The sequence below is a fragment of the Streptomyces sp. NPDC001480 genome, assembly GCF_042894725.1.
GTDB lineage: Bacteria > Actinomycetota > Actinomycetes > Streptomycetales > Streptomycetaceae > Streptomyces.
Genome location: NZ_JBIAVX010000001.1, coordinates 523,825 through 579,544, shown reverse-complemented (window position 1 = coordinate 579,544; position 55,720 = coordinate 523,825). Strand labels below are relative to the sequence as shown.

The window sequence follows — 55,720 nt, the reverse complement described above, 5'->3', positions numbered from 1 at the left end:
AGTACCGGCTGCCCGCACCGCCCGCCCTGGACTCCGCGCGCTACCGTGCCGACCTGGCCGAGGTACGGGCGTACGGGGCCCTGGACAGCACCGTGCGCACAGCGCTGCAGACCGAGACCGCCACCTTCTGGCTGGGCTCCTCACTGACGCTGTACACCGAGCCGCTGAGGGTCGCCCTGGCCCGGTCGCCACGCTCCGTCCCCGCACGGGCCGCGCTGGTGGCGCTGTTCCACATCGCCCTGGTGGACACGCAGATCGCCACCTCCGACACCAAGTACGCGTACCTGCGCTGGCGCCCCGTCACGGCCATCCGCGCCGGCACGATCGACCCTGACCCCGACTGGACGCCGCTGCACGTCACGCCGGCTCACCCCGACTACCCCAGCGGCCACAACACCTACTCGGGCGCGGCGGAAACGATCCTCACGGGGCTCACCGGGCCGCGGACCGCACCGTTCGAGCTGACCAGCCCCACCGCCCCCGGAGTGACGCGCACATACACGGCCTGGAGTCAGCTGTCCCAGGACAACGAGGACGCCCGCGTCCACTCCGGCATCCACACCCGCTCGGCCGACGTGGCCGGCCTCGCCCTCGGCAAGCGGGTGGCGGAGCACGGTCTGCGCAACGCGGAACGCCTGTTCGGCGTGTCGTGAACGATTCGGGATGAGGCCTCCCGGCGGCCGCGTCCCGAACCTGATCCGGATGACCCTGCACGCAGACCCCCGCCTCGCGCTTGTCCGGCCGGTCCAGCCGCTGACCCCGGAAGGGTGTCAGGAGTGTCTGGTGCCCGGCTCCCCGTGGGTCCACCTGAGGCTCTGCCTGACCTGCGGGCACGTCGGCTGCTGCGACTCCTCGCCGAACAAGCACGCGCGCAGGCACGCAGGTGCCGTCGCTCATCCGATCGTGCAGTCGTTCCAGCCCGGCGAGGACTGGCGCTGGTGCTACGTTCACGAGGCGTTCGTCTGATGTCCGGCGATCAGTCGCTGTCGGGCGGAGAACCGGTGCCGGGGAAAGCGGACGAGGCCGCCTTCTGGGAGACCCCGGACATCTACGGCGCGTATCCGCGCCTCACGGAGGACCAGGTAGCACGTCTGGCGGAGCACGGGCGACGCCGGAGCATGGCTCCGAACGACGTGCTGATCCGGGAGGGGGAGCGCTGCGAGACATTCTTCGTCGTCGCGGCTGCCGCGTGCCATGACACTCGACCGGAGGCCGAGTCCTCTGCGTCGACGCTGACGTGACACAGATCTCGATGTGCCTCCGGTAGACGGGTCTATGGTCTGGGCCCGTTTGTTGGCCGAAGGTGAGAAGTAAGGTTCATGAAGCGGACGGACCCTGACCGAAGCCGACGTGGCCGGTCTGCTCCACCCTGGAGCGCGCCCGACTTCGCCCGGAAGACCGGGAAGTCCCGTTCCATTTCCAGGAGGCGCGGCGCTCTCGGTCGCCGCGCCGTCACCCACCCCGGTGCGCGGGCCCGGATCCGTTACCTTCCGCAGCCAGGGTCGCTCGCACCCGCTGCTCTTCGCGAGCAGAGCCGACGTCCCGTTCCAGGGGTGTGCGGCTCACGGCTGTCGCGAGGTCTTCCAAGGCCCGTTTTTGCAGTTCCGCCTCGCGCCGCACGACCGGGACCCCGTTGCCGGCGGCGTCCTGCCACGCGTGGAGGGCCTCCTCCACGCGTGCCCAGTCCGGATTCCTGTGCTCGCGCACGGCGGCTGCTGCCTTCGCGGTGTCCGTCTCCAGGGCCTCGGCGAACCGCTCCGCCTCGGGGACGAAACGGCTGTCGGCCCGCGGGACGTGGCTCTCCATGAGCATCGCTGCCCGGCCGAACCCCTTGAGCGCCTCCTGCGCCTCCTGTGCCTCACGCGACGTCAGACCCCTGGGGCGGACCGGTTCCTGCCTCGCACGGTCGTATGCCTCCCGCCAGGCGGCACGTGCCTCCCTGCTCTCCAGCAGTGCCCGGCGCATGTCGGCGTGATGCTCCCGGGTCGGTTCGGCGTAGTCGCGGAGCACCGCGGCCGCGTAGCGGCCGTTGGCAGCGAGCCAGTCCGCGAGCCGGCCCGACAGCCGGGGTGTCTCCCATGCGGGGAACACCACGTACGCCAGCATCGCCAGGGCCCCGCCGAGCAGGGTGAGCACCACCCGCTCCGGGACCGTCTGCTCCCATGCCTGACCGCCCATGCCCAGCAGGAAGACGACGTACGCGGCGGTGAAGCACTGGGAGTAGGCGTACCCGGTACGGTTCAGCGTGTACGACAGGCCCGCCGAGACCACCGCCAGCGCGCCGGACACATGGGCGTCCGGGCCCAGGGCCCGCACCACGCCGGTGGCGAGCGCGACCCCCGCCAGGGTCCCGGCGAGACGGGCCACCGCACGCGCGTACGTCCGGTGGAAGTCCGGCCGCATCACCATCACCGAGGCGATGGGCGCCCAGTAGCCGTGGCCGAGGGGTAGCCGGGCGGCGATCAGATAACCGAGCGTGGCCACCGCCGCCAGGCGGACGGCGTGCCGGAACACGGGTGAGTCCCGGCGGGTCTCACGGCGGACAGCCCGGACGACGACCGGGACCAGCCGGAGCATCGTCGGGCGCACCAGAAACTGGGCGCCCGCGGGGCTGGGCGGCGCGGGCGTCCTTCCGCGCGCGCAGCCGCACTGGGCGATCTCCAACGCCTCGCCGAGCAGTTCCACGAGCCGCTCGGCGGCTTGCCGCGCGGGGCCCTCCAGCACCTCGTGCTCCTCGTCGACGCGCAGGACGTCCGTGCTCTCGGGCCGCACCTCGGCGGGAGTGCCGCGGCGGATCGAACGGGCGGCCGCATCCAGGACGTCGGCGGCCGCGTCGAGCAACTCCCGCGCGCGGTCCCGCCCGGGTCCCTCCGCCGGGGCGCCGACGTCCGGGTCGGCGAGCGCGGCGACGACCGGCCGAATGCGCTCGGCGAGTCCCCGGGGGCCGTGCAGGACGGGGGGACGGGTGCGGGCCTGTGACGGCGTCACGGCGGCCGCGTCCCGGGCCGTCATCAACGGCTCCGGGTCGAACGGGGCGGTCGGGTCGTGCCGCAACCGGCGGGCGTAGTCCGCCACGGCGGCCAGGGCGTCGGCGAGCGCGTCACGATGCGCTCCCCAACGCCGGATCGGGAACAGCAGTATCAGCACGGCCTGCGTCACGCCTCCGAGTGCGATGACTCCGGCGTGCTCCAGGGCTCGCCCGACGCTCGTGGGCAAGGTGATGGTCACCAGCATGCTGCCCACGGTCGTCGCTGCGACGATCCCAGCGGTCGATCCGACGGCCCACGCCATCCCCGCGGCAAAGGCCCATACGGCCAGCAGCGGCAGGAACGTCACAAGTCGCCCCGCCGCCAGATAGCCCACGAAGGTGCTGAGCGCCAGACCCGCGCCCGCGCCGAGCGCGACCACCTTGCGCGGACGCCAGCTGCGCTGGAAGGTGGCCCCACCCGCGGAGTAGGCGCCGAGGGCGGCGGACGCCGCATACGCAGGGGAGACCAGCCACAGCGCCGGCCCGATCACGATCGCCACCCCAGCGGCCGCGCGCAGCGCGAGCAGGGGCTCCAGCCGCGTCTCCTCGATCGTGAGCCCGGATCGCACGACCTCCCCGAAGGCCCGCAGCCACGTCACGGGTGTCCGCCTGGCCGGAACGCCCTGCCGCGTCGCGTCGGCCCGGTTGAGGTGCGGCAACCGTCGAGCAAGGAAGCCTCCCACACGACCCGCTGGCCGGCGGCCGCAGCCGCCGTCCGTCCTCCAGGCCGGAGCGCGGGCAATCGTTGTTGGTTCAGGTCCGGCCGGAGCGCGGCGATTGCCCCCAGCCCCGTCCGGGGGACGGGCAGATCGCTGCCCGTCCCCCGGACCCGTCCAAGGGAAAGAGGGGGCACGGCGGCCCCGGGTCTCTTACCGCTTGTGGCCGTTGCCGTGTCCGTCGGGGTGCAGGACGACCTTGGTCCACCCCTCGTCACGGGCGTCGAAGTGCTCGTAGGCGGTGGGGGCCTCGTCCAGGCTGAGCTCGTGGGAGACGACGAAGCTCGGCTCCGCCTTCCCGCCGGCGATCAGATCCCGCAGTGCCCGGTTGTACTTCTTCACCGGGGCCTGCCCCGTGCCCATGTGCTGGCCCTTAAACCACATCATTCCGAAGTCGATCGGGACCTTGCCCTGCGCCTCCAGCTCGCCCTGGGCCTCCGCGCCGCCGGGGTCCTGGGGCAGGAACACGCCCACCACGCCGATGTCGCCGGTGAACCTGACCGAGTCGATCAGGCCGTTCAGCGTGAGGCTGGCGTCCTCGTGTCCCTGGGGGTCGTGTGCCTGGTAGCCGACGCATTCGCAGCCGTTGTCGGCGCCCAGACCGAGGGTGGCCTCCTTGACGACCTCCGCCGGGTTCTGCTCGGCGGTGTTGATCGGGATGGCCCCGATCTCCTCCGCCTTGCGCAGCCGGTCGGGCTGGTGGTCGGCCGTCCAGACGCGGCCGGCACCCTTGAGGAGGGCGGAGTAGGTCGCCATCAGCCCGACGGGACCGGCCCCGAAGACGATCGTCTGGTCGCCCGGCTTGACGTGGGCCATCTCGGTGGCGTGATAGCCGGTGGGGAAGATGTCGGCGAGCATCACGTAGTCGGTCTGCCGCTCGGCGGCGTCCTCGCCCAGACGCAGCGCGTTGAAGTCGCCGTAGGGCACGCGCAGCAGCTCCGCCTGGCCGCCCTGGTAGGGGCCCATGTCGGCGAATCCGTAGGCGGCTCCCGCGAGGGCGGGTTCCGGCTGCATGGTCAGGCAGTAGTTGGTCAGGCCCTGCTCGCACTGCTTGCAGAAGCCGCAGGCGATGTTGAAGGGCAGGACCACGTACTCGCCCACCTGGACCTTGCGGACGGCCGAGCCGACCTCCACCACCTGGCCCAGGTTCTCGTGGCCCAGGGTGCGGCCGGACTCGAACGAGGTGCGGCCCTCGTACATGTGCAGGTCCGAACCGCAGATGTTGGTGGTGGTGATCTTGACGATGATGTCGCAGGGATGTTCGATCTTCGCGTCCGGTACGTCCTTCACTGTGACCGTTCGCGGTCCTTCGTATACCGCTGCCTTCATGGTGACTTCCCTTGATGTCGCGGCATGGCGGTGATGGAGAGGGCGCAACGAGCCTGACTCTCGGAAGTGCTGCGACGGAGTCCGTGGCTCCGGCACGCCTCTGGAGGGCCGTTCACATGGATCAGGTGGAACGGTCGTTTTCGCCGCCGGCCCGTCAGGCGGAGCTTCGGCGCTCCGGCGGCATGCGGTGCGGGTCCCCGTCGCCCCCGAAGGGAAACGACTGATAAGCCGATTTTTCGCCCCCGACCGGCCACCGACCAAAGGCGCGTTTCCGACTCATGTCACCAGCTAGTCACCGTCGTCCTCGAGCATGCGGCGACGTTCCTGTTCGCGCTTGGAATAAGCGGCAACCCGGATCGCCTCGTCGCTCTCCAAGCCCGATCCCAGCGCGCCGCCCACCGTGGCGACCGAAGCGACGAACCAGGACAGCGTCCAGTACTCCGTGACGTGCAGCGGCGTTCGTGTCGTGGAAGCGAACAGCCGGTCGTTGAGGATGAACAGCGCCCACACCAGGTTGATGACCACCAAACCCGCGTAGCAGACGATCACCCCGATACCCACGGTCACGACCGTCGAGGCGTTGTAGAGAGCCGCCCTCTTCCTCGCCTCCGGCGAGACCTCATCCGTTCGATGCCACAGGTTCGCGTCCACGATCAGCCAGCCGATCATGAGAGCGACAGACCCGACCATGGCGATCACCAGGCGTGGCGTGCTCAGGGAGGTGGCCAGGTTCCAGATGGTGGAGTTCACGGTGGCGACTGCTCCCGTGGCGAGTGCGGCCGCCAGGGCTTTCGACAAGCCCGGCACCAGGCGCCACGGCCGGTTGGCGCGGACCATACCGCCGAGCACCCTCAGGTAACCGCGCGGCCCACTGACGACGTACCGCAGATCGGCGATCTCCTCCTCACCGACCTGGCCCGGATGGACGGGCGCGAGACGACCGATGAAGGGCCCCCGCAGCGGCTGACTTCCCGGAGGCCCCTCAGGCCCAGCCTGCAGGCCCGCCAAGCTGAGCACGGCTTCTTCCACGGCCTGCCGGGCCCTGGTCTGCAGTCGGAAGCCCCCCAGCGTGGGAAGCGACAGCAGCGCCAAGCCGTGTTCGTGACTCAGATCCACCACGAGCTTGCGCCCATGTGAGTGCAGCGGAAGGTCGGTGAGGGCCACGACGATGTCCCAGTTCCCCTCACTTCCGCGGTCCATGATCCGGCGCGTCAATGTGGACAGGTCCTCGGTCCCTGCGGTGAAGGGCTCACTGACCACCTCGACGTCGAACCGCCTCCCCTGGCCCGACCTGTCGGCGAGCCGATCAGGAAGCATCCGGGCCATGCGCTGCGCGATCTCCGTCGGCGCATCCGGATCCGCCATAAGAGCCACGACCGTAACGTCCTGAGACGACACCCGCATGGCTCCTTATCGTCGGCTGCCCCCACGATCGCGAGTGCCCACAGCTGCCCCCGAGGTAACACCGACGCCGCGTGACACGCCGGCCCCTGCCAGCTGGTGCGGGCGGTACGGTCAGATCTCTTCGTCCTCCCCGGGCAGGAGCTGCTCCACCACCGGGCCACATTGTTGCGTGCGCCACCGCGAACACCGGCTCCGCGCCACCTCGGCCGGCATCGCACGCCGCGCCACCGGACACCCCGCTTCGATGTCCTGCCCGGGAGTACGCAGGCAGGGGGCAGGCGAAGGCCCCGACTGGTTCGGGGGCCCCGGAGCGGGGCCCGGTGACGGCGCCTGTCGCGCGGTTCGCGGCGCGATCAGGTAATCAGGAACGGTGAACAAGGACGCGACCGACCCCTTCGTGCGTGTACGGGGCGCCGGTGAGAACAACCTGCGGAACATCGATGTCGACGTTCCGCGGGACGCGATGGTCGCCTTCACCGGCGTCTCCGGTTCGGGCAAGTCCTCGCTCGCGTTCGGCACGCTCTACGCGGAGGCCCAGCGGCGCTACTTCGAGTCGGTGGCACCGTACGCCCGAAGGCTGTTGCAACAGGTCGGTGCACCGCACGTGGAGGAGATCACCGGACTGCCACCGGCCGTGGCCCTGCAGCAGCGACGCGGCTCACCCAGCTCGCGCTCGACGGTCGGCACCCTCACCACGCTGTCCAATCTGCTGCGCGTGCTGTACTCCCGCGCCGGCACCTATCCGCCCCGGGCCGCACGGCTGGAAGCCGAGTCGTTCTCCCCCAACACCGCGGCCGGCGCCTGCCCGGAGTGCCACGGACTGGGTGTCGTGCACGACGTCGCCGAGGACCTGCTCGTCCCGGATCCCTCGCTGAGCATCCGCGAGGGGGCGATCGCCGCCTGGCCGGGCGCCTGGCAGGGCGCCAACCTGCGCAGCGTCGTGAGCGGCCTGGGGATCGACATCGACCGGCCGTGGCGCAGGCTCAGGAAGAAGGACCGGGACTGGCTGCTGTACACGGACGAGCAGCCCTCCGTGTACGTCGAGCCGGAGGAGGGCCGCGTCGACTACGGCTACCAGGGAAAGTTCTGGAGCGCCCGCAAGCACGTCATGCACGTCCTCGCCGACTCCAAGAGCGAGAAGATGCGCGAACGGGCGCTGCGGTTCGTCAGGAGTGTGCCCTGCCCCGCCTGTCATGGCAGCGGACTGCGGCCCGAGGCGCTCGCCGTGACCTTCGCCGGGCGGTCCATCGCCGAGATCAACGCGATGCCGCTCACCGAGGTCGTGGCGCTGCTGCGGCCTGTGGCGGGACGGTCCGAGGCCGACGCCACGACGTCGACCGCCCGATCCGGGGAGACGACCGAGGTCGCGGTCCGGATCTGCGGTGATCTGGTCGCGCGGGTCGAGGTGCTGCTCGACCTGGGCCTGGGATATCTCGGCCTGGGGCGCCGCTCGACGACCCTGTCGCCGGGCGAGGCGCAGCGCCTGCGGATCGCCACCCAGCTGCGCTCGGGGCTGTTCGGCGTCGTCTACGTCCTCGACGAACCCTCCGCGGGCCTGCACCCGGCTGATGCGGAACCGCTGCTGGACGTGCTGGACCGCCTCAAGACGGCGGGCAACTCGCTGTTCGTCGTGGAGCACGACATGGACGTCGTACGGCGGGCGGACTGGGTGGTCGACATCGGCCCCGGTGCGGGCGAGGGCGGCGGACGCGTGCTGTACAGCGGCCCGGTCGCCGGTCTTGAGCGGGTCGGGGAGTCGGCCACGAGCCGGTACCTGTTCGGGCGCGCCCGGCCGCTCGAGCACCGCCCGCGCACCCCGTACGGCTGGCTGCACCTGCGCGGTGTCTCCCGCCACAATCTGCACGACGTGTCCGTCGACGTACCGCTCCGCGTACTGACGGCGGTGACGGGCGTGTCCGGTTCCGGGAAGTCGACGCTGGTGACGCAGGTGCTCGCCGAGGTCGTCCGCGGCCACCTCGGACTCGTGCCCGAGGAGCCCGAGGAGGCGCGACTGGAGGTCGACGTCGAGGACGCGTCGGGGGTCGAGTCGTTCGACCGGCTGGTCCGGGTCGACCAACGGCCCATCGGTCGAACTCCCCGGTCCAACCTGGCCACGTACACCGGGATGTTCGACGCGGTGCGCAAGCTGTACGCGGCGACGGACGAGGCCAGGGCGCGCGGCTACTCGGCCGGGCGGTTCTCCTTCAACGTGGCCGAAGGGCGGTGCGATACCTGCCAGGGCGAAGGATTCGTCGCGGTGGAACTGCTGTTCCTGCCCGGCACCTACGCGCCGTGCCCGACCTGCGAAGGCGCCCGGTACAACGCCGAAACGCTGGAAGTCACCTATCGCGGCCAGAACATCGCGGAAGTACTGGCGCTGTCCGTCGACGCCGCCGCCAAGTTCCTGTCCGCCGTCCCGGCCGCCTCCCGCAGCCTGGAGACGTTGCGCGAGGTGGGACTGGGGTATCTGCGGCTGGGCCAGCCCGCGACGGAACTCAGCGGCGGTGAGGCGCAACGCATCAAACTGGCCACCGAACTGCAGCGAGCCCGGCGCGGGCACGCGCTCTACCTGCTCGACGAGCCGACGGCGGGGCTGCACCCCTCGGACATCGCGCTGCTGCTGCGCCAACTGCACCGGCTCGTCGACGCCGGCAACACGGTCGTCGTCGTCGAGCACGACCTGGCCACGATCGCCACCGCCGACTGGGTCATCGACCTCGGTCCGGGCGGCGGCGACGCGGGTGGGCGGGTGGTCGCGGCGGGACCGCCGGCCAAGGTGGCGAGGGCCCGCCGCAGCGCCACCGCGCCCTATCTCGCGGCCCGGCTCGCGCGCTCCTGACGACAGAATCGCGATCGCGAATCCCCGAGCACCTGCGGCGCGACCCGGTGGCCGGGTGGTCTCGCGCACCAGCGCGGTGCGCGAGTACGCTTCGGTCAGTTTCCTTGCGTGGTTGAACGCCTTCGCGTTCCGTTTCACCGTCATGCCGTTCACCGCCCTATCGACAGTCGTGTTCAGACGTCGGCTGCTGCCGCCCGGATGTCCTGTCGCGCCTGCCCCATCAGCTCGTTCAAGTCGCCGACCTCGGGAGTGAGTTCCCGCGCGCGGCGCTTACCGTCCGGGCGTCGGCGCGGGCAGTTCCTTCTACTCGCCGGGGACGACCGTTACGCGCCGCCGGACCGGCCCGGCAAGCCGGGCGGAGCATCCGGCGCCCACCGGAACTGCGGCGTCTACATGGTCATCGTTCTTCATCTCCGTCTCCTCGTGGGTTCGCGGCAGGCCGCGTTCTTCACCCGGCTCGGCGCAGTTCTGTTCTGCGGTTCCGGGGGGCTTCCGCGGTGGTCCATCGTGTTCACGCTCCTGCAGTGGTTCGCCGGCCCGCCATCGCTTGCTCGACCCACGAACGCAGGACGTGCGCAGATGCCGCGCCGGCCTTGCCGGCTAGCGTCTCGCCCTGGTCAGTCGAGGTCGCGGGCGACCTGTCCGAGGGCGTGGGGCTGACCATGCGACAGGGGCCGCACCAGGTGGCCCGGCCCACGCCGGGTTCCTACCGGTGCACACGGAGAGTCTCGAGCACTCCCCAGGGTCACGACCGGGTGGTTCGACGCCTGCGTCTGGCGAGTCAGGAATGCACAGGTCCGGTCGCCCCACGAGTACGAGAGAAAGGATCCACACATCTCGGGTAGCCGGCCCGTGAGCGGGTACGTGACATGCCGCTCGGTTCTCTGAAGGCTTCGAGGGACGGAGTGGTCGCATGGCCGGCCGTCGGGCGCACAGCCTGTACCACCGCTACTCCCACCGGAAGGGCAGCCTTCCGCGGGGCAGCGCCGGGCGGCACCCCACGGCCGCGCCCGCAGGGCCCCGCCCGCCCGCTCGCACCCCAGCCGACCATGCCCTCCACGAACTGGTCGCGCTCTCCCGCGCCCTGTTCGGCAGTCCGGACGAGGTCGAGATCCTGCGCCTGGCCATGGACCACATAGCCGCCGCGGGGCCATACAGTGCCGAGGCCGGATACCTCAATGTGGGCGGCGACCTGGTCCTCAGTCCGAGGAACGGGCAGATGCCTGCCTTGGCCGTGAGCCGGAGGGTGCGGGAGCTGGCCGGGCAGGACGGCAACGTCACCGTACCCGGCAGGCCCTGGGGCCGGGCCCTGGGGCTACGCGGACTTGAGGGCCTCCACGGCTACCTCGTGGTGACGTCCCGCTCCCGGCCCACCGAGGCCGAGCGAACTCTGCTCGCCACGCTCGTCCGGCACACCGCTGCTGCACTGTCAGTCGCTTTCGCCCATCGCCGCCGACGCGAGGACGCGCTGGAACTGCACCGACTGAGGGACGAACGCACAGCCCTCCAGCGGCAGCTGATCTCTGTGGTGGCTGAGCTGGGCTACGAGCGAGCCGTTCACGCCCTCATGGCCGGCGTCGCTGCCTCGGGTGGCGGCGAGGAAGCTGTCACCCGCGCACTGCACGGGCTCACTGGACTTCCTGCGCTGGTCGAGGACCGCTTCGGTCGGCTGAGGTCCTGGACCGGCCCCAGCTGCCCCGTCCCCTATCCCGAACCGGACCCCGTGCGCCAGGACGAAATGCTGCACGCCGTCGCCCGTCAGGCCGGGCCGGTGCGGATAAGGGACCGGCTGATCACCCTGATCCGCCCGCACGGCGAGATCCTGGGCGTGCTGGCCCTGGTCGATGTCCGGGACGAGGCCGACGAGCACACCGTGTTCGCGCTGGAACACGCTGCCGAGTCACTCGCCCCGGAGCTGACGCACCTGCGCAATCTGGCCGAAGTGGAGCTGAGGCTGCACCGCGAGCTGGTGGACGACCTCTTGGCAGGGACGGACGAGGCGAGCGCCTACGCCCGGTCCGAGGCAGTCGGACATGACCTGCACCGCAGCCACTACGTCGTCGTGGTGCAGTGGTCGAACCGGACCGCCGACGATTCCTTCGCACAGACCGTGGGGCGGGCGGCCTCTGCCGTGGGCATGCGCTCGCTGCTGACCCGACGCTCCGACCACGTCGTCCTGGTCGCCGACGACAGGCCGCACGCCCGCGCGCTGTACGAGGCGCTCGCCCGGGAGACCGGAACACGGTCCGGGACGATCGGGGTGAGCGCCCGTTCCGACTCCCTGAACGACATCCCCCACCACTACCAGGAGGCGCAGCGCGCCCTGGACGTGCGCCGCCACTCCCGCGACCGCTTCGGCACGGCGTTCTTCGACGAGCTCGGCCTCTACCGCATCCTGGGACCCGGCAACGATTACCGGGAACTGGAGACGTTCGTACAGGAGTGGCTCGGGCAGCTCATCGACTACGACTCCCGGCACCACGCGACCTTGGTGGAGACCCTGTCCCGGTACTTCGACTGCGGCGGCAACTACGACGAGACCGCAGAATCCCTCGCGATCCACCGCAGCACGCTGCGCTATCGGCTCCAGCGCATCCGCGACATCAGCGGCAACGACCTCGCGAACGTCGAGGACCGGCTGAACCTCCAGGTGGCGACCCGAGTGTGGAAGATCGTGCTGGGCGGGCCCGGCTGACGCCTCGCTGGAACTCCTGTGGGAGTGGTGTCAGCAGCGCTGAAGTGGGCGGGCCGGGCGGCGGAGGAGCATCTGGGCCGCCCTGCGGCTGCCGGGACGGCCGGCGACCTGGTCGAGCAGCCGGGTGCCGGCTGCGGAGTCCTGGATACCGGCCGCGGTGACCGGCACCGCCAGGAGGAGGCCTATAGGTCGGTCACGACGCGTCGCCTGCGGCCCACGATCTTCTTACCCGCATCCGTGCTCTGGCTGGCGGAGGGAACGCTCGGTGCGCCGCTCCCAGCGGACAGCGGGACGACCGGGGCGCGAGCCAACCGCACCAGCCCGGCCTTGGCCAGAGTCCCGTTGCGCGCCCGTGAGGGCGTTCGGCGAGCCCCGTCGATTCGCCGCATCTGCACCGGGGATACCGCGTATCCACCATCGATGCGCGCCGCATCGGTGCGCACTGCACGGCGGTGGTGTGGACCGACTGCCGCGCGGCACGCACCAGGCGTCCACGGTGGCGCGGTACTGGTGCGCACCGGCCTGGTGATTCAAGCGGCTGAGGAGTGGACACGGTCCCCATGAACGGCGCCGCCAGGCGGCGGTTCGCGAGCGACGCCTCCAGCGCCGCCCGACGCCGCGTGTACGGCCGGCCGGTCAGGTCGTCGCCTCGGTGACCAGGTCGCAGGCCACGAAGTGCGCCGGCCACTGCCGCGGTGCCTGGGGGGAGCCGTCCCGCGTCCGGCGAGCCGCTGCTGTAGCCGCTCGAACGCAGCCCGCCCCGCTCCCACAGCCCAGCTCGCCATGGAGAGTGAGGTCGACCGGCTCGTGGGTCAGCCCAGCACTTCTTCGATCGGGGCGTCGGCGTCCACGTAGCGCACGAGCTTGCGGTTCGCGAATTCCACGATGCCCATGTCGCCGAGTTCGCGCCCGTAGCCGGAGCGCTTGATGCCGCCGAAGGGCAGCTCCGGTCGGGACGCGGTCGGGTGGTTGATCCATACCATGCCCGCCTCCAGCCGGTCCGCGACTCCGCGAGCACGTTCGGGGTCGGCGGCGAAGACCGCGCCTCCCAGGCCGTAGGGGGAGGTGTTGGCCAGCGCCACGGCCTCGTCCTCGTCGGCGACCCGGTAGACCGTGGCGACGGGGCCGAAGAGCTCTTCCCGGTAGGCCCGCATGTCCGGTGTGACGTCGGTGAGGAGGGTCGGCTCGACGAAGGCGCCCGGCAGGTCGGGCCGCCCGCCGCCCAGCACCACCGTGGCTCCCTTGTCCGCCGCGTCACGAATCTGCTCCATCAGGAGTTCGGCCGCGGCCTCGGAGGACAGCGGGCCGAGCGTGGTGGCGGGATCGGCCGGATCTCCCGGTTGCACCTCGCTCATCCGGTCACGCAGCCCGGTGACGAAGGCGTCGTGGACGTCGGCAAGGGCGATGAAGCGCTTGGCCGCCACGCAGCACTGCCCGGTGTTGCCCATCCGGCCGAGGAACGCGGCGTACACGGTGCGCTCGAGGTTGTGATCGTCCAGCACGACGAAGGGATCACTGCCACCCAGCTCGAGGACGGACTTTTTGACATTGCGGCCGGCGATCTCACCCAAGCTCACGCCCGCCCGCTCGCTTCCGGTCAGTGATGCTCCCTGCACTCGCGAGTCATCGATGATCTTCCCGACGTCTCTGCCCCGCACGAAGAGATTGGTGTAGACCCCGGTCGGCACACCCGCATCCGTGAACAGCTGCTCGAGTGCCAGTGCGGACTGGGGGCAGCTACTCGCGTGCTTGAGCAGGATCGTGTTGCCGAGGACGAGGTTCGGACCCGCGAATCGGACGACCTGGTACAGCGGGAAGTTCCACGGCATCACACCGAGAAGGACGCCGAGCGGCTCGTTCACCAGCACGGCCGTGCCCTCGGGCACCGGCAGGGGTCGTTCTTCCAGCAGCTCGGGGCCGTGCTCGCCGTAGTAGGTGAGGATGTCGGACGCGAGGTCGACCTCTGCACGACTCGAGTTGATCAGCTTGCCGACCTCAAGGGTCAGGAGGTGCGCCAGTTCCTCCTTGCGCTCCCTCATGAGCCGGCCGGCGCGTTGCACGAGAGGCCCCCGGTCGGCCGTCGACCGGGCACGCCAGTTCGGAAAGCTACAGTGCGCCGCGTCGATCGCGCGCCCCACGTCCTCCGCGCTCAGCGCCGGGAACTCACGAACCCTTTCACCGGTGTACGGGTTGACCGTGGCGATGGGGCTTCCCTGGGCAGTGACATGGGCGTCCATGACGCCTCCCTGGAGTAGGGGCACCTCGGGTTTCCACGCATGGACCCGCTCACACGTGCTGATTCGTCCCATGCCACGGCAAGCTGTGGCACCCGGGTCCTCTGTGGTTCACGTCGAACGCGCAGAGTCGCCGCCCGAGTGCGGCTGCATCGGCGCTCTCATGGTGTGGCTCTTCGCCTGTGTGCAATACGACGAGCTCAACCTGGCCGGCGAGGCCCTGCACACCACGGTGCACGGAGGCGTCAAGCTGTGGGTAGTCGTGGTCACCGCCGTCCGTGGGCGGGCGCGGGCCGGGTCGGCGTGGCAGGCTTGCAGGGGATCGGCGCCGTTCGTCGCAACACCGCAGCGAAGGAGGACGACGCATGGATGAGGAGGAATTCGTCCGTACCGTCGCCGAGCGCACCGGACTGAGCCGGCAGGAGGCGGCGGACCTGCCTGGGCCACGCTCGAGACGCTGGCCCACAGGCTGAGTCCGGGGGAGGCCAGGGACCTGATCACCGAGCTCCCCGAGGGCCTCGCGGAGGCGGTGCGCCGGGGAACCACGGACCGCATCGAGCGCTTCGGCCACTACGACAGCGTGCGGCGCGTGGCCGAACGCACCATGCTCAAGGAGGACGAAGCCGACCGGGGTGTGCGGACCGTACTGGCCGTGCTCCGCGAGGCGATCAGCGAGAAGGAGTTCAACGACCTGATGTCGCAGCTCGGAACGGACTTCTCCCAGGCCCTCGAATCCGCAGGGTGACCCCGAATCCTTCGGCACGCCGACCGCGCCACGGCGGCAGCGGCCCGCACGCCGCGTGTGCGCCGGGGACGGACGGCACGGTGGGTGACACCCGCGGACCGCTGGTCCCTCGCGGTCGCCATGGCGTGAGGCGCACACGAAGGTGTGGTCATGACGGCTGAGCGTCAGCGGATGCTGCGGCAGATGTCGCGGCCGGAGCGAGACGGACGCGGAGGGCCGGACAGCACCGACGAACCACGCCCGGGGGCGGCCCGGGCGTCACAAGGCGATGACGTGGAGGTCGACCAGGTCGAGCAGCGCCCGCAGGGCCGAGCTGGGCCGCCGGGTCGACGACGTGCCGAGATGCATGCTCCAGCGGAGCATGGTGTCGTGGACGCCCAGCACGTGCAGGCCGGGGGTGCGGGCAACGGCGAACGCGGGCAGGAAGGCGATGCCCAGACCATGCCGGACCAGTGCCGCCCCCATGTCGATGTCGGGCACTTCCAGTGCCACCCGGCGTACGACGCCCGCCGCCGCGAACGCCCGATCGACCACCTCGCGGTTGCCGTAGCCCGGCGGGAAGTCCACGAAGGGCTCCCCCGCGAGGTCCGCAAGTGCCACCTCCCCCCGCTGCGCGAGCGGATGGGCGGCGCTCACCACCAGGACGAGCGGCACGGTGGCCAGCTCCCGTGCGTCGATCCCGGCGGGCTTGTGCTCGGGCAGCGACAGGAAGGCCACGTCCAGGTCCCCGCGGAGCAGCGCGTGCGCCAGTCCGGCCGAGCCGGTCGTCGCGAGCCGCAGCCGGACGTCGATCGCCGGATGCCGCGCGTGCAGCTGCCCGAGGAGCGCGGGCAGGTCCACCACCTCGACCGAGGCCATGGCGCCCACGTTCACCGTGCCGCGCAGCGTGTCCTGTGCGGCGCGCACGGCGTCCTGGGCCGCCTGGGCGGCGTGCAGGGTGGCCCGAGCCTCCGGCAGCAGCGCCGCGCCCGCCCCGGTGAGCCGGACCTGCTGCGACGTGCGCTCGAACAGCGCGCAGCCGAGCTCGCGCTCCAGGGAGCGGATCGCGGCGGACACCCCGGACTGCACCACGTGCAGCCGACGGGCGGCACGCGTGAAACTCAGCTCCTCGGCGACCGCGATGAAGTGCTCCAGCTGACGTAGCTCCACACGAGAAGTATCACTCGCATTGCTCGAGCCCAGCAAAAACATTCGTTGGCATTGATCCTGGCTGGTGAGGAGGATGGAAAGCGCCATCCGATTCCGCCCGAGGAGGGGTACCCCTGCCTGCCGTTCCGACGCCGCTGAGCCGTCCCACAGCCGACACTCCCGGCGACCCGACCCACCGGATCCCAGCACCCGCTCCCGCCGACCTGCCGCCCCGCGCCCCCGCCCGGCGCCGTGCCTCGCACGCGACCGGCTTCTGGCTCGTGGCGGTGGCCTTCACCGTGCTGATGGCCTTCGGCACCGCGCCGACCCCGCTGTGGCCGCTGTACGAGGCCCGGGACCACTTCGGCGCGACCACGGTCACGGTGGCGTACGCCTCTATGGTCGTGGGCGCAGCGGCCGCCTTCCTCGGACTGGGACACCTGTCGGACCGGCTCGGCCGGCGGCGGATCATCGTCCCGGCGCTGCTGGTCGGCATCGTCGCGTCGGTCGTACTGATCGTGTGGCGGGACCTGCCGGGGCTGATCGCGGGCAGGATCCTGAACGGTGTCGGACTGGGGCTGATGGCCTCGACCGCGACGACGTACCTGCACGACCTCCACCACGAGGCCCGTCCGGAACGGACGGGTTCGGTGCTGCCCGGCATCGTGGCCACCGCCGCCAACCTCGGCGGCCTGGCCTCAGGGCCCCTGGTCGCCGGAGCCGCCGCCGAGTGGCTTCCCACGCCCCTGATCACCACCCAGGCGATCTTCACGCTCGCCATGGCAGTGTGCCTGGCGCTGGTGCTGTGCACCCCGGAGACCGTGGACCTTGAGCTGCCCGCGGCCCAACCGCCCCGCAGGTTCGTCCTGCGCCCCGGCGGCCGGCGGACGTTCGGCGCGGCCGGCGCGCTGGGCGCCTTCGCCTTCGCGATCCTCGGCCTGATCTCCTCCCTCGGGGCGAGCGTGCTCCACGGCACCCTGCACACCGACTCGCACCTCGTGGTCGGCTTGGCGGCCTTCCTCATGTTCGGTTCCGCGGCGGCCGCCCAGCTGGTGCTGGGACGCCTCCCACTGCCCCGGGTCCTGACCGTGGGGGCAGTGGTCTTCCCGGTCGGCCTGATCCTGTGCGCCGTCGCCCTCTACCATCCGGCGCTCTGGCTCTACCTGGTCGCCGTGTCCCTGTCGGGAGCCGGCTCCGGGCTGCTGTTCAAGGGAGGCGTCGAACGTGCCGGTTCGGTGGCCGAGCCCGCCTCACGCGCGGGGGTCCTCGCCGTGTTCTTCGTCGTCGCGTACCTCGGAATGGGCCTGCCCTCCGTCCTGTTCAGCATCGCCCTGCGGCACTTCGCCGTGCAGACCGCGATGATCGGCTTCGCGACGGTCCTCTCCTGCGGCGCCGTTGTGTCGGTGGCCGTCGCGTCGCGGGATCGCGCACCCGGTCCCGGCGAGCTGTCGGCGCAGTCCGCTCGCCCCTCCTGACCTCCCTGTGGCGCATGCGACACGGCTGTCTGGGAGGCGCGGACCTGGGCACCCGGTGCGGGTGCGCGTGACAAGGACCGCGGCGGACGGGAGGCCCGAGATGTCTGCGGAATCGGCCAGAACGGTCGCGCTCCCCTCCGGTGAGGAGATCGCGGCGCTCGGGCAGGGCACCTGGTACCTGGGCGAGGACCCGGCCCGGCGTGAACAGGAGATCGCCGCGCTGCGGCTGGGCGTGGACCTGGGCATGACCGTCGTCGACACGGCGGAGATGTACGGCGACGGCGCAGCCGAGGAGCTCGTCGGGGAGGCCCTCCGGGGACGCCGGGAGGAGGTCTTCCTCGTCAGCAAGGTGCTGCCCGGCCACGCCGACCGGAAAGGCACCGTCGCCGCCTGCGAGGGCAGCCTGCGGCGGCTCCGTGCGGAACGGCTGGACCTCTACCTGCTGCACTGGCGGGGACGGTGGCCACTCGAGGAGACCCTTGCGGGATTCACCGACCTGATGGAGGCGGAGAAGATCCGTTACCGGGGGGTGAGCAATCTGGACGTCGCCGACATGGTCGAGCTGACCACCCTCCCCGGCGGCGACCCCGTGGCCGTCGACCAGGTGCTGTACAACCTCTCCCGGCGCGGCATCGAGTGGGATCTGCTCCCCTGGTGCCGCGAGGCCGAGGTGACGGTCATGGCCTACTCCCCGATCGAACAGGGGCGGCTGCTGAAGGTCGAGGCTCTGGGTGCCGTGGCCCGGGCCCTTGGAGCCACGCCGACCCAGGTGGCACTCGCCTGGATGCTGGAACAGGGGGTGGCCGCGATCCCGCGTTCCGGATCACCCGACCACGTTCGGGAGAACCGCGGCGCGGCGGACCTCCACCTTCCTACCGAGGCGCTCGACGCCCTCGACGAGGCGTTCCCGCCGCCCAGCGGGCCCACGCCGCTGGAGATGCTCTGAAGGAGTTGACAGGATGGCGCGCCCCCCGCTCGTCGTCGGAATGGGGGGTTCGCTGCGCACCCCGTCGACCAGCCTCACCGCACTGTGTGTCGCGGTCGAGGGGGCGGCCGGGGCGGGCGCCGACACAGAGGTGATCGACCTCAAGCAGCTGAGTCTTCCGTTCTACACGTCCGAGCACGGGATCCCTCCGTCCGCCCGCCGGCTCGCGGACATCGTGCAGGCCGCCGACGCCCTGCTGTGGAGCAGCCCGACGTACCACGGGTCGGTCAGCGGCGCATACCTCAGCAACAAACCTGTGGGGATGCTGACGACCGCCGGCGGCGTGCAGGGCCTGCAGGCGATCAACGCGATGGAGTTCATCGTGAGGTCGCTGCGCGGCTGGGCCGTGCCGCTGGTGTTCGCGGTCCCGCGGTCCTCCCGGGTCTTCGACGGCGACGGACGCCTCACTGACCAGGCGGTCGCGGACCAATTGCGCGGCCTCGGCGCGGAGGTGACCAGGGCGGCCCTGCAGTTCCGGGCGGAAGGCACGTGCGACTACGCGCAGGAGCGGCCGTCCGGGGCCATCCTGGACTGAGCCCGGCCCTTTCACGCAGGGGGCGCCGGGGTCGCTTCCTCAGCGCCCGGTCCGCTCCACGGGCCGCCGGTGCTCGCCGCGCGCCCCAAAGCGCCCGGGCGGGAAGTGCGGCAGCACGTGGTCGGCCAGTTCGTCGATCACTTCGGCGACCGGACGGCGGCTGTGCTTGAAGTTGATCATCAGCTGGTCGATGCCGATGTCCTGCCAGGCCCGCATCATCGCCAGGAACGACACCCGGCCCACCGAGAAGCCCTGGTGGATGCGCCGGGGCAGGGCCAGCGGGTCCTCGGCCAGATCCAGATAGGTGGCCTGCGCGTACGGCTTGAACCCACCGCCATCGCCCCGGGTCAGCTCCCGCCACCGCTCGATGTTCTCGGCCTGTTGCTGGAGCGGCGGGGTGTAGTACAGCCAGCCGTCCGTGTTGTCGGCGATCCACCGGAGGTCCTGCCTGCCGCGTCCCGTCATCAGTACGGGGATCCGCCGGTACGCCGGCTTGGGCAGCAGATCGGTGCCGCGCATCCGGCCGAGCGGCGACTCCACGTGCGGGAAACGGTGCTCGAGGACGACACGGAAGTACTCCAGCGACTGCCGGAACCTCTCGGCCCGGCCGCCCAGGTCCTGACCGAAGGCCGGGAACTCCACGGGCCGGTCACCGGTGGCCACCCCGAGCAGGAGCCGTCCGCCTGACAGCTGGTCCACCGAGGCGGCCGCCTTGGCGGTGTGCAATGGATGCCGCAGCGGCATGACGATGCTGGCGGTCCCCAGTGTGATCGAGGTGGTGCGGGCACTGAGCTGCCCCAGGTACACCCACGGGTCGAAGACCTGCCCGGCGTCCCCGAAGCTCGGGTCCAGCAGCGGCACGTCACGGACCCACACCGAGGCGAAGCCGGCCCGCTCGGCCTGCTGGATCCGTTCGATGTGCCCGGCCAGGGACGGCACGGGCCCTTCGAAGCCCTCCAGGGGCGTGATGGCGCCAACAGTCATCCTGCCGCCGGGATACGCCCTGGCCATGGCCGCGTGCTCGGAGAACGGCCGCTGCGCCCCGCCTTCGACGTCCACGGGTCCGCCGGCTGAAGGAACTGTCGATTGTGTCATGCGATCCTCCGGCGATTTCATGCCGAGTCCGGGCGCATCAGACGCGTGCTGAGGTTGCGCAACCGGAGGTCCTCAGGGGTCCTGGGAAAGCACGGCGAGGTGGTGCGCCGGTGACCGTCCCCCCGGAGCTGCCAGTCGGAGATGACCCGCACGTCGCGGAAGAACAGCCCCTGCGGTACCTCGGCCTCCATGTCGTCCGAGGTGCCCGAGACGCAGAACGTCCGCCCCTCGACCAGTGTGAAGGTGGCCGCCGTGAGCGTGAGTACGGCCGGTTCAGTCTCCTCGATGGTGGCGCCGACCTCGTCGGTCATGGCTCCTTCTAGCCCGGGGCGCCGACGAGAGCCTCGGAGTCCCGGGGCAACTGGGATATCACGTGGCGGAACTCGCCATCACTGACCGCGTCCCTCAGGGTGGTCAGCTCCGCCCGTACGCCCTCGCGGGCCTCGTCCGGGCTCACCCCTGCTCGTCTGCTCACCCGATTGATGAACTCGTCGAGTCCGAAGGGCTCGGCCTCCGGAGTGGGAGAGACCAGCGGTTCCTTCAGCGGCTTGGGCAGTTCGGACGCGAGGTCCTCCGCCTCACCCCTGGTGAGCCGCTCGGCCAGGGTTTCCAGGGTGGCGCGGGTGAGGGGCTCCGCCTTCTCCGGGGGGACGGGGGCGCGCCGGGTGATGGTGTCGAGGAAGGTGTTGTAGTCCATGAGCCGTTCCCTTTCTGAAGCTTTGCAACCGCCTGACGTGGGACCTGAGACAGTCACCGAAGGGTGCGGTGCGTGTGGGGGTGGCGGGCTGATACGCCTCATGGTGCATGCGCCTCAGCAGAGGCCATTTCCATGCTCCGGATGTGGGCCACACCCTGCCTGCTCCCGACGGGCGGAAAAGCGGCGGGCCCCATGGACCTCCGAGCACAAGTGCAGACGGCCTCCGCCACGACAAGGGGGACACCGCCGCCGGTCTGCCGGATGTGCGTCAGGGCGCCGTGTCTGTGGGGCACGGCCGCTGATCTGGTGTGTTGCTGGCTTGTTGAGGGGCGGAGTGATGCCGCTCGTCGGGGCGCCCCGACACAGTCCCGCTGCCCCGAGGTGGTCATGTCGTCCGGTCAGCGGCTCTCCTTCGAGGGGCTGCAACGCCGCGCAGCTTCCTGCGGAGGGACGGCGGAACGGCTGGCCGGGGGATGCCTGCGCATTTCACGCTGCTCTGCCAGGGTAGGAGGGGGTGTTCTTTTTCGGCCTGGGGTGCGGAGGCGCTCAGCAGGGGGCTCTGCGAATCTCGACCGGTAACAGCCGATGGCGGCGCTGGCGGGAGCGAAGGACGCCGTCCGGTTCCCGGTGAGGAGGCGAGAGGCATGGCCGTGATGGGTGTGTCGAAGTTCGAGAGGTTCTTCCGCGCCGCCGCAGGCCTCGACGTGGACAAGAACGACCTGAAGCGGTACGGCGACTTCGTCGACGCCAAGCTCTACGACCTCCTGGTCGTCGGCCAGGCGTCGGCCAAGGCCAACGGCCGGGATACCGTCGAACCGTGGGACCTGCCGATCACCAAGGGCCTCCAGGAGAGCATCCACCGGTTCCGGCGGCTCGACGAGGAGGTCGAGCTGAAGCCGATCCTGGAACAGCTCGCCGCGCACCCTCCCCTCGACAGGACACCCACCCAGGAGACCGAAGAGCGCTACCCCGAGATCGTCGACGGTCTCAGCGTCGCCCTCGCCGAGACGTTCAAAATCATGTATCCGGATGTCAAGAACCCGCAGACCAGCCACTGGGACGGCGTGACCGCGGTGTTCGACCGGCTGCTGTAGCAGTCGCGCCCCGGTGCATGTCATCGATCCGAACCGACATGCCGGGCGGCGGCCGGAAGGTGGAGACGGGAGCCTTCATCGAGGCCCGGTCGCGCCGCAGATGCTCGAGGATTCGCGTTTGCCCTTTCAGCGCGGCTGCACTTCGACGCCCGCGACGACGGCTGGTCCGAAGTCGTCCTCCACCCGGACGGCAGCTCCGGCTGATCGCGCGCACATACACGCTCGGGGCATCCTCGGCCGCCCCCCCCCGCAGTCCCCGGTCCGGAAAAGGGATCCGGACGGGCCCTGCCGGGTGTCCCTGCCGCTCGCGTCGTACAACCAGCGACTCGTGAAGGGAGCCGTACCATGACACAGGAACTGCGGGGGATGCGGGTGGCGATTCTGGCCGCCGACGGCGTCGAGCGCGTGGAACTCGACCAGCCGCGCGGTGCGCTGCACGGCGCAGGGGCGAAGACCGAGATCCTCTCGCTCCATCCCGGCGAGATCCAGGCCCGCCAGTTCGACCTCAACGCGGCAGGAACCTTCCCCGTGGACCGCCTGGTCGCCGACGCCTCCGTCGACGACTACCACGCCCTGCTCCTGCCCGGCGGCACCATGAACCCCGACCAACTGCGCATGGACCGCGACGCGGTGAAGTTCGTCAGGGACTTCATGGCCAGCGGGAAACCGGTCGCGTCGATCTGCCACGGCCCGTGGACCCTGGCGGAAGCCGACACCGTGCGCGGCCGCCGCCTGACGTCCTGGCCCAGCATCCGCACCGACCTGCGCAACGCCGGCGCGGAGGTCGTCGTCGACCAGGAGGTGGTCGTCGACGGGCAGCTGGTCACCAGCCGCGGTCCAGCCGACCTGCCTGCCTTCTGCGCGGCCGTCGTGGAGCAGTTCGCCCGGGCGCACCACCCCATGCCCGGCTGACCCGGCGGCCTGGTCGCAGGCGGTGGGAGCAGGCGGTGCACGGTGGAGAGCGGGCTCGCTGGGCCCGCTCTCCACCCCACGGGCCGGTCAGCCGGGGCGCTCGCCTCCCGTACGGCCGCCGGGCCGTAGCGTCGCGCAGCCGCGTCGAATGTCGCCACGCCCAGGGACAGGATCGCCGCGGCGCGCCGTACCGGCCTGGAGAGGGGGAAGGAGTCCTGCGTCCCGGGTGGGAACCAGGACGACACCGCCCGGCGCAGATGGCCCCGGGAGGATATCCGGCGCGGGTACGGCCCGAGGGCAGCGACCTGCACAGGGCAGACCGAGGATCTCGCGCTCGTCCGCGCCGTCGAAGGTGTGTGGCACAGTGCCGTCAGCCCATGAGGTGCGCCCCGAGCGGGGCGGCCGTCCGGGTGGGGCCGTGCCGCTGCTCGTCCGTGGGCACGGTGGTGTCTCAGGTGCCGCCCGCCTCCTGAGCGTCGAAGCGGGGGAGAAGTCCCTTGCGTCGGAACATCCGTGAGCCCCGCTGCCTCATGCCGGGCCGAACCCTGAGGTACCCCGCCGCGAGCCACGAGCCCGGATCGTCGTCCCGCCTCCTGTCCTCGCAGACCGACCTCCGGTGCCACTTTTCGACCCGCTGGGCGCAGGCGGGGTGACCGGGCGAACAGCCATTCTGGGGCCTGTCGGGACCGCTCGGCGGTCCGTCGGCGGAAGGAGTGGCCATGACCGAGCAGGCCCGCAGGGCCGTTGCCTCGTACTCGACTTACCAGGAAGCCGAACGTGCCGTCGATCACCTCGCCGACCAGGGCTTTCCCGTTGAGAAGGTGGCGATCATCGGTCGGGACATGCGTCTGGTCGAACAGGTGATCGGTCGAATGGGGTACGGCGAGGCCGCCCTCCACGGCGCAGCCACCGGGGCGCTGCCCGGCGTACTCGTCGGCTGGATCTTCGGGCTGCTGAACTGGCTGAATCCGGTCGTCTCGGGTCTGCTCCTCGCGCTGTACGGGCTGATCTTCGGAGCGGTCGTCGGTGCGCTGCTCGGCATGCTGTTGCACGCGGCCCAGGGCGGCCGCCGGAACTTCGCCTCGGTCCGCTCGATGGAGCCCAGCCGGTACGACGTCGTGGTGGACGAGGACGTCGCCGATGAGGCCGTCCGGCTGGTCGCCGGGCTGGACAGCAGGGCCGGCGCGATCACGGAGAGCGTCTCCTCCGGGGGCCGGCGCCCGCGCAGCGACGCCGCCCCCAGCTGAACGAGTTTCGAAGCCGGGCGGACAGGGCCCGGAGGATGAACGGTCGCCGACGGACGTCGACCGCCGCGGAAGGAGTTCCTCATGGCCAAGGCAGTGGGCATCGACCTGGGCACCACCAACTCGGTGATCGCCGTGTGGGAGGGCGGCGAGCCGACCGTCGTGCCCAACAGCGAGGGCAACCGGACCACGCCGTCCGTGGTGGCCTTCACCGACACAGGCGAGCGGCTGGTGGGCCAGCTGGCCCGCCGCCAGGCGATCCTCAATCCCAAGGGCACCATCTACTCGGCCAAGCGGTTCATCGGCCGGCACTTCGACGAGATCCCCGACGAGGCCAAGGCCGTCGCCTACGACGTCGTCCCGGGAGACAACGGCGAGGCGCGCTTCAAGGTGCGGGACAAGCTGTACGCGCCCGAGGAGATCAGCGCCCTGGTGCTGCGCAAACTCGCCGACGACGCCTCCAAGCAGCTGGGGGAACGGGTCACGGAGGCGGTCATCACGGTGCCCGCCTACTTCAACGACGCCCAGCGCACCGCGACCCGTGACGCCGGACGGATCGCGGGACTGGAAGTGCTGCGGATCATCAACGAGCCGACGGCGGCCGCCCTCGCGTACGGCATGGACAAGAAGCAGCACGAGACCGTCCTCGTCTTCGACCTGGGCGGCGGCACCTTCGACGTGAGCATCCTCGATGTCGGCGACGGCGTGGTCGAGGTGCGTTCCACGGCGGGTGACAGCCATCTGGGCGGTGACGACTTCGACCGGCGTCTGGTCGACTACCTCGCGGACGACTTCCAGAAGGAGAACGGCATCGACCTGCGCAAGGACCCGCAGGCCCTGCAACGCCTGTTCGAGGCGGCGGAGAAGGCCAAGACCGAGCTCAGCTCCGTCACCCAGACCCAGGTCAGCCTGCCGTTCATCACCGCCGACGCCTCCGGGCCGAAGCATCTCACCGACTCGATCATGCGGTCCACGTTCGAGCAGATCACCGGCGACCTGGTGGAGCGTTGCCTCGGTCCGGTCCAGCAGGCCATGGCCGACGCCAAGGTCGGCGAGAGCGACATCGACGAGGTCATCCTCGTCGGCGGTTCCACCCGCATCCCCGCCGTCCAGGCACTGGTGCGCCGACTGACCGGCGGCAAGGAACCCAACATGAGCGTGAACCCCGATGAGGTCGTGGCCCTGGGCGCCGCGATCCAGGCCGGGGTGCTCAAGGGCGAGGTCAAGGACGTCCTGCTGCTCGACGTCACCCCCCTGTCGCTGGGCGTGGAGACGCGCGGCGGAGTGATGACGAAGATCATCGAGCGGAACACCACCATCCCGGTGCGCCGCAGCGAGACCTTCTCCACCGCCGAGGACAACCAGCCGGCCGTCGACATCGTCGTCCTCCAGGGCGAGCGCGAGCGGGCCGCCGACAACCGGGTCCTCGGCCGGTTCCAGCTCACCGACATCCGGCCGGCGCCGCGGGGCGAACCGCAGATCGAGGTCACCTTCGACATCGACGCCAACGGCATCCTCAACGTCAGCGCGCGCGACAAGGACACCGGCAAGGAACAGGGCATCACCATCAGCGAGAGCTCCAACCTGGACCGGAGCGAGGTCGAACGCATGGTCCAGGAGGCCGAAAGCAACCGGGGCCAGGACCAGGCACTCCGCGAGGCCGTCGACGCCCGCAACGAACTCGACGCGATCGCCTACCAGGTCGAAAAGCGTCTGAACGAACTGGCCGACGCCGCGCCCGCGCACGAAAAGGCGCGAGCCGAGATGCTGGTGGCAGAGGCCCGCGACGCGGTCAAGAACGAGGCCGGAGTGGACAAGGTCAGGCCGCTGATCTCCGAACTCCAGCAGGTCTACGCCGGGCTCGCCGCCCACCAGGCCGAAGCCGCGGCGGCGAGTGGTCCGTCGGACACCACCGGGCCGGACGGCTCCGGGCAGGGCGGTGCCGGCGCCGACGAAGACGTGATCGACGCCGAGTTCGACAAGGGCTGAGGTACCCGCCATGCCGATCCCTCCCCAGGACCGATCGTCCGACCGACCGCCCGAAGGCGCCGCGCAACCGCGGCAGGGCCACCTGCCCGAGCCCGCGCCGCCGACCACGGAGGCCGAACCGGGGCCCGACGCGGCCACCGGTCCGGCCGGGGTCGAGGACGAGTACACGGCCGCGCTGAAAGAGGTCGAGGACCGCTGGCGGCGTGCTCTCGCCGATCTGGACAACCTGCGCAAGCGACATGCCAGGGAACTGGACCGGGAGCGCGCGGTCGAACGCGCCCGCACGGCGGCGGCCTTCCTTCCCGTCATCGACAACCTCGAACTGGCCCTGAACCACGCGGGCTCCGACCCCGGGGCGATCGTCGAGGGGGTTCGCGCCGTGCGCGACCAGGCCGTGTCCATCCTTGAACGCCTTGGTTACGAGCGTCACGCCGAGACCGGCGTCCCGTTCGACCCCTCCCGGCACGAGGTCGTCGGCGTGGTCCAGGACCCCGACGCCGAACCGAACACCGTGGCGCAGGTGCTGCGCCCCGGCTACGGCGAGGCCGAGCGGCAGCTGAGGCCGGCCGCCGTGACCGTCGCCAAGCGGGAGTGAGCGGCCATGGCACGCGACTTCTACGAGGTTCTCGGGGTCCCGCGAGACGCCGACAAGGACGAGATCCAGCGGGTGTATCGCAAGCTGGCCCGCAGGTACCACCCAGACGTCAACAAGGACCCCGCGGCGGAGGAGCGGTTCAAGGAGATCAACGAGGCCTTCAGTGTCCTGTCCGATCCCGACCAGCGGGCCCGTTACGACCGCTTCGGCGAGGACTTCCGGAAGGTTCCCGAGGACTGGGAGGAGCGGGTCGGTGCCGGCGCGGGACCCGGCGGCGGCTTTCGCTGGTCCACCGGGGGCGGCCCCCGGGTCCGGTACGCCACCAGCGGCTTCGGCGCGGAGGGCGTCGACGTCGAGGACCTGTTCGGCTCGTTCTTCGGGGGCGCCGGACGGGTGCGTGTCCCCGGAGCCGACCAGGAGGCCGAACTGCCGCTCACCGTCGAGGAGGCCTACCGGGGAGGTCATCGCACCGTCACGCTCGCCGGTCCCACAGGGCAGCCGCGGCGATACGAGGTCGACGTGCCACCGGGTGTCACCGACGGGCAGCGTATCCGGCTGGCGGGCGAGGGCGGCCGGGGCAGCGGTGACGCCCCCGCGGGGGACCTGTACCTGCGGGTGCGGATCCAGCCGCACCCCCAGTTCCGCCTCGACGGCCGGGACGTGTACGTGGAGCTTCCGGTCACACCCTGGGAGGCCGCGCTGGGCGCGACGGTCCCGGTGCCCACGCCGAGCGGGGCTGCGGCGAAGGTGAGCGTGCCCGCGGGCTCGTCCAGCGGCCGGCGGCTGCGGCTGCGCGGTGAGGGAATGCCCAACCCGCGCGGCACGAACGGCAACCTCTACGCCGAGCTCCGGATCATGGTGCCGTCCAGGCTCAGCGACCGGGAGCGCGCACTCTTCGAGGAGCTCGCCGCCGTCTCCTCGTTCGACCCCAGGAGTACACGATGAGTGACCCACGCGCCCGGGCGCGCCAGGCGTCTCGGCCGACAGCTCCCGCGCCGGCACGCGTCCGGTACGCGATCGTGCCGGTGCCCAGGCTCTCTCTGCAGACCGTGGCCCGCCGCTCCGGCGTCCATCCCGACCTCGTCCGCCGGTTCGTCGCTCTGGGCCTGGTCGAGGCCGAGCGCGACGCCTCCGGAGGGCTGGTGTTCGAACCCACGGCACCGGCCGTCCTCGCCCGCGTCCAGCGGCTGCGCACCGGGCTGTGCCTCAACTACACATCCATCGGCCTGGTGCTCGACCTGCTGGACCGCATCAGCATGCTCGAAGCCGCCCTGCGCCGCGCCGGTACGAGGAGTGAAACACCCCCATGGACATGAACCGTCTCACGCAGAAGTCCCAGGAAGCCCTCCAGGAGGCCCAGAGCGCGGCCGTCGGCATGGGGCAGACCGAGGTCGACGGGGAACACCTGCTGCTCGCGCTTCTCGATCAGGAGGACGGTCTGATCCCACGGTTGCTGCAACAGCTCGGCGCCGAGCCGAAGGAGCTGCGCGCGGCCGTGCGCGAGGAACTCTCCCGCCGCCCGAAGGTCACCGGTCCCGGCGCGGCACCCGGCCAGGTCTTCGTCACTCAGCGCCTGTCCCGCCTGCTCGATGCCGCCGAGCGGGAGGCCAAACGCCTCAAGGACGAGTACGTGTCCGTGGAGCACCTCCTGCTCGCCCTGGCCGAGGAGGGCTCGGCGACCGCCGCCGGACGCCTGCTCAAGGAGCACGGCGTGACCCGGGATTCGTTCCTGAGCGCGCTCACCCAGATCCGCGGCAACCAGCGCGTCACCTCCGCCAACCCCGAAGTGGCCTACGAGGCTCTGGAGAAGTACGGCCGCGACCTGGTCCTCGAGGCGCGGTCCGGGCGGCTGGACCCGGTCATCGGCCGTGATGCGGAGATCCGCCGCGTAACCCAGATCCTCAGCCGCAAGACCAAGAACAACCCCGTCCTCATCGGCGATCCCGGCGTCGGCAAGACCGCCATCGTCGAGGGCCTGGCCCAGCGCATCGTTCGCGGCGACGTCCCCGAGGGCCTGCGCGACAAGACGGTGTTCGCTCTCGACATGGGGTCCCTGGTCGCCGGCGCCAAGTACCGCGGCGAGTTCGAGGAACGCCTCAAGGCCGTCCTGGCCGAGGTGAAGGCCGCCCAGGGGCGCATCCTGCTCTTCGTCGACGAACTGCACACCGTCGTCGGCGCGGGCGCCGCCGAAGGGGCCATGGACGCGGGCAACATGCTCAAGCCGATGCTCGCCCGCGGTGAACTCCACATGATCGGCGCCACCACCCTCGACGAGTACCGCAAGCACATCGAGAAGGACGCCGCCCTCGAACGCCGCTTCCAGCAGGTCCTGGTCGACGAGCCGAGCGTGGAGGACACCATCTCCATCCTGCGCGGACTGCGCGAACGCCTCGAGGTCTTCCACGGCGTGAAGATCCAGGACACCGCGCTGGTCTCCGCGGCCACCCTCAGCCACCGCTACATCACCGATCGATTCCTGCCCGACAAGGCCATCGACCTCGTCGACGAGGCGTGCGCCCGGCTGCGTACCGAGATCGACTCGATGCCCGCCGAACTCGACGAGATCACCCGCCGCGTCACCCGCCTGGAGATCGAGGAGGCGGCCCTGTCCAAGGAGACCGACGCCGCCAGCAAGACCCGCCTGGAGGAACTGCGCAAGGAACTGGCCGACCTGCGCGGCGAGGCCGACGCCAAACACGCCCAGTGGGAGGCCGAACGGCAGGCCATCCGCCGCGTGCAGGAATTGCGCCAGGAACTGGAGCAGGTCCGCCACGAGGCGGAGGAGGCCGAACGCGCGTACGACCTCAACCGCGCCGCCGAACTCCGCTACGGCCGCCTCCAGGACCTGGAGCGCCGACTGAAGGCCGAGGAGGAGCAACTGGCCGCCAAACAAGGGAAGAACCGGCTGCTGCGCGAGGTCGTCACCGAGGAGGAGATCGCCGAGATCGTCGCCGCCTGGACCGGCATCCCCGTCGCCCGTCTCCAGGAGGGCGAACGCGAGAAGCTGCTGCGCCTCGACGAGATCCTGCGCGAGCGCGTCATCGGCCAGGACGAGGCCGTCAAACTCGTCGCCGACGCCATCATCCGCGCCCGCTCCGGCATCCGCGACCCGCGCCGCCCCATCGGCTCGTTCATCTTCCTCGGCCCCACCGGCGTCGGGAAGACCGAGCTGGCCAAGACCCTCGCGGCGGCCCTGTTCGACTCCGAGGAGAACATGGTCCGCCTCGACATGAGTGAGTACCAGGAGCGGCACACCGTCAGCCGGCTCATGGGCGCACCACCCGGATACGTCGGCTACGAGGAAGGCGGCCAGCTCACCGAGGCCGTACGCCGCAAGCCGTACTCGGTCGTGCTGTTCGACGAGATCGAGAAGGCGCACACCGATGTCTTCAACACCCTGCTGCAGGTCCTCGACGACGGCCGCATCACCGACTCCCAGGGCCGCACCGTCGACTTCCGCAACACCGTGATCATCATGACGTCGAACATCGGCTCCGAGCACCTCCTCGACGGCGCCACCGCCGAGGGCGAGATCAAGCCGGACGCCCGCGCCCTGGTGATGGGCGAACTGCGCGGGCACTTCCGCCCGGAGTTCCTCAACCGCGTCGACGACATCGTGCTGTTCAAGCCGCTCGGCGAGCGGCAGATCGAGCGGATCGTGGAGCTGCAGTTCGACGAGCTGCGCCGCCGACTCGCCGAGCGCCGCATCACCGTCGAACTCACCGAAGCTGCCCGGGAGCTGATCGCCCACCAGGGCTACGACCCGGTGTACGGTGCCCGGCCGCTGCGCCGCTACATCTCCCACGAGGTCGAGACGATGGTCGGGCGCGCCCTGCTGCGCGGTGACGTCCAGGACGGCGCGACGGTCCGCGTCGACGCCGAGGCCGGGGAACTGGTGGTCACCTACGACCAGCCCGAGGACGTGAAGGGAGCGCGGGCGGCATGAGCACGATGCAGGCGACGACCGTCAGATGTCCCCACTGCGGGCGCACCAACCGGGTGCCCGTGGCCGCGGAGGGCCACCCCAAGTGCGGCCACTGCAAGCAGCCCCTACCGTGGATGGTGGACGCGGGCGACGACGACTTCACCGAGGTCGCCGAGCGGGCCGACGTCCCCGTCGTGGTCGACCTGTGGGCCACCTGGTGCGGCCCCTGCCGCATGGTCAGCCCCGCACTGGAGAAGGTCGCCACCGATCTCGCCGGCCGAATCAAACTCGTCAAGGTCGACGTCGACAAGAACCCGCGACTGTCGCAGCGTTTCGGGGTCCAGGCCGTACCGACACTGCTGATCCTCGACCGGGGCGAGACGGTCGCCCGGCAGGCGGGGGCGGCGCCCGCCCCCGCCCTGCGCCAGTGGGTGGAACAGTCGATCACCGCCCGGAAAGGGTGATCCGAATGACCCTGCACGCAGACCCCCACCTCGCGCTTGTCCGGCCGGTCCAGCCGCTGACCCCGGAAGGGTGTCAGGAGTGTCTGATGCTCGGCTCCCCGTGGGTCCACCTGAGGCTCTGCCTGACCTGCGGGCACGTCGGCTGCTGCGACTCCTCGCCGAACAAGCACGCGCGCAGGCACGCAGGTGCCGACGCTCATCCGATCGTGCAGTCGTTCCAGCCCGGCGAGGACTGGCGCTGGTGCTACGTTCACGAGGCGTTCGTCTGATGTCCGGCGACCAGTCGCTGCCGGGCGAGGAACCGGCGCCGGAGGAGGCGGACGAGGCCGCCTTCTGGGAGACCCCGGACATCTACGGCGCGTACCCGCGCCTCACCGAGGACCAGGTAGCACGTCTGGCGGAGCACGGGCGACGCCGGAGCATGGCTCCGAACGACGTGCTGATCCGGGAGGGGGAGCGCTGCGAGACGTTCTTCGTCGTCCTCAGCGGTTCCGTCGCCGTCGTCGAGGACTACGGCACTCCCGAGGAGCACCTGCTGCGCGTGCACGGCCCCGGTCGCTTCATCGGCGAACTCGGCCTGCTGTACGGACAGGTGGCCTTCTACACCGCTGTCGCCAGGGAGCCGGGCGAGGTCCTCGTGGTCTCCTTGGACCAGTTGCGCCACCTGGTGTCCCATGACTCCACCATCGGGGACGTCGTGCTGCGCGCCTGTCTGGGCCGTCGCGCGCTGCTCGTCGGACAGGGCGCCGGCTTCCGCATCGTCGGCTCGCGCTACTCGCCCGACACCAGACGGCTGCGCGAGTTCGCCGTCCGCAACCGGCTGCCGCACCGGTGGATCGACCTGGAGACCGACGAGGAGGCCGAGGAGTTGCTGCGCCGCTTCGGCGTCGGCCCGGAGGAGACACCGCTCGTCATCTGGCGGGACACCACCCTGTTGCGCAACCCCAGCAACGCGGAACTGGCCCGGCTCATCGGCCTGCCGTCACTACCCACCGGAGACCGTCACGGCGACGTCCTCATCGTAGGCTCCGGACCCGCCGGCCTCGCTGCCGCGGTGTACGCCGCCTCCGAGGGCCTGAGCACCACGGTGGTGGAGGCGATGGCCACCGGCGGCCAGGCCGGCACGTCGTCCCGCATCGAGAATCTGCTCGGCTTCCCATCCGGCATCTCCGGCGCCGAACTCACCGAACGCGCCGTGCTCCAGGCCGACAAGTTCGGCGCCAGGATCAGCCTTCCACTGGAGGCGACCGGTCTCCACCCCAAGGACGACGACCACTACGTCGTGGCGTTCGCCGACGGCAGCGAGATCGCCGCCCGCGCCGTCGTCCTGGCCATGGGTGCCCGCTACCGCCGGCTCCAGGTGCCCGGCATCGAACGCCTGGAGGGAACGAGCGTGCACTACTCGGCGACCGTCTACGAGGCCCAGCAGTGCCGCACCGACCCGGTGGCCGTCGTCGGCGGAGGCAACTCGGCGGGCCAGGCGGTGCTGTTCCTCGCCGGGTACGCGCCGAAGGTGCACCTGCTGGTCCGAGGAGCCAGCCTTGAGGCCAACATGTCCCGCTACCTGGTCGACCAGGTCGAGCGCCATCCGCGGGTGGAGGTCAGCCTGCACACCGAGGTCACCGAGGTCATCGGCCAGGAAGTGCTGGAGGAGCTCGACGTGGTCGACAACCGCACGGGCGAGCACCGCCGGCTCGCCGTACGGAGCCTGTTCGTCTTCACCGGCGCCGAACCTCACACCGAGTGGCTCGCCGGCATCATCGCCCTCGACTCCCGCGGCTTCGTCCTCACCGGGCCGGAGGCCCAGGAAGCCTGCGTCTCCCCCGAGGTGTGGCACGGCCGCGGGCGCCCGTGCATGACCCTGGAGGCCAGCCTGCCCGGGGTCTTCGCGGTAGGGGACGTCCGTAGCGGCTCGGTGAAGCGGGTGGCCTCCGCGGCCGGTGAGGGCGCGATGGCCATCCACTTCGTGCACCGGCACCTGGGGCACTCGGCCGCACCCGACACCACGGGCACGTCAGCTGTCGCGGGCCACTCGGACGTCTCCCCACGCACACGTCACAAGGAGTCCGCATGGCTCGCATGACGAATGGCGAACGATGAGATCACGAGAAGGAAGAAGGAGGCGATTGCGATGGCCATGCCCGTCCGCCGCCACCGCGGTGGCGGCCTGCAGGCAAGGCCCGTCTGGGCACCCACTCCTCTCAATCCCCTGGTCGAGTTCGACGAACTGCTCAACCAGATGAGCGGCCTGCTGGAGTCGACGGTGGGCGCGGCACCCGCGGTTGCGTGGACGCCTCTCGCGGACGTGTCGGAGTCCGAGGACGCGTTCCACGTAGAGATCGAACTCCCCGGAGTGAAGAGCAAGGACATTGACGTAGAGGCCAACGGTCCCGAACTCGTGGTCACCGGAGAGATCAAGGAGCGGGAGCGCAAGGGTGTCCTGCGCCGCAGCACCCGCCGCGTCGGAGCCTTCGAGTACCGATTGCGGCTGCCCGGAGAATTGGACACCCACAAGATCAAGGCTGAGATGCAGGACGGAGTGCTCAGCATCACCATCCCCAAGGCCGACGTCGCAAAGCCGCGACACGTCGAGATCACCGAGACGAGGGAAAGTACCGAGAGCAGCGGCTGAGACGCGAGCGCCGCGGTTCCGGGCACCCATCCGGGACCGCGGCCGGGCCGGCCAGGCTCGACACTCCTCACGGCGGCGGAGACGCGCTACGTGGCTCCCCACCGTTCTGACGGTGAGCGAGGTCCTGAGAATCGCCGACCGCACCGCCCGCCGCCGGGAGTAGGAGCCCGCCGTTACCGCCCGGGCAGCACCTTGTACTCGCCGAGGACGGTCGGCACCGCGGGCACCGCAACGACCAGGACGAGGCCGCGGACGTCACCAACGCCGTGCTGGAAGTGCTGGCCCAACGGATCAGCCCGGGAGAAGGACCTCGCATCCCAGCTGCCCGGCCCGCTGGGACAAGACCTGGACCATGCCGCGCCGCAGCAGGCGTGGCCGCACCGGTTGTCGCCGGGCAGTCCCGCGACGACAACCGGGCCTGCGGGCCGTACCTGCCTCGTGCGGCCTCGCGGCTCATTGCCGAACCGTTGGCCCCTCCGGGACGTGGTTCGTGCGTCCGGCCCGCTACCAGCCGGGTGCCACATCCTTCGGCGTTCCAACCTGCGAACGTCCATTCACCTGCCGTTGATCTCGAGAGCGTTCACCAGCCGAGCGCGTCCTCGTCGGCTCGCGCGTCCCAGGCCGGCGTGACCGGGCGCGCTTCGTGGCAGGTGAAGCCGAGTCGGGTCAGTGCCCGGCGGATCTCACCAGTGGTGAAGTCCCGGCGGTTCTGCTTGGTGATCACTTCCCCGACCTGCATCAAGGGGTACACGCGGCGGCCGATGGTCACGGACACGCCGGTGACGGGTTCGGGCGTGATGCCGTTCATGGACTGTTCGACCTCACTCTTGATCAGGTCGAAGGGGAATCTGGCGATGACACAGCGCATGGCTGCCTCCACATGGGTGGGGAAGAACACCGGAGAAGCCGACGGCTCGACGGCGGTCGGACGACGGTCAGGGCGTGAGAGCGAGCACGCCCAGGGCGTAGCCGTGTTCGTCGATCACGGGGGACACGTCCAGCGTCCGGATCCGCATGGCGGCCTCCGCCTCACCGAGTATCGATGAGGAAGAGGTGAACGGCCCGCGGTCGAGTGGGATGTCCCGCAGCCGCGTCCGGTCGCTGTACCACGAGCCGCCGCGGTGTGCGGCGAGCTGGGCCCGGGTGACCAGTCCCGCGCACCGACCGTCCTCGTCCCGGAGGAGCAGATGCGGGACACGCGCACCGATGAGCACGGACAGGGCCACGTCGACCGCCATGTGGTCGTCGACCTGCGGCCCGGGAGCATGCATGGCGTCGCGGGCGGTCAGACCGGTGCCGTCGGCGCTGTCGAGCTGCTGTGTTCGGGGCGGGAACGTCGTCAAGGGCTTCTCCTCTTCGTTGGGGCGGGCAGGACGGGCGACGGCTCGTCCCGGCCGCAGGGAGCGCTTCCCCGGGCTTGAGCTATGGGTTGTTCCTCGGTGCAGGCCGACGGCCCCGGGCGGCGGCCCGGCCTCTTCCGCCACGGCCGGCCCCCTGGCCGCTCCTCCCGCGGTCGGCGGCCCGGCTCCTGTGATGCCGGCCGTCGGATCCCTTGCCCTCGGGGCGTCCTTCGACCGGTGCGGCGAGGACGACGGGCACACCGGAGGGAGCCCGGGCGCCGGTGATGCGTTGCAGTTCGGCCTCGCCCGGGCGGATCCGCACGGTGCGCGGAGCGATTCCGGCGTCACCCATCAGACGGTCCACCGCTCGCCGCTGGTGAGGCAGCACGAGGGTGACGACGGTGCCGGACTCGCCGGCGCGTGCGGTACGGCCGCCGCGGTGGAGGTAGTCCTTGTGGTCGCCGGGAGGGTCTACGTTCACGACGAGGTCGAGGCCCGTGACGTGGATTCCGCGGGCGGCGACGTTGGTGGCCACCAGGACCGTGACGTGGCCGTCCTTGAACTGGGCGAGCGTCCGGTCCCGCTGTGACTGGGACTTGCCGCCGTGCAGGGCCGAGGCTCGTACCCCGACGGACAGCAGGTGCTTGGTGAGCCGGTCCACCGCGTGCTTGGTGTCCAGGAACATGAGCGCGCGTCCGTCGCGGGCGGCGATCTCGGTCGCGGCGGTGTCCTTGTCGGCGTCGCGCACGTGCAGCAGGTGGTGCTCCATGGTGGTGACGGCTCCCGCGGACGGGTCGACCGAGTGGACCACGGGGTCGTGGAGGTAGCGGCGTACCAGGAGGTCGATGTTGTGGTCCAGCGTGGCCGAGAACAGCAACCGCTGGCCGCTCGCGGGAACTTGGTCGAGCAGCGCGGTCACCTGCGGCATGAAACCCATGTCGGCCATCTGGTCGGCCTCGTCCAGCACGGTGACGGCGACCTGGTCCAGCCGGCAGGCACGCCGCTCGATGAGGTCCTTGAGGCGGCCGGGCGTCGCCACGACGACCTCGGCGCCGTCGCGCAGCGCACTCGCCTGGCGGCCTGTCGGCAGGCCTCCCACCACGGTGGCGAGCCGCAGCCGTAGGGCGCGGGCGTAGGGGGCGAGCGCGTCGGTGACCTGCTGGGCCAGTTCCCGGGTGGGGACGAGGACGAGGGCGAGCGGCTGCCGGGGCTGGGCCCGCTGTCCGTCCAGACGGGCCAGTACCGGCAGGCCGAAGGCGAGCGTCTTGCCCGAACCCGTCCGACCTCGGCCCAGGACGTGCCGGCCGGCCAGCGCGTTCGGCAGTGTGGCCGCCTGGATCGGGAAGGGCACGGTCACGCCCTCGGCGCCGAGTGCGGCCAACAGCCTTGCGGGCATGTCCAGTTCGGTGAACGTCTCGACCGCCGGCAGCGGCTCGGTGAGGGTGACCGGCAGGGCGAACTCCTGTCGGCGCGGGGCGGAGCGTGCGCCCTGGCCAGTCTTTCGTCCGGTACCCGGAGGGGGACCCTGGCGGCCCGTCCCCTGCGTACGGAAGCGGCTGCCGGAAGCGGTGCCGGTGTGACGGGGGGTGCGGTTCATGGAAGAACCTTCCTCGATGCGGCGTATCGAGGAATTCCGTCCAGCGGTGATGACCGCACGAGGATTCGCAAGAATGAGCCGAAGAAAAAAGAGCCGGGCCTCGTGGCGCTGGAGCGGGGACGGCCGACGGTCCGGAAAACCCGAAAAACGGGAAAAACAATGAGCTGGGGCCCGTACCCCAAGAGCACGGGCCCCAGCCACATGATGCGCGAACCACTGGCTCGCGACGATTCGCGTCCGCGTCAGGCGGGAACGATGTTCTCGGCCTGCGGGCCCTTCTGGCCCTGCGTGACGTCGAAGCTGACCTTCTGGCCTTCCTGAAGCTCGCGGAAGCCTCCGTTGCTGATGATGTTCGAGTAGTGGGCGAACACGTCAGCGCCGCCGCCCTCCTGCTCGATGAAGCCGAAGCCCTTTTCCGCGTTGAACCACTTCACGGTGCCAGATGCCATATTGAATCTCCCTTGGGGGGCAGTGCCGGACTCCGCACTTTGCGGAGCCGAGTCGCCGCGATGATCACCCCTCCGGAAAGATCCGGAAAGCTCTGCAAAGAAAAAAATCTCTGGCAACCAAAACTGCAACTGCTCTCACGTTAACACAGGCCGGATGGAGACGGTCATGCGTTTTCGGGAGCGTCCGGCAATTATCCTCCTGTGCCGGCGCGTATTTCTGTAGTGGCGGCACTAGGTATCTGCGACGTGCTCGGCCAGCTTCCGACGTATGTCCCGGTTCAGGCGCAGGGCGTCGTCGAGCTGGTCCTCAAGGGAGACGATGCGGCACGCGGCCTCGATGGGGTCTTCACCGACTAACTCCGGCAGGCACGGAGATGTGGGCTCGCCGTGACAGATTTCCACTCTGCCCGCGCGCCGTGCTCAGCACGCGGAGCTGCCCGATTCCGCCGCAAGACCGGCGGCGGACACAAGTGATGCGGCGGCCCGCTCGGTCGCCTCCGGTGGCACGACCAGCAGGTCCCTGCGCCCATGTCCCGGTGCCATCAGAACGACGGTGCCCGACGCGTGTGCCGTGGTGGTCCCGCGCACCCGGACGACCCGGTCGCGGACGAGCATGTGGGCCGGTGCTCCGGTCCACACCGTGCCGTTCACCCGGACACTGAGGATTCGGCCCCAGCCCGGGGGCAGGCCGGAGAGCAGCTGCGGGAGTTCTGCCGGGAGATCAGCGGTGCGCGGCCACCACGCCCCGTCGATACGGCGCGGCAGGGCGCTCTCGGGCGCCAGGTACAGGCGGAGGAGGGGCCGGGCCGGTGGTGGAGGCCGTAGGCGGTCGCTCGTCATGAAGGTGTCCTGTCGAGTGGTTCGGCGCGGTACGTCGTCCTCTGCCGGGTCGGTGTTCCTCGGTGGCAGGGAACGCGTCGGCTCGCTGGTGCGGTCACGCGGGTCGTCGGGGTGGATCCGCTGCGCCGGGGTCGGCCGTTCGTCCCTCCCAGGCGTCCTGCGCGCTGGCGTACGCGGGGAAACGGTCGAGGAGACCGGTGCAGCGGAAGGCCAGGTCCGTCGCGTGACTGCCGTAGACGATGCGCAGCCAGCCGCTCCGGGCGCGGCAGTCGTACCAGGCATCGCACAGTGGCGTCAGGATGCTGCAGTCGGTGAAGACTGCCTCGCTCAGGTCCACGATGAGCAGGAGCCGTCCGGGCCGGGTCGCGCGCGCTTCGGCCAGGGCACGGGCCAGGGGCGCCACGGTCTGCCTGTGCAGTTCGCCGTGTGCGCGGACGATGCGGCATTCCTCGAAGAGTGCGGGCGCTCCACCTTGCGTGGTCAACGGATCGCGGAGGGATGGGGAGCAAGGCGGGACGGCAGTGCCGGCCGTGGGCGCCCCAGGGCCGGCGTGCCTCATTCCGCCTCCCCCGTCGTGGCCCCGAGGCGATCGGTCTCGACGAGGGCCAGCATGCGCGCGGCGGTCAGCGGGTTCTCGGGGTCGGCTGCGGCGGCCAGCAGCCGGGCGGCTGTTCCGGCCGGCTCGTCCGGCGGGACGACCAGGAGCACCCAGCGTCCCACGGAGCCGCAGTCCAGGGAGATGACGTGCGTCTCGCCTCCGGGGCCGGCCGGCTCCACGGCGATCACCCGGCCGGGCGCCATGACGGTGCGCGGGGTGTCGGGCCATTCGGCGGGGTCCACGGTGACCCGTACCGTCGTGTCCGGGTCCGGCTCCAACGAGCTGACGAGCGAGGGAAGTTCGAGCTCCAGCGCATCGCAGTGCGGCCACCAGGCCCCGTCCAGCGGGCCGTGACTGACGTCCGGGGTGAGGGCCAGGCGAGGCGTGGGCATGCGGTACGTGTGCGCGTCGGCCGAGGGCGCGCCTTCGGCCGGTGTTCCGCCGGGTTCCATCGTGCGGTCCCGTCCCGGGAGCCGTCGGACGACTGCCCGTTTCGTCACTCGCCGGGAACGGCACCGCCGGTCGCGCTGCGCGAAAAGCTCTCGGTGCGATCAGGTTACCCCTGGACGAGGGCAACAGGGCCGGGTCAGTCGTCCGTCGGTACCTCCTCCGGCTTCCCCCGATCCTCCTGTTCCTCCTCTGCCTCCTCCAGTTCCTCCATCAGACGGATGCCCTCGTGCGTCAGCGCGACGGTGGCGGGGGTGCGGTGTGATGTCCAGTCCACGCTGATCAGGCCCTCGTCGGCCAGGTAGGCGCAGGCGGCGGAGAGATCCTCGTCGGGGAGGCCCAGTTCGGCGCGCAGCGCCGATCCGTTGACATCGGGGCGGTTGTGCTCGACGGCCCCGTACAGGGATCGCAGGACCGCCTTCCGGTTGTTCTTGCGTTCGCGGAGTTTCGTCATGGCTGTCGTTCTCCGGTTCGACGGCCGCGCGGGGACGAGGCGACGACGGATCCTCGGGCCGCTCGGATCCGGGTCACACCTCGTCGGCGTGTGTCTGTGTCTGCTCTGTCGAGGTGCTGGTCGTGAGCCAGGACTGTGCGGGTTCCGCCGCTTGAGTGGTGTCGAGGGTGATGTGGAGCCGGGTCCCTCCTGCGCGGCCCGCGGGATAGCTGCGCTGCTCGGTCGACGCGAAGCAGCGCCGGAGCACTTCGGCGACGCGCCGGGCGACCTCCGGCGTCGCGGCCACGATGCGGACCTCGGCCTGGCCTTCGGAGGGAAAGGGCTCGTGCTTCATACGGACCTCCTGGCAGGTGAGGGTGCAATTCCGACTGAGGTCGCTGCCCGACGCCCGTCGTCGGTGCGGACTGCGGCGTGTCACCACGGCCACCCCCTTTGATGAAGGGTATGCCGAGCAAGGGAGCGTGCGTGCCACGGCCGACCCCTCGCGGAAGACCGGTGCTCTCCCGGAGCGGGCTGTCGCATTCGTCGGCCGCCGCCGCGCCACCGTGGCGGGACGGGCCGGGAGTACGGTGGAGACACCGAGGGCATGCCGCGCACCGGCTCCGGCACCGGTGCCGCTCTCGGTGATCGACTACGCCGGGTGGGCTCTGGCCCGTGCCCGGGGCAGGGTTCGACCCATGAGCGCGCACATGCTCCTCCCGACGACCTCGAACCTCCCCGCGCCCCGGCCGGCACCGGGCAGGTCGCACACGCGCAGACCGGGCCGACCGATGCGGGAGCAGGGATCCTCGCCGCACGAGGGAGAACGCCTCCGCCCGCTGACGCGCGGCCAGGTCGAGGACCGCCTGCAGGAGCTGGGTGACCTGTACGCGGAGGTCTCCGGCGGCGGCCCCTGGGCGTGGAACGAGGCGCGTGCCGCCTTCCTGCGACACCTCGCGGCCGACGCACGACGACCGGGGTTCTCGCTGCTGATCGCGGAGACCACGGTCCTGACCGGATGCGCCTACGGCTTTCCCGTGGGCGGCGCCGGCCCGTGGTGGGCGGGCTTCGACGGAGACGTTCGGGACAGCCTGCTCCGCCGCGTCGCCCCCGGGCGGCTCTTCGTCGTCTCCGGGATCGTCGTCCCGTCCCGTGTGCGCCGGGAGAACCAGGGCCGTGCCTGGAACCTCGCCCGGCGCCTGCAGCGGCGACTGCTCGCCGACCACGGCGCCGCGCTCGGAGTCACGTTGGTGGAAGCCCGGGACGACGGGATCGTCGAGACGTTGAGGTCCTGGGGGTGGCGCAGTGCCGCAGACGGCACCCTCACGGCCGTACCGCCCGGTTCATGCCGCGTGCTGGTGCTGACTGCGGGGACGTGAGCAGCGCCGTCAACGATCACGGCCCGCCCCGGTCAGCGCACGGGCAGGCGCAGGGCGAGGAGGGCGATGTCATCGGTGCCGCCGGGTGGCAGCCGGGCGGACAGTCGGTCGCACAGGGTCTCAAGCGTTTCGGGCGCGAGGGCGAGGGCATGGCGGCGCAGTCGGTCGAGCCCGCTGTCCAGGTCGCTGCCCGGAGCCTCGATCAGACCGTCGGTGTACAGCAGGAGCGTGGACCCCGCAGGCAGGGCGTCAGCGGCACTCGGACGACGACTGCCGACGCCCAGGTGGGTTCCGAGAATCAGTCCCTGCCCGGCATCGAGATACTGCGCGTTCCCGTCGGGAGTCAGCAGCAGGGGAGGCGGGTGCCCGGCACTGGTCCAGCGAAGCGTCCAGGGGCCGGTGTCCGGGCCTTCCAACCGGGCGAGGACGAGGGTGGCCATCGGCACGGTCGTGATGGCGTGCATGGCGTCGTCGAGGCGGTCCACGACGGCGCCGGTCGGCCCCGTGTGGTCCCAGGCGAGGGAACGCAGGATGCCCTGCAACTGCGCCATGCCGGCCGCGGCGATCAGATCGTGGCCCACGACGTCGCCGATGACGAGGGCGAGCGTGCCGTCCCTCAGCGTGAACGCGTCGTACCAGTCGCCACCGACCTGCGAGCCGGCCGGAGCGGGCTGATACCGCGCTGCCAGCTGGACCCGGCCGTGCTCGGGCAGCGGGGGAAGAAGGTTGCGCTGCATGGCCTCGGCGACCTCGCGCTGGCGGCCGAACCGGCGTGCGTTGTCGATGACGGGGCCGACCCGGCGGCCGATGTCGCTCGCCACGTCCAGATCGCCGGTGTGGAAGGGCCGTGCCGGGTCGGTGCGGACCAGGGTCAGGGCGCCGGTGACCTGCCGTCCGGTGCCCAGTGGCACCGTGATGACCGATGACGCACCGGTCGCTGAGAGGAAGGCGCTGTGAACCGCGGCCAGGGGAGAGTCGGGCAGTGTCTCCATGTCCGCCCGGTCCTGCCGGATGGGACCGCCTCCGTTCAGCACCTGGACCAGGGGCGAAGGGGCCGTTTCCCCGGCCGGGGGCGGAAGTTGACCATGCCAGTCCTCCTGCTCGGCGTCACGGCCGTCAGGTCCGGTCACGGCCACCCGGTGCACCTGACGGGAGCCGACCCGGAGATCTACGGCCGCCCAGTCGGCAAGGCGGGGAACCAGGAGTCGGCTCAACCGGGCGAGGGCCTCGTCCACCTCCAGGGTCTGACCGAGCACCTCGGTGATCTCCGCGACGAGTGTCAACCGCTCGGCGAGACTCTCCAGAGCGGTCGTACGAGCGGCTCGTTCCGCCTGGTCGGTGCGTTCCGCCTGCTCCGCACGTTCCGCGTGTTCCTTATGGGCATGGCCGTCCGCCGCGGTCTCGGCGATGAGCACGACCATGCCCTGGGAGACGCCGTCCTGCGTCAGGGGAGTGGCCGACCAGGAGATCGGTACCAGCCGTCCGTCATCCCGCAGACACCTGTCGTCGTCCCCGCGCGCCTGACGCCCCTCGGCGAGTGCCCGCAGCAATGGGCAGCGCTCTCGTGCGATCCGGGCGCCTCCCGGGTCCCGATGACACAGGTCATGCAGGTCCTGCCCGTACATCGTCGCTGCCGGGTGCCCCAGCAGCCGCTCGGCGGCCGGGTTGACCGCGACGATCCGCCCGGCCGGGTCGATCACTGTCACCGCCGTGCCCAGCTGCTCGACGACCCGATGCCACAGCCCCGGTTTCGCCGACGAGAGCCGCCGCTCCCGCTCTCCGCCGGACCTCACGCCCTCCACCACGTCGCGCACCCCCTCACGGGACACTCCGCCGCCAGGGCCCGGCCCCCGGGCCACCGGAACTCCGGTGAACCGGTGGTCCCGTGGGAACCCGGCCGCATGGTTGTCACGACGATCCGCTGGGCGATCGGCGCGTGCCGCTACGCCGGCGGGCCGCTGGGGTGGTCCCGATCACCGCCGGTCTCGACCAGGATCTGCCCCGCCTGCCGGAGATGGCCGGTGGCGGACCGCATCGGCCATCGCGGCTCTCGCCGCGGGCGAGGAGCGGGAGGTCGCCCCGGAGGGGGACTCCCGGATGAAAGGGCACTCGTCAAGCGTAGAGCCATACGATGCCCGGCAGCAGGCGTTCGAAGTCACGGTGGGCGCGGTCGCCGGTGTCCTCGAAGGGTCCAGCAGGATCACGGGTAGCGCGCTCTTGTCGGCCGGGATATGGGGCAGGCCCCTGAGTTCACGCACTTCCCCGATCAGTCAGCCGATCACGATACGGAGGGCCGTCGCACGGGATGCCGGACGGCTCACACGTCTCGTGCGTGGCTCAGGCGCCTACGAGGGCAAGTACGCAGCCGCAGTCGCGGGTACTACCGGGTCGGTCCTGATCACATCGGGGCCCACCGCGCCTTTGTGGCCGTCGGCGCCGACGAGCACGGAGGCCGGGTCCTCGGGTTCCCAGTGGAACTGGGGCGGCTTCTGGCCGCCGCCGAGGCGGCGCCGCCCGGGGAGTCCGTCGCGGGCGGGGCCGCGGCCGGAACCGGGACCGTGCTGCCGGGCTGTGGCTCAGGCGTCGATGATGACGGGGATGATGAGGGGCTTGCGGCGGTGGGTGCGGAACGCCCAGTTCGCCACGGCACGGGCGAGGAGCTGTTCGAGTTGGCGCGCGTCCCCGACGCCTTCCTCGGCCGCGGTGGCCAGGGTCTTCTCGATGACGGGGACGACCGGCTCGAAGGTGGCGTCGTCGTGGACGAAGCCCCGGGCCAGGAAGTCGGGGGCCTCGGCGAGCGCGCCGGTGTCCGCGTCGACGATCGCCACCACCGTCACCACGCCTTCGGAGGCGAGGGTGAGGCGGTCCTTGAGGGAGGCTTCGGTGGCGCCGCCGACCTCCATGCCGTCCACGTAGACGTTGCCGGCGGGGACCTTGCCGGTGATGGACGCGCGTCCGTCGACCAGGTCGACGACGACGCCGTCCTCGGCGATGACGACCCGGTCGGGGTCGACACCGGTGCGGATGGCGAGGTCGGCGTTGGCCCGCAGGTGGCGCCATTCGCCGTGCACGGGCATGACGTTGCGGGGTTTGACGATGTTGTAGCAGTAGACGAGTTCGCCGGCGCTGGCGTGCCCGGAGACGTGCACCTTGGCGTTGCCCTTGTGGACCACGTGGGCGCCCCACCGGGTGAGTCCGTTGATCACCCGGTAGATGGCGTTCTCGTTGCCGGGGATGAGGGAGCTGGCGAGCAGGACGGTGTCGTCCTTGCCGATGCGGATCGTGTGGTCGCGGTTGGCCATCCGTGACAGCGCGGCCATCGGTTCGCCCTGGGAGCCGGTGCACACCAGAGTGATCTTGTGGTCCGGGAGCTTCTCCAGTTCCTTCGTGCTCACGACCAGACCGGAGGGGACCTTCAGATAGCCCAGGTCACGGGCGATGCCCATGTTGCGGACCATCGACCGGCCGACGAAGGCGACCTTGCGGCCGTGTTGGTGGGCGGCGTCCAGGACCTGCTGGATGCGATGCACGTGGCTGGCGAAGCTGGAGACGATGACCCGGCGCGGCGCGGTGCGCATCACCTGCTCGATCGCCGGGTTCAGCTCTCGCTCGGAGGTGGTGAAGCCGGGTACTTCGGCGTTGGTGGAGTCGGTGAGGAACAGGTCCACGCCCTCCTCGCCGAGTCGGGCGAAGGCGCGCAGATCCGTGATGCGGTCGTCGAGAGGGAACTGGTCCATCTTGAAGTCACCGGTGTGCAGCACCATCCCGGCCCGGGTGCGGATCGCGACCGCGAGGCTGTCGGGGATGGAGTGGTTGACCGCCACGAACTCGCAGTCGAAGGGCCCGAAGCCACGCCGGTCGCCCTCCCGCACCCGAACCGTGCGCGGCCGGATGCCGTGTTCCTTGAGCTTGGCCTCCAGGAACGCCAGCGTCAGCTTGGAGCCTACGACGGGAATGTCGGACCGCTCGCGCAGCAGGTACGGCACGCCGCCGATGTGGTCCTCGTGACCGTGGGTGAGGACCACGGCCACGATGTCGTCCAGCCGGTCCCGGATCGAGGTGAAGTCCGGCAGGATCACGTCCACGCCGGGCTGGGTCTCCTCGGGGAAAAGCACGCCGCAGTCGACGACGAGCAGCTTGCCCGCGTGCTCGAAGACGGTCATGTTGCGGCCGATCTCGCCCAGGCCGCCCAGGGCGATGACCCGCAGCCCTCCTTCGGGAAGGGGCGGCGCGGCTTTCAGCTCGGGGTGCGGATGACTCATACCCTGACGGTACCCGGAGAGCGGGACAGGTGATCCATTGCCTGTGTGATCCAACGAGCGCTCGACACGACCTCTTCTGCCCGCTGCCCCGGCCCGAGGACAGGAGGGCATCCGCAGCCACAGCGACCGCCGCGGGTGCCGGGGTGGCTTCGCGGGTGGCGCGGGCGGTGAGCACCCCGCCCGCGATTGTTCCAGAGCTGGGGTGAGTCTTCAGGTAGGCCCGGAACTCCATGCCCCGCCCTACGCCGAGCATCGCAGTGCGGCGCTCCGCGCCCAGCTGCACCTACCGCTGTTCGAACGGACCTGCCCGATCTGCGGCCACATGACCATGCGCGTCTGCCACCTGTGGTGCGGCAACTGCCACGCCTACTCGGGGCCCGCCCGCTCCGGCGAGGACACCTGGCCACCTCTTGTCGACTTGTTCACCCCGTGACCTTCCGGAGGTCAGCGACGGCGTCCGATGGTGGCCCGGCTCCCGTCGGTCTTCGTGGCGGCATGACAGACCGACGGAGCACGACCGGTGGCCCAAGTGCTGCTTGGTCACTCAGACCTGACGTCTGCCGCAGATGACAGGGGTGGGACCACGGGTCACCAACCGGTGCGCAGCAGGTGGTTGATCACGAGGGCCAGTACGGCCTGGGCGGCGAGCCAGGCGCGGGGGCGGGGAAGGAGTGCGCAGGCGGGCAGCAGCCACATCGCGAACGGCAGCCAGATGCGTTCGGTCTCCGCCTTGCTCATACCGGACAGGTCGGCGATCAGCAGCGACAGCAGGGCGGAGGCCACCACGAGGGCGAGGCGTGCTTCGGCGGCGGCGGGGAAGGTACCCGGTCGGGTGAGGGCCTCGCCGCGTTGCCGGGTCAGTACGCTGCCCGCGCGCGCCAGGCCCGCGGCCACGGAGAGGCCGGTGATGAGAACGGCGCAGGCGAGGTTCGCCCACACCCAGTAGCCGTACGGCCGGACGCCGCCGGCCCCCTGGTAGTAGCGCGTGACCAGCAGGTGGTAAGCCTCCCACCAGTTGAAGCCGACGGCGGTGAACACAGCGGGGACCACAGCCAGTCCGGCGCAGAGCGGCACCAGCAGGAGGGGCCGCTCCCGTATCCGGTGACGGCCGATCAGCAGCACCGTCGCGGCTGTGAGAGCGAAGAGCGTCAGACCGTAGGAGAGGTAGCAGGTGAGGCCGAACAGAAGCCCGGCAGCCGCCGCCCACCAGGCCGACCCGCGGGTGACCGCCAAGGACAGCAGGGCGACGGCCCACGCGACGACAGCTGCGAAGTACGCGTCGGCCGAGGTGCCCATCCACACCGCGGCCGGTGCCAGTACCAGGAACGGGGCCGCCCGCCTCGCCAGTTCCTCGGTGGCCAGTGCCCGGACCGCGATCAGGACCGCCACGCCCGCCGTGGCGCCGGTGGTGATGCACCAGGCCCCGGCCCAGCCACCGCCGTGCAGCCCGATCCGGTCCAGGAGGACGAAGGTCAGCGTCGCGGCGGGCGGATGTCCCGCGACGTGCGCGGGCCAGTTGTCGGGGGAGTGGAGCAGGATGTGGTGCGTGAAGTCCCGCAGTGTCGCCGGGATGTCGTGGAAGCGCTCGATGACCCGCAGGTATTCGTAGCGGGTGGTGAGGCGTACGGCGACGCCCGTGTGCCAGCCGTCGATCAGCGCCAGTGACCAGATCCAGGCCATGGAGGCGGCCCAGACGGTCCAGGGCAAGGCACGCCAGGGCAGGCGGGCCGCCACGGAGGGTCCGTACGCCACTGTGGCCGCTGCCACCATTGCGGCCGCTGGGGTTCCCGGGCCTGTATGTGGTCCCCAGGAGCCGAGCAGCGGTGGCCAGTCGACACGCAGCGTGTGGTGGGTTCGCTCGATGTGGCGGCCGACGAGGACCGCCGTCAGGACGAGCAGGGCGGCGGCAGCGACGGCGTACATGTCGCGGGAGAGGATGCGTCTCACACGGGAACGCTAGATCGCTGGAAAGGGCGACGCTGTGGTCGGCGGTGCGGGCGTCAGCGGATCGTAAGCACTTCGACGAGTGCGTCGGCCTGCGCTTCTGAGCGCGGGACAGCGCGGGCACCGTCGACGAGACGTCAGTGTTCCGTAAGGGGCTGAGGCGTTCCATGAAGGGCTGCCCATCGGTGGGATGGACGCCATGAGATCGCGCTTCTTCCCGCCCGTGTTCAAGGGCAGGCTGCACGACGCCCGGACGGCGACCTCGATCGGGCGGTGGCTGGGGCCCGCCTTCGCGGTGTGCTTCGTCACCGGCCTGATCAGTCACTACATGCAGCATCCCCCGGGGTGGCTGGCCAACGACCTGCCGAGCCGCCCGGCCTGGGGCTACCGCTTCAGTCAGGGGCTGCACGTGGCATCCGGCATCGCGGCCGTTCCGCTGCTGCTCGCCAAGTTGTGGACGGTCTATCCGCGGCTGTTCGAGTGGCCGCCGGTGCGCTCGGTGCGCCATGGGCTGGAACGGCTGTCGGTGGCCCTGCTGGTGGCGGCGGCCGTCTTCGAGGTGGCCACCGGTCTGCTCAACACCGCCCAGTGGTACCCGTGGCCCTTCTCCTTCGTCCCGGTGCACTACGCCGTCGCCTGGCTGGTCGCCGGATCACTGGCGCTGCACATCGCGGTCAAGGCACCCGATATCCGGGACCACTGGAGCCGGCGGTCGCCGGGCACGCTCGCGCTGCCGGCCGAGGAAGGGGCCGACCGGCGCTCGCTGCTCGCCGCGGTGGCGGCCGCGGCCGGCGCCGTCACCCTGACCACGGTCGGCCAGTCCTTCACCCCGCTGAAGGACCTCGTCCTGCTCGCACCGCGCCATCCGGACCACGGCCCGCAGGGCCTGCCGGTCAACCGGACGGCCGCCGCGGCCGGAGTGGGCCTGATCCACGACGAGCGCTACCGCCTGACAGTCGACGGACCGCGTCCCTGCACACTGACCCTCGACGAGCTGCGCACCCTGCCGCAGCACGAGGCCGAGCTGCCCATCGCCTGCGTGGAGGGCTGGAGCAAGTCGGCTCACTGGACCGGCGTACGGGTCACGGACCTGCTGGAACGGGCGGGCGCCCCGGCGCACGCCCGTGTGCGGGTGGTGTCGCTGCAGACCCGCGGCGGCTACCGGGTCTCCGAGTTGGGCCATGAGCACGCCCGTGACCCGCTGACGCTGCTCGCACTCCGCCTGAACGGTGAGGAACTCACACCCGACCACGGATACCCGGTGCGTCTGATCGCCCCGAACCGGCCGGGCGCGCTGCAGACCAAGTGGGTCGGCCGACTGGAGGTGCTGTCATGAGGATGAGCGTGCTGCGGGTCATGGTGGGCGCTGCCGGTCTCGCCCTGCTCGGCGTCGGCGTGTCCCTGCTGCTGGATGTCCGGGACCTGACGGATGTGCTGGTGTGGCTGGGCGGGGCGGTGGTGCTGCACGACGTACTGATCGCGCCGCTGGTGCTGCTCGTAGGGCTGGGGCTGGTGCGCGGTGACGTACGCGGGCCGGTGCGCGGGGCGCTGCTGGTCGCGGGGGCACTGACCGCGGTCGCCCTTCCGCCGCTGCTGCGCCCGGGGCCGCGCGGCAACTCCTCGGTGCTGCCGCTGGACTATCCGCGCAACTGGCTGCTCGCGCTGGTGGCCGTCGCGACGGTCACGGCTGTGCTGGTGACCGTACAGGGGGTGCGGCGAAGCAGACGACGCCCGCCCTCCTGAGCGACCGGCCTTGATTACGGGTGTCTTACGCGCGGTCGGCAGACCCGGTGCCCGGCCCGGTGGGTTCGTACGGTGGCGCGATGCGAACCCTGCGTACGACAATCCTCGTGACCGCGCCGCCGTTGCTCCTCGCCGTGGCGGGCCTGGTCCACCCGCGCCATCTGACGGGGGGCGACGGCCGGCCAGTGGGCGGGCCTGCATATCGTCCTGCTGCCTGCCTTTCCCCTCTTGTCCCTCGGTCTGCTGGTGCCGCTGTGGGGCAGGCCCGGGCGTGATGCCGACGGCGTTCTCACGGTGCTGGCGTGGGCCGGGTGCCTGGTCTACGCCGCCTACTACTCCGGGCTGGACGCGGTGGCGGGTATCTCCGCCGGAACCGTGGCCGGTCTCGGTGTGCACGGGGTGGTCGGGCACCTGTTCGTGACCGGCGACGAACTGGGCAGGGCCGGGGTCTACGCGCTGACGGTCGCCACCGTCGCCACCTGCGCGGTGCTGCTGCGGCGCGACGGAATCCGGGTGCTGCCCGGGGCCGTGGTGGTACTGGTGGCGTGCTGGTCCTTCCTCGACAGCCACATCTTCTGGCCACGCGGTGTGTTCACCATGCTCGGATTCGCCGCCGGCTTCGCACTGCTGACCGTGGCGGCGTCCCGCGGCGGCCACGCGCCGCCGGTACGGCCGGCCGGCCGAAGGCTTACGAAGTCCTGACGTCCGCTCACCAAGAGGCCCTACGACGCCTGAGCGGCCGTACGGTCGGAGACATGTTGATCCTGGTCACCGGAGGCGCGGGCTTCATCGGTTCGCACATCGTCTCCGCTCTCACCGCCGCCGGGCACGAGGTACGCGTGCTCGACGCGCTGTTGCCCGCGGCGCACCGCACCGCACCGCCGATCCCCGAGGGCGTCGACTGGCGGCACGCCGACGTCCGGGACGCGGAAGCGGTCGCGCACGCTCTTCGGGGCGTGGACGCCGTCTGCCACCAGGCCGCGATGGTGGGGCTCGGCAAGGACTTCGCCGACGCCCCCGACTACGTCGGGTGCAACGACCTCGGCACGGCCGTGCTGCTGGCCGGCATGGCCGAAGCCGACGTGCGGAGCCTGGTGTTGGCGAGTTCGATGGTGGTCTACGGCGAGGGCAGGTACGAGTGCTCACGCCACGGCGTCGTCAGGCCGGCGCCGCGCCAGGTGACCGAGCTGGAGTCGGGGCACTTCGAACCTCCCTGCCCGCGATGCGGTGAGCCGCTCGCCGCGGGGCTGGTCGACGAGGACGCACCCGCCGACCCCCGCAACGTCTACGCGGCCACCAAACTCGCCCAGGAGCACCTGGCCGCGGCGTGGGCGCGGGCGACCGGTGGGCGGACGGCGGCACTGCGGTACCACAGCGTGTACGGGCCCGGCATGCCGCGCGACACCCCGTACGCGGGCGTCGCCTCGTTGTTCCGGTCCGCACTCGAGCGGGGGGAGGCGCCGCGCGTGTTCGAGGACGGCGGTCAGCGACGGGACTTCGTCCATGTCCGTGACGTCGCCGGGGCCAACCTCGTGGCACTGGACGGCCTGCCCGGTCTGCCGGAGGGCGCCCTGCGGGCGTACAACGTCGGCAGCGGAGAGCCGCACACGGTGGGGGAGATGGCCGCCGTCCTGGCCGCCGCCCACGGCGGACCGTCCCCGATCGTCACGGGCGACTACCGGCTCGGCGACGTCCGCCACATCACCGCCTCCTCGCGCAGACTGCGCGAGGAACACGGCTGGGTGCCGGAGGTCTCCTTCACGGAAGGGATGACCGAATTCGCCGGGGCACCACTGCGGGCCGGCTGAACCCGTTCCTACGCTGCTCGAGCCCCCGGCGTGGAACGAGGAGCCGGTGGCCACCTCGCTCTCGCCCACCCGCTCACGTCGGCCGGGACTCAGGCGGCCGCCGGCAGGCGGACCTCGAAGCGGCAGCCGCCGGGGACGTTGCGGACCGCGGCGTGACCGCGATGCGCCTCGACGATGCCGCGCACGATGGCGAGACCGAGGCCCGCTCCGGCGGGCGGGGTTCGGGCGTCCGTGCCCCGCCAGCCGGTGTCGAAGACGCGGGGCAGGTCCTCGGCAGGGATGCCACCGCAGCCGTCGGTCACCGACAGGACGACGCTGTCGGCCTCCCGGCGTGCGGAGACGGCGACCGTGCCGTCGGCGGGCGTGCGGCGGATGGCGTTGACCAGCAGGTTGGCCAGAACGCGGGACATCTCGCGGCCGTCGACCTCCACGGGCACGGGCTCGACCCCGTCCCCGACGAGGTGTACGCCCTGTTCCCTGGCCAGGGCGTACGCTCCGGCGATGGCGTCGCCGACGAGGTCGTACACCGACATCCGGGCGACGTTCAGGGCGAGGACGCCGGCCTGGATGCGGGAGAGCTCGAAGAGGTCGCTGACCATCTCGCCGAGCCGTCCCACCTCGGTCCGGATCCTGGCGTGGTAGACACCGGGGTCGGCGACCATGCCGTCTTCCAGGGCCTCCGCCATCGCCTGCAGCCCGGCCAGCGGCGTGCGCAGGTCATGGGAGATCCACGCGACCAGTTCCCGCCGAGAGTCCTCCAGGGCCCGCTCCCGCTCCCGCGACTGAGCGAGCTTTGCGCTCGTGGCCGCCAACTCACGGCTGAGCTGGGCGAGCTCGGCCGTGGGAGCGGCCGAGGGCGGGGTGAACGTTCCGTCGTCGCCGAGGGCGCGGGTGGCCGCCGCCAGGGCTCGGCTGCCCTTGACCACGCTACGGCCCAGGACGAGTGCCACGACCAGCGAGACGACGGCCGCGATGGAGCAGACCATCGTCACGACCCACAGGTCGTGGTCGGAGAGCAGCATCGCCCAGGACACGAGCATGGTTCCGGCGAGCATCGCGGCGACCGTGACGGCGGCGACCACGGCCAGCGACAGGGCGACGGACCGGTTGCGCAGCAGTCTGAGCACTCCGGTGCCGAGCAGTCCGGCGGCGGCGGCTCCGATCGCCGCGTAGAGCACGATCAGGAACGTGTCACGCAGCATCGTCGGCTCCATCCGCCTCAGGTGCGTCGAAGCGGTAACCCACGCCCCACACAGTGCTGATCAGCCGCGGCCGAGCCGGGTCGTCCTCGATCTTCTCGCGCAGCCGCCGCACATGGACGGTGACGGTGGACAGGTCACCGAACTCCCACCCCCACACGCGGTGCATCAGTTCCTCGCGGCTGGTGGCCCGCCCAGGGTTGCGCAGGAAGAACTCGAGCAAGTCGAACTCCCGGATCGTCAAAGCGAGTTCGACGCCGCGGCGGGTGACGCGGCGGCCCCTGGGGTCCAGGGCGAGCGGTCCCGTCCGCAGTCCTGCCGTGGCCGGTGCGGTCCGCACGGCGGCCGCCACCGCTCCCGCACGGCGCAGCACCGACTCCACCCTCAGGACCAGTTCCCGAGGACTGAAGGGCTTGGTGACATAGTCGTCCGCCCCGACCTCCAGGCCGAGGACGCGGTCCTCCTCGTCTCCTCGAGCGGTCAGCATGATCACGGGCAGGGGGCCGGTCTCGCGGATGCGGCGGCAGACCTCCAGCCCGTCCATGCCGGGCAGCATCAGGTCCAGCACCACCAGGTCCGGAGGTTGCGCGGTGGCCACGGCCATGGCGGCGGGGCCGTCGGCCGCCACATCGACGGCGAAGCCCGCCCGGCCCAGGTATCCGGCGACGACCTCGGAGACGGTCGGGTCGTCGTCCACGACGAGTACGCGTTTCACATCGACGAGTCTCGCACCGGCGATCGGGTGTCACCGACATGAGCAGTGGACGTCAGTGATCCGTAAGGACTGCGGACGTCAGCGATTCGTAAGGTCACCAAGTCCCTTATGTATCTTTTGGGTTCGTAGGGTGAGTCGGGTGATCGAGACACCCCCCTCTTCTCCCGTCCGGGTCGACGTGGTGCTGCCGTGCCTGGACGAGGCCCAGGCCCTGCCCTGGGTACTGGACCGCATTCCGCAGGGCTGGCGCGCGATCGTGGTCGACAACGGCTCCACCGACGGCTCGGCGGACATCGCCCGTGAGCTGGGCGCCCACGTGGTGCACGAGCCGCGCCGCGGGTTCGGCGCGGCCTGCCACGCGGGCCTGACCGCCGCCACGGCGGAGATCGTCTGCTTCTGCGACTGCGACGCCTCCCTGAACCCCGCCCTGCTGCCCGGCCTTGCCGCGCCCGTACTCGACGGTTCCGCCGACCTCGTGCTGGGCCGGAGGCGGCCCACCACGCCCACAGCCTGGCCGGCGCACGCCAGGCTGGCCAACCTGGAACTGGCCCGCCTGATCCGCAGGCGCACCGGTCTGCGCCTGCGCGACCTCGGCCCCATGCGCGCCGCCCGCCGCGAGGCACTGCTCGCCCTCGACCTGACCGACCGGCGCTCCGGCTACCCGCTGCAGATGGTCGTCCGCGCGGCCGACGCCGGCTGGCGCGTGCAGGAGACGGACGTGCCCTACCACCCGCGCACCGGCCGCTCGAAGGTCACCGGCACCTGGCGAGGCACCTGGCACGCGGTACGCGACATGCGTGCCGTACTCGATGAGCAGCCGATCCGCACGGCTGCGGTCGCGAGCGCCCAGGGAGGCGGACGATGAACGCCCCGACGTGGGCGACGCTGCTGGTGATCGCCAAGGAACCCGTGCCCGGCCGGGTCAAGACCCGGCTCACCCCGCCGTACACGCCCCAGGAGGCGGCCACCCTGGCCGAGGCAGCTCTCACCGACACCCTGCACATCGTGCTCAAGACGCCCGCGCGCCGCCGGGTGCTCGTCCTCGACGGTGCCCCCGGCCCCTGGCTGCCGTCCGGCTTCGAGGTCGTACCCCAGGCCCACGGCGGCCTGGACGAGCGGATCGCGGCCGCCTTCGCCCACTGCGACGACGGTCCGGCGCTCCTGGTGGGCATGGACACCCCGCAGATGACACCGGACCTCCTCGCCGAGCCCGCCCGGGACGATGCCGACGCCTGGTTCGGCCCGGCCGCCGACGGCGGCTTCTGGGCGCTGGGCCTCACCGACCCGGCACTGGCCGGGGACCTCGTCCGCGGGGTGCCGATGTCGACGGACCGCACGGGCCTGATCCAGCGGCGCCGCCTCGCCGACGCCGGACTGCTCGTGCACGACCTCCCGGAACTGCGCGACGTGGACACCGCGGCCGACGCCACAGCGGTCGTCGCCTGCTGTCCGCCCGACTCCCGCTTCGCCGCCACCGTGGCCTCGTCCACGGAGGTCGCGCGATGAGCGGGACGGCAACCGGTGCCGGCTCCGCCGTGACCGAGGCCGTGATGCCGAACGCGGCACTGCTTCGGCCGCAAACCCGGGCGACGCGCACCACCGGGGTTCCCGCGCCTACGCGTTCTTCCGACCGGATCCGTCCCGCGGAGCCGGGCGAGGCGTGGACCGACGACCCCTACGCCGACGCGGTACGCGCCGGCCGCGGCCCGCTGTTCCTGCGCCGTCTGCCGGACACCGCGGAGGAGCCGCGGACGATGCCACTGGACATCGAGCGCTGGTGTTCCCCGCCGGACGCCGGTGACAGGAGCGTGCTGCGCCGGTGCACGGGCCCGGTCCTGGATGTCGGCTGCGGACCGGGGCGCCTGGTGTCCGCTCTGGCCGCGCTCGGGGTACCGGCCTTGGGCGTGGACCTCAGTCCGGCCGCCGTCGCCCGTACCCGCCGCCAGGGCGGTGCCGCCGTACGCAGGTCCGCGTACGACCGCTTGCCGGGCGAGGGCCGTTGGAGCACCGCCTTGCTGATGGACGGCAACGTGGGCATCGGCGGTGACCCGGTCGCCCTGCTCGGCCGCGTGCACGAACTGGTCGCCCCCGGCGGCTGCCTGCTGGCCGAAGCTGCACCGCAGGACGTGGACGACCGGTTCATCGCACGCGTCGAGGACGCCCGGGGCAGATACGGCAGGCCCTTCCCCTGGGCTCGCCTGGGCCCAATGGCGCTGCTGCACGCGGCGGACGCGACCGGCTGGATCCTGACGGGCCGGTGGACGGTCGGCGGACGCCCCTTCGTGGAACTCCACCGCCCGAAGCCGGAGCGCGACGACACGGGCCGCATGGCCGCACGAAGGGCGGCGGCGGATGAGCGGTGCTGACCATCCCGTGCCGTGAGCAGCCTCGCTGCAGCCGCGCCGCCAGGTGCGTGCGGCGACGTGCGAGGCTGCGGGCTCGTCGGCGACTGGTCCGGATCTTGACCGAGTGGTCTCACGGGCTGGCTGATCACCGGCGCCGCGCAGCGGTGCCTGCCCCCCGCTTGCGTAGCCTGCCGGGCTGTGTGCGTGGGCCCTGCCGCTTCTGATGAGGCGGCAGGGCCCGGAGGTGGTGGCTGGGGTCAGCGCAGTGCGCCTACCTCGTCTGCTGAGAGTGTCCGCGGGTAGACGTGAACGTCAGTGATGGAACCGGGGAAGGCCCGGTAGGGGGTGGTGGCGGAGGCGCCGTTGACACAGCCGCCGATGGTCAGGGGCATGGCGGAGCCGTACTGGGGGCTGAGGTTGGTGGCGGTCCCCACCAGTGTGCCGTTCTGGTAGAGGGCCATGTTGCCGGTGCTGGAGTCTCCGGCGACCGGCGCCCGGAAGGTGTCGACCAGGTGTGTCCAGGTTCCGACGGGGCCGGAGCCTGGGTCTCCTTCTGCGGTGGGGAAGTCGGAGTTCTCGTCGTTGGTGGTGCTGGTCTGGAACGCTGCCGGTGGCTTCCGGGACGATCAGGTTCGGTGCGATGCTTCTGGGTGCGCGGATCCATGACGAGAGCGCCTGAGAGGCGGTCATCGCTTCCATCCCCTCGAAGCCCGAGACTGCTACGGCCTGAGCACGGCGGCCCCCCCCCCCCCCCCGGGGGGGGGGCCCCCCCCGGGGGAAACCCCCCCCCCCGCGACCGGGGGGGGGAACGGGCGGGTGCCGTCGCGTGAGGCGCCCCCCCCCGGAGGGGGTGCCGCGGGG

General features: G+C 71.1%; 53 protein-coding genes and 3 pseudogenes (1 of these 56 cut by a window edge). 31 read left to right on the top strand and 25 right to left on the bottom strand.

The genetic code is table 11. The annotated features are described in order from the left end of the window. The 3 genes in view from ACFY01_RS02710 to ACFY01_RS02700 are tightly spaced (at most 49 nt apart) and all read left to right on the top strand, a layout consistent with a single transcriptional unit that may run on beyond the window. Positions 1-653, top strand: partial view of a vanadium-dependent haloperoxidase gene (locus ACFY01_RS02710; protein WP_390733802.1) — the 3' portion only. It extends 610 nt beyond the left edge of the window; only the last 653 of its 1,263 coding nucleotides appear in the window; the start codon falls outside the window, past its left edge; its stop codon occupies positions 651-653. 49 nt (positions 654-702) lie between these two features. Next, positions 703-966, top strand: coding sequence for a UBP-type zinc finger domain-containing protein (locus ACFY01_RS02705; RefSeq protein WP_390733801.1), 264 nt, complete (start codon positions 703-705; stop codon positions 964-966). Further along, positions 966-1,241, top strand: a complete 276-nt coding sequence (locus ACFY01_RS02700) for a hypothetical protein (protein WP_390733800.1) — start codon at positions 966-968, stop codon at positions 1,239-1,241. Before ACFY01_RS02705 ends, ACFY01_RS02700 begins: the two co-directional genes overlap by 1 nt. Before the next feature lie 211 nt (positions 1,242-1,452). Here the strand turns inward: ACFY01_RS02700 and ACFY01_RS02695 are convergent, their stop codons facing one another. The 3 genes from ACFY01_RS02695 to ACFY01_RS02685 all read right to left on the bottom strand — a co-directional run bounded on the left by ACFY01_RS02695 (position 1,453) and on the right by ACFY01_RS02685 (position 6,477). Continuing rightward, positions 1,453-3,627 (bottom strand): FUSC family protein, encoded by a 2,175-nt coding sequence (locus tag ACFY01_RS02695; protein WP_390733799.1) that lies wholly within the window; start codon positions 3,625-3,627, stop codon positions 1,453-1,455. Positions 3,628-3,897: 270 nt separating this feature from the next. Then, a complete protein-coding gene (locus tag ACFY01_RS02690) occupies positions 3,898-5,073 on the bottom strand; it encodes a glutathione-independent formaldehyde dehydrogenase (protein ID WP_390733798.1) in 1,176 nt (391 codons plus the stop codon). 288 nt (positions 5,074-5,361) lie between these two features. Beyond that, on the bottom strand, positions 5,362-6,477 hold the full coding sequence (locus ACFY01_RS02685) for a hypothetical protein (protein WP_390733797.1): 1,116 nt from the start codon (positions 6,475-6,477) through the stop codon (positions 5,362-5,364). 370 nt (positions 6,478-6,847) lie between these two features. Between ACFY01_RS02685 and uvrA the strand changes: the two genes are divergently transcribed. Next, positions 6,848-9,316: an excinuclease ABC subunit UvrA gene (gene uvrA, locus ACFY01_RS02680; RefSeq protein WP_390733796.1), complete on the top strand. Its 2,469-nt coding sequence runs from the start codon at positions 6,848-6,850 to the stop codon at positions 9,314-9,316. Positions 9,317-10,229: 913 nt separating this feature from the next. Beyond that, on the top strand, positions 10,230-12,011 hold the full coding sequence (locus ACFY01_RS02675; protein WP_390733795.1) for a PucR family transcriptional regulator: 1,782 nt from the start codon (positions 10,230-10,232) through the stop codon (positions 12,009-12,011). A 30-nt stretch (positions 12,012-12,041) separates the two neighbouring features. Here ACFY01_RS02675 and ACFY01_RS02670 read toward each other — a convergent pair whose 3' ends face one another. Together ACFY01_RS02670 and ACFY01_RS02665 are read right to left on the bottom strand one after the other, a co-directional pair. Continuing rightward, entirely contained in the window at positions 12,042-12,179 is a 138-nt protein-coding gene (locus ACFY01_RS02670; protein WP_390733794.1) for a hypothetical protein, read from the bottom strand. Positions 12,180-12,823: 644 nt separating this feature from the next. Then, the gene (locus ACFY01_RS02665) at positions 12,824-14,248 is read right to left on the bottom strand and encodes an NAD-dependent succinate-semialdehyde dehydrogenase (RefSeq protein WP_390733793.1); all 1,425 of its coding nucleotides are present in this window, start codon (positions 14,246-14,248) and stop codon (positions 12,824-12,826) included. A gap of 376 nt (positions 14,249-14,624) precedes the next feature. On the opposite strand from ACFY01_RS02665, the gene ACFY01_RS02660 reads away from it, so the two are divergent. Continuing rightward, positions 14,625-14,990, top strand: a complete 366-nt coding sequence (locus ACFY01_RS02660; RefSeq protein WP_390734028.1) for a DUF2267 domain-containing protein — start codon at positions 14,625-14,627, stop codon at positions 14,988-14,990. Positions 14,991-15,248: 258 nt separating this feature from the next. Here the strand turns inward: ACFY01_RS02660 and ACFY01_RS02655 are convergent, their stop codons facing one another. Then, on the bottom strand, positions 15,249-16,139 hold the full coding sequence (locus ACFY01_RS02655; RefSeq protein ID WP_390733792.1) for a LysR family transcriptional regulator: 891 nt from the start codon (positions 16,137-16,139) through the stop codon (positions 15,249-15,251). 266 nt (positions 16,140-16,405) lie between these two features. On the opposite strand from ACFY01_RS02655, the gene ACFY01_RS02650 reads away from it, so the two are divergent. From ACFY01_RS02650 to ACFY01_RS02640, 3 genes are all read left to right on the top strand, one after another. Next, positions 16,406-17,593: an MFS transporter gene (locus ACFY01_RS02650; RefSeq protein ID WP_390733791.1), complete on the top strand. Its 1,188-nt coding sequence runs from the start codon at positions 16,406-16,408 to the stop codon at positions 17,591-17,593. 100 nt (positions 17,594-17,693) lie between these two features. After that, positions 17,694-18,539: an aldo/keto reductase gene (locus ACFY01_RS02645; protein ID WP_390733790.1), complete on the top strand. Its 846-nt coding sequence runs from the start codon at positions 17,694-17,696 to the stop codon at positions 18,537-18,539. A gap of 13 nt (positions 18,540-18,552) precedes the next feature. Continuing rightward, positions 18,553-19,113 carry an NADPH-dependent FMN reductase gene (locus ACFY01_RS02640; protein ID WP_390733789.1) on the top strand — a complete coding sequence of 187 codons (561 nt, stop codon included), beginning with the start codon at positions 18,553-18,555 and terminating at the stop codon, positions 19,111-19,113. A 39-nt stretch (positions 19,114-19,152) separates the two neighbouring features. Here ACFY01_RS02640 and ACFY01_RS02635 read toward each other — a convergent pair whose 3' ends face one another. Genes ACFY01_RS02635 through ACFY01_RS02625 form a run of 3 tightly spaced genes read right to left on the bottom strand, consistent with a single transcriptional unit; the run spans position 19,153 to position 20,905 of the window. After that, positions 19,153-20,208 (bottom strand): LLM class oxidoreductase, encoded by a 1,056-nt coding sequence (locus ACFY01_RS02635; RefSeq protein ID WP_390733788.1) that lies wholly within the window; start codon positions 20,206-20,208, stop codon positions 19,153-19,155. A 17-nt stretch (positions 20,209-20,225) separates the two neighbouring features. Then, on the bottom strand, positions 20,226-20,519 hold the full coding sequence (locus tag ACFY01_RS02630) for a glycogen debranching N-terminal domain-containing protein (protein ID WP_390733787.1): 294 nt from the start codon (positions 20,517-20,519) through the stop codon (positions 20,226-20,228). Positions 20,520-20,527: 8 nt separating this feature from the next. Further along, positions 20,528-20,905, bottom strand: a complete 378-nt coding sequence (locus ACFY01_RS02625; RefSeq protein WP_390733786.1) for a DUF2267 domain-containing protein — start codon at positions 20,903-20,905, stop codon at positions 20,528-20,530. A gap of 644 nt (positions 20,906-21,549) precedes the next feature. On the opposite strand from ACFY01_RS02625, the gene ACFY01_RS02620 reads away from it, so the two are divergent. From ACFY01_RS02620 to ACFY01_RS02565, 12 genes are all read left to right on the top strand, one after another. Next, positions 21,550-21,999: a DUF1931 family protein gene (locus ACFY01_RS02620; RefSeq protein WP_390733785.1), complete on the top strand. Its 450-nt coding sequence runs from the start codon at positions 21,550-21,552 to the stop codon at positions 21,997-21,999. Between the two features lie 345 nt (positions 22,000-22,344). Then, entirely contained in the window at positions 22,345-22,911 is a 567-nt protein-coding gene (locus ACFY01_RS02615) for a type 1 glutamine amidotransferase domain-containing protein (RefSeq protein WP_390733784.1), read from the top strand. Between the two features lie 719 nt (positions 22,912-23,630). After that, positions 23,631-24,158 (top strand): general stress protein, encoded by a 528-nt coding sequence (locus ACFY01_RS02610; RefSeq protein ID WP_390733783.1) that lies wholly within the window; start codon positions 23,631-23,633, stop codon positions 24,156-24,158. 81 nt (positions 24,159-24,239) lie between these two features. Then, on the top strand, positions 24,240-26,144 hold the full coding sequence (dnaK, locus tag ACFY01_RS02605; protein ID WP_390733782.1) for a molecular chaperone DnaK: 1,905 nt from the start codon (positions 24,240-24,242) through the stop codon (positions 26,142-26,144). Between the two features lie 10 nt (positions 26,145-26,154). Further along, positions 26,155-26,739, top strand: coding sequence for a nucleotide exchange factor GrpE (locus ACFY01_RS02600; protein WP_390733781.1), 585 nt, complete (start codon positions 26,155-26,157; stop codon positions 26,737-26,739). 6 nt (positions 26,740-26,745) lie between these two features. Continuing rightward, a complete protein-coding gene (locus ACFY01_RS02595) occupies positions 26,746-27,684 on the top strand; it encodes a DnaJ C-terminal domain-containing protein (RefSeq protein ID WP_390733780.1) in 939 nt (312 codons plus the stop codon). Next, entirely contained in the window at positions 27,681-28,055 is a 375-nt protein-coding gene (locus tag ACFY01_RS02590) for a chaperone modulator CbpM (protein ID WP_390733779.1), read from the top strand. Before ACFY01_RS02595 ends, ACFY01_RS02590 begins: the two co-directional genes overlap by 4 nt. Continuing rightward, entirely contained in the window at positions 28,046-30,685 is a 2,640-nt protein-coding gene (clpB, locus tag ACFY01_RS02585; RefSeq protein WP_390733778.1) for an ATP-dependent chaperone ClpB, read from the top strand. Before ACFY01_RS02590 ends, clpB begins: the two co-directional genes overlap by 10 nt. Then, the gene (trxA, locus tag ACFY01_RS02580) at positions 30,682-31,128 is read left to right on the top strand and encodes a thioredoxin (protein WP_390733777.1); all 447 of its coding nucleotides are present in this window, start codon (positions 30,682-30,684) and stop codon (positions 31,126-31,128) included. The genes clpB and trxA overlap by 4 nt, the downstream gene beginning before the upstream one ends. 5 nt (positions 31,129-31,133) lie before the next feature. Next, positions 31,134-31,397, top strand: a complete 264-nt coding sequence (locus ACFY01_RS02575) for a UBP-type zinc finger domain-containing protein (RefSeq protein WP_390733776.1) — start codon at positions 31,134-31,136, stop codon at positions 31,395-31,397. After that, positions 31,397-33,211 carry an FAD-dependent oxidoreductase gene (locus ACFY01_RS02570; RefSeq protein ID WP_390733775.1) on the top strand — a complete coding sequence of 605 codons (1,815 nt, stop codon included), beginning with the start codon at positions 31,397-31,399 and terminating at the stop codon, positions 33,209-33,211. The genes ACFY01_RS02575 and ACFY01_RS02570 overlap by 1 nt, the downstream gene beginning before the upstream one ends. Positions 33,212-33,259: 48 nt before the next feature. Then, positions 33,260-33,760, top strand: a complete 501-nt coding sequence (locus ACFY01_RS02565) for an Hsp20/alpha crystallin family protein (RefSeq protein WP_390733774.1) — start codon at positions 33,260-33,262, stop codon at positions 33,758-33,760. Between the two features lie 580 nt (positions 33,761-34,340). On the opposite strand, the gene ACFY01_RS02560 is transcribed toward ACFY01_RS02565, so the two are convergent. From ACFY01_RS02560 to ACFY01_RS02515, 10 genes and pseudogenes are all read right to left on the bottom strand, one after another. Next, entirely contained in the window at positions 34,341-34,628 is a 288-nt protein-coding gene (locus tag ACFY01_RS02560; RefSeq protein WP_390733773.1) for an SCO5918 family protein, read from the bottom strand. Between the two features lie 67 nt (positions 34,629-34,695). Further along, positions 34,696-35,103, bottom strand: coding sequence for a CBS domain-containing protein (locus ACFY01_RS02555; protein ID WP_390733772.1), 408 nt, complete (start codon positions 35,101-35,103; stop codon positions 34,696-34,698). Positions 35,104-35,182: 79 nt separating this feature from the next. Next, entirely contained in the window at positions 35,183-36,697 is a 1,515-nt protein-coding gene (locus ACFY01_RS02550) for a DEAD/DEAH box helicase (protein WP_390733771.1), read from the bottom strand. A 242-nt stretch (positions 36,698-36,939) separates the two neighbouring features. Beyond that, positions 36,940-37,146 carry a cold-shock protein gene (locus tag ACFY01_RS02545; protein WP_020943091.1) on the bottom strand — a complete coding sequence of 69 codons (207 nt, stop codon included), beginning with the start codon at positions 37,144-37,146 and terminating at the stop codon, positions 36,940-36,942. 231 nt (positions 37,147-37,377) lie between these two features. Next, a pseudogene (locus ACFY01_RS02540) lies at positions 37,378-37,506 on the bottom strand (MerR family transcriptional regulator); the annotation flags it as partial. Between the two features lie 60 nt (positions 37,507-37,566). Then, positions 37,567-37,986: a DUF5994 family protein gene (locus ACFY01_RS02535; protein WP_390733770.1), complete on the bottom strand. Its 420-nt coding sequence runs from the start codon at positions 37,984-37,986 to the stop codon at positions 37,567-37,569. A 94-nt stretch (positions 37,987-38,080) separates the two neighbouring features. Next, positions 38,081-38,470, bottom strand: a complete 390-nt coding sequence (locus ACFY01_RS02530; protein WP_390733769.1) for an STAS domain-containing protein — start codon at positions 38,468-38,470, stop codon at positions 38,081-38,083. Positions 38,471-38,541: 71 nt separating this feature from the next. Beyond that, entirely contained in the window at positions 38,542-38,976 is a 435-nt protein-coding gene (locus ACFY01_RS02525) for a DUF5994 family protein (RefSeq protein ID WP_390733768.1), read from the bottom strand. A gap of 194 nt (positions 38,977-39,170) precedes the next feature. Then, the gene (locus ACFY01_RS02520) at positions 39,171-39,485 is read right to left on the bottom strand and encodes a hypothetical protein (protein WP_390733767.1); all 315 of its coding nucleotides are present in this window, start codon (positions 39,483-39,485) and stop codon (positions 39,171-39,173) included. Positions 39,486-39,558: 73 nt separating this feature from the next. Next, entirely contained in the window at positions 39,559-39,819 is a 261-nt protein-coding gene (locus tag ACFY01_RS02515) for a hypothetical protein (protein WP_390733766.1), read from the bottom strand. A 343-nt stretch (positions 39,820-40,162) separates the two neighbouring features. Here ACFY01_RS02515 and ACFY01_RS02510 point away from each other — a divergent pair, with 343 nt between their 5' ends. Then, the gene (locus tag ACFY01_RS02510) at positions 40,163-40,843 is read left to right on the top strand and encodes a hypothetical protein (protein WP_390733765.1); all 681 of its coding nucleotides are present in this window, start codon (positions 40,163-40,165) and stop codon (positions 40,841-40,843) included. 32 nt (positions 40,844-40,875) lie between these two features. Here the strand turns inward: ACFY01_RS02510 and ACFY01_RS02505 are convergent, their stop codons facing one another. Next, positions 40,876-42,657: a SpoIIE family protein phosphatase gene (locus ACFY01_RS02505; protein ID WP_390733764.1), complete on the bottom strand. Its 1,782-nt coding sequence runs from the start codon at positions 42,655-42,657 to the stop codon at positions 40,876-40,878. Between the two features lie 430 nt (positions 42,658-43,087). Here ACFY01_RS02505 and ACFY01_RS02500 point away from each other — a divergent pair. After that, positions 43,088-43,362, top strand: a pseudogene (locus ACFY01_RS02500) (GNAT family N-acetyltransferase); the annotation flags it as partial. Between the two features lie 57 nt (positions 43,363-43,419). Here the strand turns inward: ACFY01_RS02500 and ACFY01_RS02495 are convergent. After that, positions 43,420-45,105 (bottom strand): ribonuclease J, encoded by a 1,686-nt coding sequence (locus ACFY01_RS02495; RefSeq protein ID WP_390733763.1) that lies wholly within the window; start codon positions 45,103-45,105, stop codon positions 43,420-43,422. 202 nt (positions 45,106-45,307) lie between these two features. Here ACFY01_RS02495 and ACFY01_RS02490 point away from each other — a divergent pair, with 202 nt between their 5' ends. Next, entirely contained in the window at positions 45,308-45,538 is a 231-nt protein-coding gene (locus ACFY01_RS02490; protein WP_390733762.1) for a hypothetical protein, read from the top strand. 155 nt (positions 45,539-45,693) lie between these two features. Here the strand turns inward: ACFY01_RS02490 and ACFY01_RS02485 are convergent, their stop codons facing one another. Continuing rightward, positions 45,694-47,052 (bottom strand): hypothetical protein, encoded by a 1,359-nt coding sequence (locus ACFY01_RS02485; RefSeq protein ID WP_390733761.1) that lies wholly within the window; start codon positions 47,050-47,052, stop codon positions 45,694-45,696. Positions 47,053-47,248: 196 nt separating this feature from the next. Here ACFY01_RS02485 and ACFY01_RS02480 point away from each other — a divergent pair, with 196 nt between their 5' ends. From ACFY01_RS02480 to ACFY01_RS02465, 4 genes are all read left to right on the top strand, one after another. Beyond that, on the top strand, positions 47,249-48,385 hold the full coding sequence (locus ACFY01_RS02480; protein WP_390733760.1) for a molybdopterin-dependent oxidoreductase: 1,137 nt from the start codon (positions 47,249-47,251) through the stop codon (positions 48,383-48,385). A gap of 2 nt (positions 48,386-48,387) precedes the next feature. Then, complete coding sequence (locus ACFY01_RS02475) at positions 48,388-48,792, top strand: hypothetical protein (RefSeq protein ID WP_390734027.1); 405 nt, start codon at positions 48,388-48,390, stop codon at positions 48,790-48,792. A 228-nt stretch (positions 48,793-49,020) separates the two neighbouring features. Beyond that, positions 49,021-49,494 (top strand): hypothetical protein, encoded by a 474-nt coding sequence (locus ACFY01_RS02470; protein WP_390733759.1) that lies wholly within the window; start codon positions 49,021-49,023, stop codon positions 49,492-49,494. A 53-nt stretch (positions 49,495-49,547) separates the two neighbouring features. After that, complete coding sequence (locus tag ACFY01_RS02465) at positions 49,548-50,600, top strand: NAD-dependent epimerase/dehydratase family protein (protein WP_390733758.1); 1,053 nt, start codon at positions 49,548-49,550, stop codon at positions 50,598-50,600. Positions 50,601-50,689: 89 nt separating this feature from the next. On the opposite strand, the gene ACFY01_RS02460 is transcribed toward ACFY01_RS02465, so the two are convergent. Together ACFY01_RS02460 and ACFY01_RS02455 are read right to left on the bottom strand one after the other, a co-directional pair. Further along, entirely contained in the window at positions 50,690-51,802 is a 1,113-nt protein-coding gene (locus tag ACFY01_RS02460; RefSeq protein WP_390733757.1) for a sensor histidine kinase, read from the bottom strand. Beyond that, positions 51,792-52,514 (bottom strand): response regulator transcription factor, encoded by a 723-nt coding sequence (locus tag ACFY01_RS02455; RefSeq protein ID WP_390733756.1) that lies wholly within the window; start codon positions 52,512-52,514, stop codon positions 51,792-51,794. Before ACFY01_RS02455 ends, ACFY01_RS02460 begins: the two co-directional genes overlap by 11 nt. A gap of 139 nt (positions 52,515-52,653) precedes the next feature. Here ACFY01_RS02455 and ACFY01_RS02450 point away from each other — a divergent pair, with 139 nt between their 5' ends. Genes ACFY01_RS02450 through ACFY01_RS02440 form a run of 3 tightly spaced genes read left to right on the top strand, consistent with a single transcriptional unit; the run spans position 52,654 to position 54,880 of the window. Continuing rightward, positions 52,654-53,379, top strand: coding sequence for a glycosyltransferase family 2 protein (locus ACFY01_RS02450; protein WP_390733755.1), 726 nt, complete (start codon positions 52,654-52,656; stop codon positions 53,377-53,379). Then, a complete protein-coding gene (locus ACFY01_RS02445; protein ID WP_390733754.1) occupies positions 53,376-54,020 on the top strand; it encodes a DUF2064 domain-containing protein in 645 nt (214 codons plus the stop codon). The genes ACFY01_RS02450 and ACFY01_RS02445 overlap by 4 nt, the downstream gene beginning before the upstream one ends. Continuing rightward, positions 54,017-54,880 carry a methyltransferase domain-containing protein gene (locus ACFY01_RS02440; RefSeq protein ID WP_390733753.1) on the top strand — a complete coding sequence of 288 codons (864 nt, stop codon included), beginning with the start codon at positions 54,017-54,019 and terminating at the stop codon, positions 54,878-54,880. Before ACFY01_RS02445 ends, ACFY01_RS02440 begins: the two co-directional genes overlap by 4 nt. Positions 54,881-55,116: 236 nt before the next feature. Here the strand turns inward: ACFY01_RS02440 and ACFY01_RS02435 are convergent. Continuing rightward, a pseudogene (locus ACFY01_RS02435) lies at positions 55,117-55,437 on the bottom strand (LamG-like jellyroll fold domain-containing protein); the annotation flags it as partial. Positions 55,438-55,720: the final 283 nt, after the last annotated feature.

Coding starts and splice junctions, on each gene's coding strand:
- ACFY01_RS02705 (WP_390733801.1), top strand. CDS start 703: ATGACCCTGCACGCAGACCCCCGCCTCGCGCTTGTCCGGCCGGTCCAG.
- ACFY01_RS02700 (WP_390733800.1), top strand. CDS start 966: ATGTCCGGCGATCAGTCGCTGTCGGGCGGAGAACCGGTGCCGGGGAAA.
- ACFY01_RS02690 (WP_390733798.1), bottom strand. CDS start 5,073: ATGAAGGCAGCGGTATACGAAGGACCGCGAACGGTCACAGTGAAGGAC.
- ACFY01_RS02685 (WP_390733797.1), bottom strand. CDS start 6,477: ATGCGGGTGTCGTCTCAGGACGTTACGGTCGTGGCTCTTATGGCGGAT.
- ACFY01_RS02675 (WP_390733795.1), top strand. CDS start 10,230: ATGGCCGGCCGTCGGGCGCACAGCCTGTACCACCGCTACTCCCACCGG.
- ACFY01_RS02665 (WP_390733793.1), bottom strand. CDS start 14,248: ATGGACGCCCATGTCACTGCCCAGGGAAGCCCCATCGCCACGGTCAAC.
- ACFY01_RS02645 (WP_390733790.1), top strand. CDS start 17,694: ATGTCTGCGGAATCGGCCAGAACGGTCGCGCTCCCCTCCGGTGAGGAG.
- ACFY01_RS02640 (WP_390733789.1), top strand. CDS start 18,553: ATGGCGCGCCCCCCGCTCGTCGTCGGAATGGGGGGTTCGCTGCGCACC.
- ACFY01_RS02635 (WP_390733788.1), bottom strand. CDS start 20,208: ATGACACAATCGACAGTTCCTTCAGCCGGCGGACCCGTGGACGTCGAA.
- ACFY01_RS02630 (WP_390733787.1), bottom strand. CDS start 20,519: ATGACCGACGAGGTCGGCGCCACCATCGAGGAGACTGAACCGGCCGTA.
- ACFY01_RS02625 (WP_390733786.1), bottom strand. CDS start 20,905: ATGGACTACAACACCTTCCTCGACACCATCACCCGGCGCGCCCCCGTC.
- ACFY01_RS02620 (WP_390733785.1), top strand. CDS start 21,550: ATGGCCGTGATGGGTGTGTCGAAGTTCGAGAGGTTCTTCCGCGCCGCC.
- ACFY01_RS02615 (WP_390733784.1), top strand. CDS start 22,345: ATGACACAGGAACTGCGGGGGATGCGGGTGGCGATTCTGGCCGCCGAC.
- ACFY01_RS02610 (WP_390733783.1), top strand. CDS start 23,631: ATGACCGAGCAGGCCCGCAGGGCCGTTGCCTCGTACTCGACTTACCAG.
- dnaK (WP_390733782.1), top strand. CDS start 24,240: ATGGCCAAGGCAGTGGGCATCGACCTGGGCACCACCAACTCGGTGATC.
- ACFY01_RS02600 (WP_390733781.1), top strand. CDS start 26,155: ATGCCGATCCCTCCCCAGGACCGATCGTCCGACCGACCGCCCGAAGGC.
- ACFY01_RS02595 (WP_390733780.1), top strand. CDS start 26,746: ATGGCACGCGACTTCTACGAGGTTCTCGGGGTCCCGCGAGACGCCGAC.
- ACFY01_RS02590 (WP_390733779.1), top strand. CDS start 27,681: ATGAGTGACCCACGCGCCCGGGCGCGCCAGGCGTCTCGGCCGACAGCT.
- clpB (WP_390733778.1), top strand. CDS start 28,046: ATGGACATGAACCGTCTCACGCAGAAGTCCCAGGAAGCCCTCCAGGAG.
- trxA (WP_390733777.1), top strand. CDS start 30,682: ATGAGCACGATGCAGGCGACGACCGTCAGATGTCCCCACTGCGGGCGC.
- ACFY01_RS02575 (WP_390733776.1), top strand. CDS start 31,134: ATGACCCTGCACGCAGACCCCCACCTCGCGCTTGTCCGGCCGGTCCAG.
- ACFY01_RS02570 (WP_390733775.1), top strand. CDS start 31,397: ATGTCCGGCGACCAGTCGCTGCCGGGCGAGGAACCGGCGCCGGAGGAG.
- ACFY01_RS02565 (WP_390733774.1), top strand. CDS start 33,260: ATGGCCATGCCCGTCCGCCGCCACCGCGGTGGCGGCCTGCAGGCAAGG.
- ACFY01_RS02560 (WP_390733773.1), bottom strand. CDS start 34,628: ATGCGCTGTGTCATCGCCAGATTCCCCTTCGACCTGATCAAGAGTGAG.
- ACFY01_RS02550 (WP_390733771.1), bottom strand. CDS start 36,697: ATGAACCGCACCCCCCGTCACACCGGCACCGCTTCCGGCAGCCGCTTC.
- ACFY01_RS02545 (WP_020943091.1), bottom strand. CDS start 37,146: ATGGCATCTGGCACCGTGAAGTGGTTCAACGCGGAAAAGGGCTTCGGC.
- ACFY01_RS02535 (WP_390733770.1), bottom strand. CDS start 37,986: ATGACGAGCGACCGCCTACGGCCTCCACCACCGGCCCGGCCCCTCCTC.
- ACFY01_RS02525 (WP_390733768.1), bottom strand. CDS start 38,976: ATGCCCACGCCTCGCCTGGCCCTCACCCCGGACGTCAGTCACGGCCCG.
- ACFY01_RS02520 (WP_390733767.1), bottom strand. CDS start 39,485: ATGACGAAACTCCGCGAACGCAAGAACAACCGGAAGGCGGTCCTGCGA.
- ACFY01_RS02515 (WP_390733766.1), bottom strand. CDS start 39,819: ATGAAGCACGAGCCCTTTCCCTCCGAAGGCCAGGCCGAGGTCCGCATC.
- ACFY01_RS02510 (WP_390733765.1), top strand. CDS start 40,163: ATGAGCGCGCACATGCTCCTCCCGACGACCTCGAACCTCCCCGCGCCC.
- ACFY01_RS02495 (WP_390733763.1), bottom strand. CDS start 45,105: ATGAGTCATCCGCACCCCGAGCTGAAAGCCGCGCCGCCCCTTCCCGAA.
- ACFY01_RS02480 (WP_390733760.1), top strand. CDS start 47,249: ATGAGATCGCGCTTCTTCCCGCCCGTGTTCAAGGGCAGGCTGCACGAC.
- ACFY01_RS02475 (WP_390734027.1), top strand. CDS start 48,388: ATGAGCGTGCTGCGGGTCATGGTGGGCGCTGCCGGTCTCGCCCTGCTC.
- ACFY01_RS02465 (WP_390733758.1), top strand. CDS start 49,548: ATGTTGATCCTGGTCACCGGAGGCGCGGGCTTCATCGGTTCGCACATC.
- ACFY01_RS02460 (WP_390733757.1), bottom strand. CDS start 51,802: ATGCTGCGTGACACGTTCCTGATCGTGCTCTACGCGGCGATCGGAGCC.
- ACFY01_RS02445 (WP_390733754.1), top strand. CDS start 53,376: ATGAACGCCCCGACGTGGGCGACGCTGCTGGTGATCGCCAAGGAACCC.
- ACFY01_RS02440 (WP_390733753.1), top strand. CDS start 54,017: ATGAGCGGGACGGCAACCGGTGCCGGCTCCGCCGTGACCGAGGCCGTG.